General features: G+C 65.3%; 49 protein-coding genes and 1 riboswitch (1 of these 50 cut by a window edge). Of the genes, 18 read left to right on the top strand and 31 right to left on the bottom strand.

The annotated features are described in order from the left end of the window. The 4 genes from C7449_RS18735 to C7449_RS18720 form a co-directional block, all read left to right on the top strand. Positions 1-367, top strand: the 3' end of a protein-coding gene (locus tag C7449_RS18735; RefSeq protein ID WP_108004422.1) for an ABC transporter ATP-binding protein. Its footprint begins 635 nt before the window's first position; 367 of the gene's 1,002 nt are visible here — the last part of the coding sequence; its start codon lies beyond the left edge, outside the window; its stop codon occupies positions 365-367. 203 nt (positions 368-570) lie between these two features. Further along, complete coding sequence (locus C7449_RS18730; protein WP_108004421.1) at positions 571-1,794, top strand: efflux RND transporter periplasmic adaptor subunit; 1,224 nt, start codon at positions 571-573, stop codon at positions 1,792-1,794. An 11-nt stretch (positions 1,795-1,805) separates the two neighbouring features. Continuing rightward, a complete protein-coding gene (locus tag C7449_RS18725) occupies positions 1,806-4,943 on the top strand; it encodes an efflux RND transporter permease subunit (RefSeq protein WP_108004420.1) in 3,138 nt (1,045 codons plus the stop codon). Positions 4,944-4,992: 49 nt separating this feature from the next. Continuing rightward, the gene (locus C7449_RS18720) at positions 4,993-5,622 is read left to right on the top strand and encodes a TetR family transcriptional regulator (RefSeq protein ID WP_108004419.1); all 630 of its coding nucleotides are present in this window, start codon (positions 4,993-4,995) and stop codon (positions 5,620-5,622) included. A gap of 171 nt (positions 5,623-5,793) precedes the next feature. Here C7449_RS18720 and C7449_RS18715 read toward each other — a convergent pair whose 3' ends face one another. Together C7449_RS18715 and C7449_RS18710 are read right to left on the bottom strand one after the other, a co-directional pair. After that, complete coding sequence (locus tag C7449_RS18715; RefSeq protein WP_108004418.1) at positions 5,794-6,588, bottom strand: DUF1194 domain-containing protein; 795 nt, start codon at positions 6,586-6,588, stop codon at positions 5,794-5,796. A gap of 434 nt (positions 6,589-7,022) precedes the next feature. Next, positions 7,023-7,871: a LysR family transcriptional regulator gene (locus C7449_RS18710; protein ID WP_108004417.1), complete on the bottom strand. Its 849-nt coding sequence runs from the start codon at positions 7,869-7,871 to the stop codon at positions 7,023-7,025. Between the two features lie 286 nt (positions 7,872-8,157). On the opposite strand from C7449_RS18710, the gene C7449_RS18705 reads away from it, so the two are divergent. The 3 genes from C7449_RS18705 to C7449_RS18695 all read left to right on the top strand — a co-directional run bounded on the left by C7449_RS18705 (position 8,158) and on the right by C7449_RS18695 (position 14,816). Continuing rightward, on the top strand, positions 8,158-10,608 hold the full coding sequence (locus C7449_RS18705) for a GcvT family protein (protein ID WP_108004416.1): 2,451 nt from the start codon (positions 8,158-8,160) through the stop codon (positions 10,606-10,608). Further along, positions 10,605-13,052 carry a GcvT family protein gene (locus tag C7449_RS18700; RefSeq protein ID WP_108004415.1) on the top strand — a complete coding sequence of 816 codons (2,448 nt, stop codon included), beginning with the start codon at positions 10,605-10,607 and terminating at the stop codon, positions 13,050-13,052. The genes C7449_RS18705 and C7449_RS18700 overlap by 4 nt, the downstream gene beginning before the upstream one ends. Before the next feature lie 219 nt (positions 13,053-13,271). Continuing rightward, positions 13,272-14,816 carry a trimethylamine methyltransferase family protein gene (locus C7449_RS18695; protein ID WP_108004414.1) on the top strand — a complete coding sequence of 515 codons (1,545 nt, stop codon included), beginning with the start codon at positions 13,272-13,274 and terminating at the stop codon, positions 14,814-14,816. A 99-nt stretch (positions 14,817-14,915) separates the two neighbouring features. Here C7449_RS18695 and C7449_RS18690 read toward each other — a convergent pair whose 3' ends face one another. Continuing rightward, the gene (locus C7449_RS18690; protein ID WP_108004413.1) at positions 14,916-15,362 is read right to left on the bottom strand and encodes an Lrp/AsnC family transcriptional regulator; all 447 of its coding nucleotides are present in this window, start codon (positions 15,360-15,362) and stop codon (positions 14,916-14,918) included. A gap of 123 nt (positions 15,363-15,485) precedes the next feature. Between C7449_RS18690 and C7449_RS18685 the strand changes: the two genes are divergently transcribed. Then, positions 15,486-16,058 (top strand): cysteine hydrolase family protein, encoded by a 573-nt coding sequence (locus C7449_RS18685; RefSeq protein ID WP_108004412.1) that lies wholly within the window; start codon positions 15,486-15,488, stop codon positions 16,056-16,058. Between the two features lie 34 nt (positions 16,059-16,092). On the opposite strand, the gene C7449_RS18680 is transcribed toward C7449_RS18685, so the two are convergent. From C7449_RS18680 to C7449_RS18645, 8 genes are all read right to left on the bottom strand, one after another. Then, a complete protein-coding gene (locus C7449_RS18680; RefSeq protein WP_108004411.1) occupies positions 16,093-16,599 on the bottom strand; it encodes a hypothetical protein in 507 nt (168 codons plus the stop codon). Between the two features lie 122 nt (positions 16,600-16,721). Next, complete coding sequence (locus C7449_RS18675) at positions 16,722-16,895, bottom strand: DUF1328 domain-containing protein (protein WP_108004410.1); 174 nt, start codon at positions 16,893-16,895, stop codon at positions 16,722-16,724. Positions 16,896-17,010: 115 nt separating this feature from the next. Beyond that, on the bottom strand, positions 17,011-18,438 hold the full coding sequence (locus C7449_RS18670) for a gamma-aminobutyraldehyde dehydrogenase (protein ID WP_108004409.1): 1,428 nt from the start codon (positions 18,436-18,438) through the stop codon (positions 17,011-17,013). A 31-nt stretch (positions 18,439-18,469) separates the two neighbouring features. Next, positions 18,470-19,282 carry an ABC transporter permease gene (locus C7449_RS18665; RefSeq protein ID WP_108004408.1) on the bottom strand — a complete coding sequence of 271 codons (813 nt, stop codon included), beginning with the start codon at positions 19,280-19,282 and terminating at the stop codon, positions 18,470-18,472. Then, the gene (locus C7449_RS18660; protein ID WP_108004407.1) at positions 19,272-20,222 is read right to left on the bottom strand and encodes an ABC transporter permease; all 951 of its coding nucleotides are present in this window, start codon (positions 20,220-20,222) and stop codon (positions 19,272-19,274) included. The genes C7449_RS18665 and C7449_RS18660 overlap by 11 nt, the downstream gene beginning before the upstream one ends. Continuing rightward, positions 20,219-21,217: an ABC transporter ATP-binding protein gene (locus C7449_RS18655; protein ID WP_108004406.1), complete on the bottom strand. Its 999-nt coding sequence runs from the start codon at positions 21,215-21,217 to the stop codon at positions 20,219-20,221. The genes C7449_RS18660 and C7449_RS18655 overlap by 4 nt, the downstream gene beginning before the upstream one ends. 209 nt (positions 21,218-21,426) lie before the next feature. Then, positions 21,427-22,587 carry an ABC transporter substrate-binding protein gene (locus tag C7449_RS18650; RefSeq protein ID WP_108004405.1) on the bottom strand — a complete coding sequence of 387 codons (1,161 nt, stop codon included), beginning with the start codon at positions 22,585-22,587 and terminating at the stop codon, positions 21,427-21,429. 211 nt (positions 22,588-22,798) lie between these two features. Further along, entirely contained in the window at positions 22,799-23,707 is a 909-nt protein-coding gene (locus C7449_RS18645) for a LysR family transcriptional regulator (RefSeq protein WP_108004404.1), read from the bottom strand. Between the two features lie 397 nt (positions 23,708-24,104). Between C7449_RS18645 and C7449_RS18640 the strand changes: the two genes are divergently transcribed. Further along, positions 24,105-24,518 (top strand): ACT domain-containing protein, encoded by a 414-nt coding sequence (locus C7449_RS18640; protein ID WP_108004403.1) that lies wholly within the window; start codon positions 24,105-24,107, stop codon positions 24,516-24,518. Positions 24,519-24,525: 7 nt separating this feature from the next. Here the strand turns inward: C7449_RS18640 and C7449_RS18635 are convergent, their stop codons facing one another. The 3 genes from C7449_RS18635 to C7449_RS18625 all read right to left on the bottom strand — a co-directional run bounded on the left by C7449_RS18635 (position 24,526) and on the right by C7449_RS18625 (position 28,982). Continuing rightward, positions 24,526-24,996 carry an SRPBCC family protein gene (locus C7449_RS18635; RefSeq protein ID WP_108004402.1) on the bottom strand — a complete coding sequence of 157 codons (471 nt, stop codon included), beginning with the start codon at positions 24,994-24,996 and terminating at the stop codon, positions 24,526-24,528. 376 nt (positions 24,997-25,372) lie between these two features. Beyond that, positions 25,373-27,373 (bottom strand): CocE/NonD family hydrolase, encoded by a 2,001-nt coding sequence (locus tag C7449_RS18630; protein WP_108004467.1) that lies wholly within the window; start codon positions 27,371-27,373, stop codon positions 25,373-25,375. 19 nt (positions 27,374-27,392) lie between these two features. Next, entirely contained in the window at positions 27,393-28,982 is a 1,590-nt protein-coding gene (locus C7449_RS18625; RefSeq protein WP_108004401.1) for an ABC transporter substrate-binding protein, read from the bottom strand. 127 nt (positions 28,983-29,109) lie between these two features. On the opposite strand from C7449_RS18625, the gene C7449_RS18620 reads away from it, so the two are divergent. After that, positions 29,110-29,904 (top strand): helix-turn-helix domain-containing protein, encoded by a 795-nt coding sequence (locus tag C7449_RS18620; protein ID WP_108004400.1) that lies wholly within the window; start codon positions 29,110-29,112, stop codon positions 29,902-29,904. A 5-nt stretch (positions 29,905-29,909) separates the two neighbouring features. Here C7449_RS18620 and C7449_RS18615 read toward each other — a convergent pair whose 3' ends face one another. The 10 genes from C7449_RS18615 to C7449_RS18565 all read right to left on the bottom strand — a co-directional run bounded on the left by C7449_RS18615 (position 29,910) and on the right by C7449_RS18565 (position 43,345). Beyond that, on the bottom strand, positions 29,910-30,902 hold the full coding sequence (locus tag C7449_RS18615; RefSeq protein WP_108004399.1) for a threo-3-hydroxy-L-aspartate ammonia-lyase: 993 nt from the start codon (positions 30,900-30,902) through the stop codon (positions 29,910-29,912). A 92-nt stretch (positions 30,903-30,994) separates the two neighbouring features. Beyond that, the gene (locus C7449_RS18610) at positions 30,995-32,623 is read right to left on the bottom strand and encodes an ABC transporter ATP-binding protein (RefSeq protein ID WP_108004398.1); all 1,629 of its coding nucleotides are present in this window, start codon (positions 32,621-32,623) and stop codon (positions 30,995-30,997) included. Then, a complete protein-coding gene (locus tag C7449_RS18605; RefSeq protein ID WP_108004397.1) occupies positions 32,616-33,443 on the bottom strand; it encodes an ABC transporter permease in 828 nt (275 codons plus the stop codon). The genes C7449_RS18610 and C7449_RS18605 overlap by 8 nt, the downstream gene beginning before the upstream one ends. Beyond that, entirely contained in the window at positions 33,440-34,456 is a 1,017-nt protein-coding gene (locus C7449_RS18600) for an ABC transporter permease (RefSeq protein WP_374828212.1), read from the bottom strand. The genes C7449_RS18605 and C7449_RS18600 overlap by 4 nt, the downstream gene beginning before the upstream one ends. 113 nt (positions 34,457-34,569) lie before the next feature. Next, on the bottom strand, positions 34,570-36,159 hold the full coding sequence (locus C7449_RS18595; RefSeq protein WP_108004396.1) for an ABC transporter substrate-binding protein: 1,590 nt from the start codon (positions 36,157-36,159) through the stop codon (positions 34,570-34,572). Between the two features lie 307 nt (positions 36,160-36,466). Further along, the gene (locus C7449_RS18590; protein WP_108004395.1) at positions 36,467-37,249 is read right to left on the bottom strand and encodes a carnitinyl-CoA dehydratase; all 783 of its coding nucleotides are present in this window, start codon (positions 37,247-37,249) and stop codon (positions 36,467-36,469) included. A gap of 4 nt (positions 37,250-37,253) precedes the next feature. After that, positions 37,254-39,308 carry an acetate--CoA ligase family protein gene (locus C7449_RS18585; protein WP_108004394.1) on the bottom strand — a complete coding sequence of 685 codons (2,055 nt, stop codon included), beginning with the start codon at positions 39,306-39,308 and terminating at the stop codon, positions 37,254-37,256. An 8-nt stretch (positions 39,309-39,316) separates the two neighbouring features. Continuing rightward, entirely contained in the window at positions 39,317-40,477 is a 1,161-nt protein-coding gene (locus tag C7449_RS18580) for an acyl-CoA dehydrogenase family protein (protein ID WP_108004393.1), read from the bottom strand. Positions 40,478-40,716: 239 nt separating this feature from the next. Then, complete coding sequence (locus tag C7449_RS18575) at positions 40,717-42,207, bottom strand: carnitine 3-dehydrogenase (protein ID WP_108004392.1); 1,491 nt, start codon at positions 42,205-42,207, stop codon at positions 40,717-40,719. Positions 42,208-42,442: 235 nt separating this feature from the next. After that, positions 42,443-43,345 carry a BKACE family enzyme gene (locus tag C7449_RS18565; protein ID WP_108004391.1) on the bottom strand — a complete coding sequence of 301 codons (903 nt, stop codon included), beginning with the start codon at positions 43,343-43,345 and terminating at the stop codon, positions 42,443-42,445. 110 nt (positions 43,346-43,455) lie between these two features. Here C7449_RS18565 and C7449_RS18560 point away from each other — a divergent pair, with 110 nt between their 5' ends. Together C7449_RS18560 and C7449_RS18555 are read left to right on the top strand one after the other, a co-directional pair. After that, positions 43,456-44,430: a GlxA family transcriptional regulator gene (locus C7449_RS18560; RefSeq protein ID WP_108004390.1), complete on the top strand. Its 975-nt coding sequence runs from the start codon at positions 43,456-43,458 to the stop codon at positions 44,428-44,430. 172 nt (positions 44,431-44,602) lie between these two features. Next, on the top strand, positions 44,603-45,316 hold the full coding sequence (locus C7449_RS18555; RefSeq protein WP_108004389.1) for an LssY C-terminal domain-containing protein: 714 nt from the start codon (positions 44,603-44,605) through the stop codon (positions 45,314-45,316). Between the two features lie 54 nt (positions 45,317-45,370). Here C7449_RS18555 and C7449_RS18550 read toward each other — a convergent pair whose 3' ends face one another. Beyond that, positions 45,371-45,970 carry a YdeI/OmpD-associated family protein gene (locus tag C7449_RS18550; RefSeq protein WP_108004388.1) on the bottom strand — a complete coding sequence of 200 codons (600 nt, stop codon included), beginning with the start codon at positions 45,968-45,970 and terminating at the stop codon, positions 45,371-45,373. A gap of 204 nt (positions 45,971-46,174) precedes the next feature. Between C7449_RS18550 and C7449_RS18545 the strand changes: the two genes are divergently transcribed. From C7449_RS18545 to C7449_RS18525, 5 genes are all read left to right on the top strand, one after another. After that, positions 46,175-46,696: a DUF4142 domain-containing protein gene (locus C7449_RS18545; protein ID WP_108004465.1), complete on the top strand. Its 522-nt coding sequence runs from the start codon at positions 46,175-46,177 to the stop codon at positions 46,694-46,696. 1 nt (position 46,697) lies between these two features. Continuing rightward, the gene (locus tag C7449_RS18540) at positions 46,698-47,030 is read left to right on the top strand and encodes a cupredoxin domain-containing protein (RefSeq protein WP_108004387.1); all 333 of its coding nucleotides are present in this window, start codon (positions 46,698-46,700) and stop codon (positions 47,028-47,030) included. A 31-nt stretch (positions 47,031-47,061) separates the two neighbouring features. Continuing rightward, positions 47,062-47,790: an RNA polymerase sigma factor gene (locus C7449_RS18535; RefSeq protein ID WP_108004386.1), complete on the top strand. Its 729-nt coding sequence runs from the start codon at positions 47,062-47,064 to the stop codon at positions 47,788-47,790. Positions 47,791-48,106: 316 nt separating this feature from the next. Then, the gene (locus tag C7449_RS18530) at positions 48,107-49,501 is read left to right on the top strand and encodes a selenium-binding family protein (RefSeq protein WP_108004385.1); all 1,395 of its coding nucleotides are present in this window, start codon (positions 48,107-48,109) and stop codon (positions 49,499-49,501) included. A gap of 31 nt (positions 49,502-49,532) precedes the next feature. Then, the gene (locus tag C7449_RS18525; RefSeq protein WP_108004464.1) at positions 49,533-50,162 is read left to right on the top strand and encodes a hypothetical protein; all 630 of its coding nucleotides are present in this window, start codon (positions 49,533-49,535) and stop codon (positions 50,160-50,162) included. A gap of 207 nt (positions 50,163-50,369) precedes the next feature. Here the strand turns inward: C7449_RS18525 and C7449_RS18520 are convergent, their stop codons facing one another. The 6 genes from C7449_RS18520 to C7449_RS18495 form a co-directional block, all read right to left on the bottom strand. Then, a complete protein-coding gene (locus tag C7449_RS18520) occupies positions 50,370-50,843 on the bottom strand; it encodes a 6,7-dimethyl-8-ribityllumazine synthase (protein WP_108004384.1) in 474 nt (157 codons plus the stop codon). 91 nt (positions 50,844-50,934) lie between these two features. Beyond that, a riboswitch (FMN riboswitch) is annotated at positions 50,935-51,084 on the bottom strand. Positions 51,085-51,196: 112 nt separating this feature from the next. Then, positions 51,197-52,258 (bottom strand): ABC transporter ATP-binding protein, encoded by a 1,062-nt coding sequence (locus C7449_RS18515; protein WP_108004383.1) that lies wholly within the window; start codon positions 52,256-52,258, stop codon positions 51,197-51,199. Positions 52,259-52,271: 13 nt separating this feature from the next. Further along, positions 52,272-53,060 carry an ABC transporter permease gene (locus tag C7449_RS18510; RefSeq protein WP_108004382.1) on the bottom strand — a complete coding sequence of 263 codons (789 nt, stop codon included), beginning with the start codon at positions 53,058-53,060 and terminating at the stop codon, positions 52,272-52,274. Continuing rightward, complete coding sequence (locus C7449_RS18505) at positions 53,057-53,926, bottom strand: ABC transporter permease (protein WP_108004381.1); 870 nt, start codon at positions 53,924-53,926, stop codon at positions 53,057-53,059. Before C7449_RS18505 ends, C7449_RS18510 begins: the two co-directional genes overlap by 4 nt. 134 nt (positions 53,927-54,060) lie before the next feature. After that, entirely contained in the window at positions 54,061-55,170 is a 1,110-nt protein-coding gene (locus tag C7449_RS18500; protein ID WP_108004380.1) for an ABC transporter substrate-binding protein, read from the bottom strand. 111 nt (positions 55,171-55,281) lie between these two features. Continuing rightward, positions 55,282-56,139, bottom strand: coding sequence for a MurR/RpiR family transcriptional regulator (locus tag C7449_RS18495; protein WP_170115946.1), 858 nt, complete (start codon positions 56,137-56,139; stop codon positions 55,282-55,284). A gap of 186 nt (positions 56,140-56,325) precedes the next feature. On the opposite strand from C7449_RS18495, the gene C7449_RS18490 reads away from it, so the two are divergent. Beyond that, positions 56,326-57,105 (top strand): N-formylglutamate amidohydrolase, encoded by a 780-nt coding sequence (locus tag C7449_RS18490; protein ID WP_108004378.1) that lies wholly within the window; start codon positions 56,326-56,328, stop codon positions 57,103-57,105. Positions 57,106-57,161: the final 56 nt, after the last annotated feature.

Below are 57,161 nucleotides of genomic sequence, written 5' to 3'. Positions count from 1 at the left end.
CCAGCAGGTCGGCTCGCCGATGGAACTCTACAACCGGCCCGCCAACCTCTTCGTCGCCGGCTTCATCGGCTCGCCCGCGATGAACTTCATCGATGCGAAGCGACTTGGCGAGGCCGGCGCCAAGACGATCGGTATCCGCCCGGAGCACCTGACGCTATCGCGCGAAGGCGGCGACTGGATGGGGCGGATCATCCATGTCGAGCATCTTGGCGCCGACACGATCGTCTATCTCGACAGCGAGCAGACCGGGCTTCTCACCGCCCGACTGTTCGGCGAGCACCACTATGCGCCTGACGACATCGTCTATGCGTCTCCAAACGCCGGGCAGTTGCACCGCTTCGATGACGGTGGACTAGCGATACGATGAGGCCCCTCATCACAATCCCGTGAATGTGCGTTGCTGCGGTGCAATGAGGCGTTGCGCTTCGCCTCCGCCTAACATACATGAACGTCTGTAAACGACGATGCGGAGAGCTGACAGCTTTTCCGCATCTATCATTTTGAGGGCCTCAGGCCCGAACCTGCACCTTTTGGGGGCCGCTGCCCCTCCTTGCTCGTGGAAAAAAACCGATGCGGATCATGAGACCGATTGCAATTGCGACGATGGGAAGCCTTCTCGTTCTGGCCGGCTGCCAGAAGGAGGAGCAGAACGCCGGCGCCCCAGCCATGCCTCCTGCGCAGGTGGCGGTCATCACCACGAAAGCCGAGGAAGCGCCCATCACCAACGAACTGCCGGGCCGCATCGCTGCGACGCGCACGGCCGAGGTGCGCCCGCGCGTCTCCGGCATCGTCGTCGAGCGCGTGTTCCAGCAGGGCTCAATCGTGAAGGAAGGCGATGTGCTCTATCGCATCGACCCCGAGCCGTTCCGCGTCCAGGTCGCCAGCGCCGAGGGCACGCTGCGGCGCGCCAAGGCGGTGCAGCTGCAGGCCAAGCAGGCCGCCGACCGTCAGGAGCAGCTGAAGAAGTCCAACGTTGCTTCCGCACAGCAATTCGACGATGCCGTCGCAAACCTGGCGGCTGCCGACGCGGACGTCGCGATCGCCGAAGCCGGCCTGGCCACGGCCAAGCTCAACCTTCAATACTCCGAGGTGACCGCGCCGATCAGCGGCCGGATCGGCCGTGCGCTGATCACCGAAGGCGCCCTCGTCAACGCCAACGGCGCCGAGGCACTGGCCACCATCCAGCAGCTCGACCCGGTCTATGCGGACTTCACCCAGTCGGCGACCGACCTCATCCGCCTGCGCAAGGCGCTCGAGGAGGGCGACCTGATGAGCGACGAGAACTCGGCCGACGTGAAGCTGTTGTTCGATGATGGCACCACCTACGGGCATCAGGGCAAGCTGCTGTTCTCCGAGGCCGCGGTGGACACGACCACCGGCCAGGTGACGCTGCGCGGAGAGTTCCCCAACCCGTCGAACGACCTGCTGCCGGGCATGTATGTCCGCGTCCAGATCCAGCAGGGTATCGAGAAGGATGCGATCCTGGTGCCGCAACAGGCGGTGCTGCGTGACACCGGCGGCCAGGCGCAGGTCTATGTCGTCAATGCCGAAAACACCGTCGAGGTGCGCCGCATCACCGTTGGCCGCGTCGTCGGACAGCGCGCGGTCGTCACCAGCGGGCTGCAGCCGGGCGAAAAGATCGTCGCCGAAGGCTTCCAGAAGGCGCGTCCCGGCAGCGTGGTCGCTCCGTCGGAATGGAATCCGGCAGGCGCAGCGGAGCAGGCCGGCGGCGAGACCGCCGAAGCCGCGCCCGCGGACGACGCGAAGGCCGAACCGGCCGCCGCAGCGAATTGAGGTCCTGACCAATGCCACGTTTCTTTATTGACAGGCCGATCTTCGCCTGGGTTGTCGCCATATTCATCATGATCGCGGGTCTGATCACGATTCCGATGCTGCCGGTCGCGCAGTATCCGAACGTGGCGCCCCCGCAGATCTCGATCGGCACGAGCTATCCGGGTGCCTCGCCCGAGGACATGTACCTCAGCGTCACCCGTCCGATCGAGGAAGAGCTGAACGGCGTTCCTGGTCTGATCTACTTCGAGTCGACCTCGGAATCCTCCGGCCGCATCTCCATCAACGTGACCTTCGCGCCCGGCACCGACATCGACCAGGCGCAGGTGGAGGTGCAGAACCGTATCGCACGCGTCGAGCCGCGTCTTCCGCGGTCGGTGACCCAGCAGGGCATGCGCGTCGAGCAGGCCGGCACCAGCTTCCTGATGGTGGTGGCGCTGACCTCCGAGGACGGCAACACCGATGCGATCGGCCTTGGCGACTACATGAGCCGCAACGTCATCGGCGAAATCCGGCGCGTGCCGGGCGTCGGCAGCGCCACGCTCTTCTCCACCCAGCGCTCGATGCGCATCTGGGTGGATCCCGACAAGATGGTCGGCCTCAGCCTGACCGTCGACGACGTGACCCGGGCAATCGCCGCGCAGAACGCGCAAGTCTCGGCAGGCCGCATCGGCGCGCAGCCGAACCCCGTCAACCAGCAGATCTCCGCGACCGTTCTCGTTCGCGGCCAGCTCGCCACGCCCGAGCAGTTCGGTTCGATCGTCCTGCGGGCCAACCCTGACGGATCCTCCGTCCGGCTGCGCGACGTCGCGCGCATCGAAGTCGGCGGCGAAACCTATAACTTCTCCGCCCGGCTGAACGGCAAGCCGACCGCGGCCATCGGCGTCCAGCTGTCACCGACTGCCAACGCTATGTCGACGGCTGAGGGCATCCGGGAAAAGATGGACGAACTGGCGCAGTTCTTCCCGCCGGGCATCAGATACGAGATCCCCTATGACACGACGCCCTTCGTCGAGGCGTCGATCGAGAAGGTGGTCCATACGCTCATCGAAGCCATCGGCCTCGTGTTCCTGGTGATGTTCCTGTTCCTGCAGAACATCCGCTACACGGTCATTCCGACGCTCGTCGTGCCGGTGGCGCTCCTCGGCACCTGTGCGGTCATGTTTGTCGCCGGCTTCTCGATCAACGTGCTGACCATGTTCGCCATGGTGCTGGCGATCGGCATTCTCGTGGACGACGCCATCGTCGTTGTGGAGAATGTCGAGCGCATCATGGCCGAGGAGGGGCTGCCTCCGAAGGAGGCGACCCGAAAGGCGATGGGCCAGATCACCGGCGCGCTCATCGGCATCACGCTGGTGCTGACGGCCGTGTTCGTTCCCATGGCTTTCTTCCCCGGTGCAGTCGGCATCATCTACCAGCAGTTCAGTCTGACGATGGTGGTGTCGATCCTGTTCTCGGGCCTCCTGGCACTCTCGCTGACGCCGGCGCTCTGTGCCACGTTCCTGAAGCCGATCGCCCCCGGGCATCATCAGAAACGCGGCTTCTTCGGCTGGTTCAACCGCAGCTTCGACAAGACCACGAATGGCTATACCGGCATGGTCGGCGGCGTCGTCAAGCGCTCCGGCCGACTGATGGTCGTCTATCTGGCGCTGCTCGTCGGCCTCGGCTACGCCTATATCCAGCTGCCGACGTCGTTCCTGCCGAACGAGGACCAGGGCTTCCTGATCGTCGACATGCAGGCCCCGTCCGAGGCAAGCGGCAGCCGCACCCAGCAGGTGATCGAACAGGTCGAGCAGATCTTCGGCAAGGAAGAGGCGGTCGATCGCGTGGTGGCGGTTTCCGGCTTCAGCTTCGCCGGTTCCGGCCAGAACGCCGGCCTTGCCTTCGTCAGCCTGAAGGACTGGTCCGAGCGCGGGCCGGAAAACTCGGCGGATGCGATCGCCGGACGGGCCAACGGGCAGATCTTCGGCAGGGTCAAGGACGCGATGGCATTTTCGCTCTCGCCGCCGCCGATCCAGGGCCTCGGCAATTCGAGCGGCTTCACCTTCCGCCTGCAGGACCGCGGCGGCATGGGCCAGGCCGCGCTATCGGCGGCGCGCGACCAGCTGCTGGCCGCCGCCCAGCAGAGCAAGATCGTCGCCGGCCTGCGCGTCGAAGGCATGCCCGATGCCGCTCAGGTCAACCTGATCATCGACCGCGAGAAGGCGAACGCTTTCGGCGTCACCTTCGCGGATATCAACTCGACGATCTCGGCGAACCTCGGCTCGTCCTACGTCAACGACTTCCCGAACGCCGGCCGCATGCAGCGCGTGACGGTGCAGGCGGATGCGGAAAAGCGCATGCAGACTTCGGACCTGCTGAAGCTTAACGTCCGCAACGCCAGCGGAGGCATGGTGCCGCTGTCCTCCTTCGCTTCGGTGGAGTGGATCCGCGGCCCGGCCCAGATCGTCGGCTATAACGGCTATCCGTCCGTCCGCATCAGCGGCCAGGCCGCCCCCGGTTACTCCTCGGGCGATGCCATTGCCGAGATGGAGCGGTTGGCCGCCGACCTGCCGAACGGCTTCGGCTACGAGTGGACCGGCCAGTCGTTGCAGGAGATCCAGTCGGGCTCGCAGGCGCCAGCGCTGATCGCACTGTCGATCCTGTTCGTCTTCCTGCTACTGGCGGCGCTCTATGAGAGCTGGTCGATCCCGCTGTCGGTCATGCTCGTCGTGCCGCTCGGCGTCATCGGCTCGGTGCTGGCGGTCATGCTGCGCGGCATGTCCAACGACGTGTACTTCCTCGTCGGACTGATCGCCATCATCGGCCTGTCGGCGAAGAACGCGATCCTCATCATCGAGTTCGCCAAGGACCTGCGGGCCGAGGGCAAGCCGCTGAAGGAAGCGGCGATCGAGGCGGCACGGCTCCGCTTCCGTCCGATCCTGATGACCTCGCTCGCCTTCACGCTCGGCGTTCTGCCGCTGGCCATCGCCACGGGCCCGAGCGCTGCCAGCCAGAACGCCATCGGTACTGGCGTCATGGGCGGGATGATCTCGGCCACCGTGCTTGCGGTCGTCTTCGTGCCGGTGTTCTTCGTGTTCATCATGAAGATGTTCGGCGGCAAGACCAAAACCGAACCAGCGCCGGCAGTCGCACCTGCCCCCGGCGAGTGAGAACCTGGGTGCCCGCCGCAAGGCGGGCACTTTGCTATAAGGAGTTGAAATGCGCAGGACCAAGGCCGAAGCCGAGGCTACGCGCCGGCAGATCATCTGCGCGGCGGAACGGGTCTTCTTCAAGAAGGGCGTCTCCAACGCGACGATGGAAGATGTGGCGAAGGCCGCCGGCGTCACCCGCGGTGCCATCTACTGGCATTTCGCCAATAAGACCGCGCTCTTCATGGAACTCTACAAGTCCGTGCCGTTGCCGCAGGAAGACATGGTCGCCCGCGAGCTCGAATCCGACGATGCGGACGTGTTTGCCGTCGTGGAACGGGCGGCGGCGAAGTGGCTCGACGCGCTCGCCAGCGACGAGCAGCGCCAGCGCATCCTGACCATCCTCCTGCGCTGCGATTATTCCGGCGAGTTCGCGCCTGTCCTGGAAAAACAGCAGCATGTCGACGACGACCACAAGTGCAAGCTTGAAAGTGCGCTCGCGCGCGTGGCCTCGAAGGGACAGCTCAGCGCCTGCTGGACGCCGAGATCCGCCGCATCGGCGCTGCGGTGGATGATGAAGGGGCTCTGCAGCGAATGGCTGCTTCATGGTCGCCGTTTCGATCTTGCCGGAGAGGGTCGTGAGAACCTGCGCCGCCTGATCGAGAGCCTGCGGGGCGCGGATGCCACTCGAGCGCGTTGAGTGCGGGTATTTTCTAGAGTCTTGCCATACATTTGGCGCCGATTGCTGGACTTGAGAATCAAGTTGAGCAGTGGGCATTTTCCTTTGGGGCCGAACTGATGGAATCGCAACAGGACAGCGCCTGACGAAGGAATGCGCACTTTCTGACCAGCGCTTACCGGCCCGCCGTCCTCATCGGTTCAGTTCCGGATAGGGTTCCCAACCGGGCCGCAGTTTCTCCCCGATCATGCAGTCGGCGTGGCTCGCAGCGGGAAGCAAGCGGGCCGGAGGCTGGTTGCCGCTGACCTCCAGCACCAGCTTGCGGCGGATCGCCGTCGCGAAATCTTCCGGCTTCTGCACGGATATGACGAAGGCGCCAGGGCCACCGATCACGCAATCCCCATAGTACTGATCGAGCGGCCCATGGGATGCGGATGGCCGTATCATGATCGCGAGCCCGTTGATGACGATGCCGAGCGCGGTCGCCGCATCGCGCGCCGGCGTGACCGGCGCCCCGTAATTGTTCGGCCCGTCCCCGGAGATGTCGATCACCCGCCGCGTGCCGGCATAGCCGTTGTCGTCGAACAGCCCCGAGCCATAGGCGATCGCCGTCGAAAGAGAGGTGCCCCGCAACGACGTGAATGGGCGCTTCTGGATCAACTGCGCAAAGCCGACGGCATCGTCGTCGGTTTCGATGACCGACCATGGCAATTGCGAGTTCGTGGCGATCGTGCCGCCCCACTCGTAGTAGCTGATGGCAATGCGGCCGTGATAGCCTTCGCGGATGGCGGCGAGAAAGTCGGGATGCATCAACGCCTCGACATATCCCGCTCGCTGGACCTGCGCTTCCTCGAGATCCATCGAGCCGGAAACGTCCACGGCCAGAACGAGTTCGAGGTCGACGGCGACGCCTGGCTCGTTGGCGGCGATTTTGGTTTCCCCGACGGCGGCCAGACTGAGGAGGGTGGCGATGGCGGCGAGCAACATCCTGCGTCTCCTTTCGTAGAACAGCGTGCTGTTCCCGAAATGCGCGATGCGGCGTCAGGCGGTTAACATCATTCTGGTCCCGACCGCCCGATCCGGCCGAACGGCGGGTGGCGCGAGGCTCGCGGGAATATCCCGCCGTCGCTTGCGCCTGTCGCAGACCTGACTTTAGCACAGGCGCTCGGCGGTGCCGAACCAAACAGCTCTTCAACTCTCGGTGAGGCGGTTGGCATATGATGCTGCTGCGAGCGCTTTGGGCGGAGCGCGCAATGCCTCAAGCCGCAAGCTGCGAGGCGGCCGACATAAGATCCTCTGCCTTCGGTATCCGACAGGCGCCCTTGCGAATGGGCGGAGCTCTTCCCGAATGGGGCAGATCACGCGTCCGGAGCCGGATCAGGCAATCGCCGTCACCCGCGTTTACCGGCCGTCAAGCGCGATCAGCCGTTCAGCAGCGCTTGCATGGTATTGATCAGCCGCCGGTGCTGATGGGCGTGACGGGTGCGCACGTTGACAGCGGCATAGACGGTTTGCGGGATCGGCTCCGCGCCCTGGACGCGGTTGACGGCGCCGGTTCGCAACAGTCGCCGCGCGTCGGCCTCGATCACGTAGGCCGAGCCGCCGAGCTTCGTCAGTAGGGCGATGATCGCCGTGGTCTCGCCGCTGGCGATCGGCGCGGCGGAGAGGTGCGGGTGGGCCTGGCGATGCAGGCGGTCGAAGGCTGGCGAATAGACAGCCTGGATGTAATCCTCCGGGCGGATGTCGGCGATGGTCGTCACCTTGTTGCTGACCAGTTCGTACAGGACGTCGCCGATGCGCTCGTAGTGCAGGTCGGGCAGGTAGTGCGGCGTGTAGAGGATCGCCAGGTCGAGTTCGCCGGCGGCGAGATCGCGGTTCATCTGGATGGAATAGTCCACCTCCACATAGATCGACGTGCCCGGCAGTTCCTTGCGCATGGTCGCAAGCCAGTCGCCGGCATAATGGGCCGCGAGGTCGTGCTGGAGCCCGATGCGCATCGAGCGTTCATAGGCGCCGGCCGACTCGACGGCGCGCGCGGCCTCGTGCCACTGGTGCTGCAGGGCCTTGGCGTGGTCGTGGAAGCGCAATCCGGCCGCGGTCGGCTGGGTGCCGCCCTTGCTGCGGGTGAAAAGCGGCCGGCCGAGCACGCCTTCCAGCGCTTTGATCCGATGCGACACGGTCGACTGGGTGACGTTCAGTTGCTCCGCCGTACGGTTGAAACTGCGGGTCTCCATCAGGTCCAGATAGGTTTCGATCAGTTCGATCTGCATGTGCGTGCCCGGCTGCGGAACTTACCCTTCATCGGCCGTCGGTACCCTCCGGCCTCGGCGCAGCTTCAGCGGCCCTGTAGCGCCTCGGACATCGCGAGAGCGAAGAGGCGTTCAGGGACATTCTCCCACCTGGTTGGAAGAAGCTGCCGACGAGCGCATCAGGGTGAAGCTTCCAAGCGTATCCGGTTTCACATTAATCGAATTATTCGATTAATAAAGCGGATTCTGCCTGCTTGCCGCCGATCGATTTGATTGCCACAACTCGCCTGCATCAGGGGGGAATACCATGTCGAACTTGCCATCACATGCGCGCGTCGTCATCATCGGAGGCGGGGCTGTCGGCGCCTCGGCGCTCTATCATCTGGCCAAGGCCGGATGGACCGACTGCGTGCTTCTGGAGAAGAACGAGCTGACGGCAGGCTCGACCTGGCATGCGGCCGGCAACGTGCCGACCTTCTCCGCCTCCTGGTCGATCATGAACATGCAGCGCTATTCGGCCTCGCTCTATCGCGATCTGGGCGCGCTGGTCGACTATCCGATGAACTACCACGTCACCGGCTCGATCCGCCTCGGCCACTCCAAGGAGCGCCTGCAGGAGTTCAAGCGCGTCGTCGGCATGGGCCGGTACCAGGGCATGGACCTCGATATCCTGACGCCGGACCAGATCAAGTCCCGCTATCCTTTCGTCGAGACGCACGACCTGACCGGCGCGCTCTACGATCCCAATGACGGCGACATCGACCCGGCGCAGCTGACGCAAGCCCTGGCAAAGGGCGCGCGCGACATGGGTGCGAAGATCTTCCGTTTCTGCCCGGCGACCGGCGCCCGCCGGGAGAACGAGGAGTGGGTGATCTCGACGCCGCAAGGCGAGATCCGCTGCGAATACGTCGTCAACGCCGCAGGCTACTACGCCCGCGAGGTCGGCAAGTGGTTCGGCCGCGACGTGCCGATGATGGTGATGAGCCACCAGTACGTCCTGTTCGAGGAAATCCCGGAACTCGCCGCCTGGTCGAAGGAGGTCGGCCACAAGCTGCCGCTGCTGCGTGACGTCGACAGTTCCTACTATCTGCGCCAGGAAAAGAACGGCATGAACCTCGGGCCGTACGAGAGGAACTGCAAGGCGCACTGGACGACGCCGGACGATCCGATGCCGGACGATTTCTCCTTCCAGCTCTACCCGGACGACCTGGAGCGGCTGGAATGGTACCTGAACGACGCCTGCGAACGCGTGCCGATCCTCGGCACCGCCGGACTGTCGCGGGTGATCAACGGGCCGATCCCCTATGCGCCGGACGGCAATCCGCTGATCGGCCCGATGCCGGGCGTGCCGAACGCGTTCGAGGCCTGCGTCTTCACCTTCGGCATCTGCCAGGCGGGCGGCGCCGGCAAGGTGCTGGCCGAATGGATCACCGAAGGCGAGACGGAGTGGGACATGTGGTCCTGCGATCCGCGCCGCTACACCAGCTTCGCCGCGGACCAGGACTACTGCATCGCCAAGGGCATGGAGATCTACGGCCACGAATATGCGATGCATTTCCCGAAGCACGCCTGGCCGGCCGGGCGCGACCGGAAGCTCTCGCCGATCCACGACCAGGTCAAGGCGCTGGGCGCGCAGTTCAAGCCCTTCAACGGCTGGGAGCGCGCCAACTGGTATGCCAAGCCCGGTGACGATACCTCCGAGCAGGCAACGCAGACCTGGAACCGCGAAGGCCCTTGGCGGCCGCGCATCGAGGAGGAATGCCGCGCGGTGCACGAGGCCGCCGGCATCCTCGATCTTCCCGGCTTCTCGCGCTTCCGCGTCCAGGGTGCGGGGGCGACGGCCTGGCTGTCGACGCTCACCACCGGCAAGCTGCCGAAGCCCGGCCGCATCGGCCTTGCCTATTTCGCCGACGACAAGGGCCGCATCGTCACCGAGATGTCGGTGATGATGCTGGACGAGGACTTCTTCTTCCTGATCACCGCGGCGACGGCACAGTGGCACGATTTCGAGTGGCTGAAAAAGCACCTGCCGAACGATGCCGCCTTCACGATCGAGGACGTCACCGACAACTTCTCCTGCCAGATTCTCTCCGGCCCGAACTCTCGGGCGATTCTGGCCGAGGTCTCCGACGCCGACCTTTCCAGGGGCTGGCTGACGCACCAGAGCTGTCAGATCGCCGGCCGCTGGTGCCAGCTGGTGCGGGTGTCCTTCGCAGGCGAGCTCGGCTGGGAGATCCACAGCAAGGTCGAGGACACCGCGACGATCTTCGATGCCGTCTGGACCGCCGGCCAGAAGCACGGGCTGAAGCCGTTCGGCATGGAGGCGCTGGACTCGCTTCGCATCGAGAAGGGCTACCGTGCCTGGAAGGGCGATCTTTCGACCGACTACACGATCCTGCAGGGCGGGCTCGAGCGCTTCGTCGACTGGTCCAAGCCTGCCTTCAAGGGCAAGGCGGCGCTGGAGCGCGAAAAGCAGCAGGGCATTTCCAAGCGCTTCGTGCTTCTGACGGTGGAGGCCGGCGAATGCGACGCCCCCTACATGTCGACGCTCTGGCACGGCGGCAAGGTGGTCGGCGAGACCACCTCCGGCAACTGGGGCTACCGCACCGGCAAGTCGATCGCGCTCGGGATGCTGCGTGCCGACCTCGCCGAGCCGGGCACGGAAATCGAGGTCGAGATCTACGGCGACCGCTTCAAGGCTACCGTCCAGCCGGACGGACCACTCTATGATCCCAACAATGAAAGACTGCGTGCATGAGCAAGACCATTCCCTCCAAGGCGAGAGCCGTGATCATCGGCGGCGGCGTATCCGGCTGTTCGGTCGCCTATCACCTCGCCAAGCTCGGCTGGACCGACGTGGTGCTGCTCGAACGCAAGCAGCTGACTTGCGGCACGACCTGGCACGCGGCCGGTCTGATCGGCCAGTTGCGCGCCTCGCAGAACATGACGCGGCTCGCGAAGTATTCGGCCGACCTCTACGTCAAGCTGGAGGCGGAGACCGGTATCGGCACCGGCATGAAGCAGTGCGGCTCGATGACGGTGGCGCTTACCGAGGAGCGCAAGGAGGAGATCTATCGCCAGGCCTCGCTGGCCCGCGCCTTCGACGTGGACGTGCGCGAGATATCGGTCGACGAGGTGAAGGCGATGTACCCGCACCTCAACACGGCGGACGTCAAGGCGGCCGTGCACCTGCCGCTTGACGGCCAGTGCGACCCGGCCAACATCGCGATGGCGCTGGCGAAGGGTGCACGGCAGAACGGCGCGACCGTTATCGAGGGCGTCAAGGTCACCTCGGTGCTGACGAAGGACGGTCGCGTCACCGGCGTCACCTGCGAGCAGAACGGCGAGACCTTCACGATCGAGACGGAAAACGTTGTCAACGCCGCCGGCATGTGGGGGCGCACCCTCGCCGACATGTCGGGCGTGACGCTGCCGCTGCACGCCTGCGAGCATTTCTACATCGTCACCGAGCCGATCAACGGCCTGAAGCAGCTCCCCGTCCTGCGCGTGCCGGACGAATGCACCTACTACAAGGAAGACGCCGGCAAGATGCTGATCGGCGCCTTCGAGCTGAAGGCCAAGCCCTGGGGCATGGAGGGAATCCGCGAGGACTTCTGTTTCGACCAGCTGCCGGAGGATTTCGACCATTTCCAGCCGATCCTGGAAAACGCCATCAACCGTCTGCCGATGCTGGAGACCGCCGGCATTCATACCTTCTTCAATGGTCCCGAGAGCTTCACGCCGGACGACCGCTACTATCTTGGCGAGGCGCCGGAACTGAAGGGCTACTGGGTCGCCGCCGGCTACAACTCGATCGGCATCGTCTCCTCCGGCGGCGCCGGCATGGCGCTGGCGCAGTGGATGAACGACGGCGAGCCGCCCTTTGATCTTTGGGAGGTCGACATCCGCCGTGCCCAGCCGTTCCAGAAGAACCGCGCCTATCTGAAGGACCGTGTCTCCGAGACGCTTGGCCTGCTCTATGCCGACCACTTCCCCTATCGGCAGATGGCGACGGCCCGCGGCGTGCGCCGCTCGCCGATCCACGAGCACCTGAAGGCTCGCGGCGCCGTCTTCGGCGAGGTCGCCGGCTGGGAGCGCGCCAACTGGTTCGCCAAGGAAGGGCAGGAGCGGGAATACCGCTACAGCTGGAAGCGGCAGAACTGGTTCGAGAACCAGAAGGAGGAGCACCTGGCGGTGCGCAACGGCGTCGGCCTGTTCGACATGACCTCCTTCGGCAAGATCCGCGTCGAAGGCCGCGATGCGCTCGCCTTCCTGCAAAGGCTCTGCGCTAACCAGATGGACGTGACCCCCGGCCGCATCGTCTACACGCAGATGCTGAATGATCGCGGCGGCATCGAGAGCGACCTGACGGTAACGCGCCTGTCCGAGACCGCCTTCTTCCTCGTCGTGCCCGGCGCGACGCTGCAGCGCGACCTTGCATGGCTGCGCAAGCACGTCCGCGATGAGTTCGTCGTCATCACCGATGTGACGGCAGCCGAAAGCGTGCTCTGCGTGATGGGGCCGAAGGCGCGCGAGCTGATGCAGAAGGTCAGCCCCAACGACTTTTCGAACGAAGGCCATCCCTTCGCCTCGGCGCGGCAGATCGAGATCGGCATGGGGCTGGCCCGCGCCCACCGGGTCACCTATGTCGGCGAACTCGGCTGGGAGCTCTACGTCTCCACCGACCAGACGGCGCACGTGTTCGAGACGCTGGAGGCGGCAGGTGCTGACGTCGGCCTGAAGCTGTGCGGCCTGCATACGCTCGACAGCTGCCGGATCGAGAAGGCCTTCCGCCATTTCGGTCATGACATCACCGACGAGGACCACGTTCTCGAGGCCGGCCTCGGCTTTGCGGTGCGCACAAAGAAGGGCGAGTTCATCGGCCGCGACGCGGTGTTGCGCAAGGAGGAGGAAGGCCTGAAGCGGCGGATGCTGCAGTTCAAGCTCGCCGATCCCGAACCGTTGCTCTTCCACAACGAGGCGCTGGTGCGCGACGGCAAGATCGTTTCGATCATCACCTCGGGCAACTACGGGCATCATCTCGGCGGCGCCATCGGCATGGGCTATGTGCCCTGCGAGGGCGAGAGCGAGGAGCAGGTGCTGGCGTCCAGCTACGAGGTCGAGATCGCCGGCGTGCGGGTCAAGGCGGAAGCGTCGCTGGTGCCGATGTACGATCCGAAGGCGGCGCGGGTACGGATGTAACCTGTATCGCCCACCCGCCTGCCGCCGCCCGTCCGTAGCCAGAACAGAGGAGGCGGCGCGAGATAGCACAATCCCTCACGGTTCGTGAGGGATTGGCAGGAAGTGCCAAAATCGACCGCCGGGGAGGGAAAAATCTCGCCCCGGCACGCAACCGCCGAACCTTGGAGGAGGGGCAGGCGGTGCGTCAAAACTGGGCGCCTGAGGGCGGGAGGGAAAGAAATGAGCATTGTCGAAGCATCACAGAACTCGCGGCGAGCCGGCGGACGCGCGGCGCGCGTCGCCATGCGGGCCGCGCCTCTGGCCGAAAACATCCGGCCGGTCCGGCCCGGCCTGCCGGGTGGCCAGTACAAGCCGCTGACCGAGGCAGGCGTGCGCCGCATCCACGAGGCGGCGCTCGATGCGCTGGAGAACATCGGCCTGTCCAACGCGCCGAAATCCGGCATCGAGATCATGACCGGCGCTGGCGCGATCCTGGGCGAAGACGGCCGCATCCGGTTCCCCCGCGCATTGGTGGAGGACATGCTGGCAGTCGCCGCACGCGACATCACGCTCTATGGCCGTGATCCGAAGTACGACCTGGAACTGTCCGGCACGCGCGTCTACTACGGCACGGCGGGCGCTGCGGTCCACATCGTCGACGTGGAAAAGCGCGAATATCGGGAATCGACGGCGAAGGACCTCTATAACGCCGCCCAGCTCGTCCATCATCTCGACAACATTCACTTCTTCCAGCGGGCGATGGTCTGCCGCGACGTGGCCGACAACTTCCTGATGGACATCAACACGCTCTATGCCTGCTGCGCCGGCACGTCCAAGCATGTCGGCACCAGCTTCTCCGACCCCTCGCACGTGGCGGGCTGCTTCGACCTCATCCACATGATGGCGGGCGGCGAGGACAAGTGGCGCGAACGGCCCTTCGTGTCGAACTCGAACTGCTTCGTCGTGCCGCCGATGAAGTTCGCCGAGGAGAGCTGCATCACCATGGAGGCCTGCATCCGGGCCGGCATGCCGATCCTGCTGCTTTCGGCAGGGCAGGCGGGCGCCACCGCACCCGCGCCGCTCGCGACCGCGATCGTGCAGGCGGTCGCCGAGTGCCTGGCGGGTGTCGTCTATGTCAACGCCATGGCGCCGGGGCATCCGGCGATCTTCGGCACCTGGCCCTTCGTTTCCGACCTCAGGACGGGCGCGATGTCCGGCGGTTCGGGCGAACAGGCGCTGCTGACGGCCGGCTGCGCGCAGATGCACCAGTTCTACGGGCTGCCGGGAGGCGCGGCGGCGGGCATCGCCGATTCCAAGCTGCCCGACATGCAGGCGGGCTGGGAACAGGCGATCTCCAACGTCATGGCCGGTCTGTCGGGCCTAAACATGGTCTACGAAGCCGTCGGCATGCATGGCTCGCTGCTCGGCTTCTGCATGGAAAGCCTCGTGCTCGGCGACGACCTGCTCGGCCAGGTGCAGCGTTGCGTCCGCGGCATCGACGTGACCGAGGATTCGGTTTCGCTCGAGACCATGCGTTCGGTCTGCATGGGCGGCCCCGGCCATTACCTCGGCGATCCGCAGACGCTGTCGCTGATGCAGACGGAGTATGTCTATCCGGCCGTCGCCGACCGCACGAGCCCGAAGGAGTGGGCCGAGATCGGCAAGCCCGACCTGGTCGCCAAGGCGATCGAACGGAAGAACCGGATTCTTTCGGAGGCCGGCCGGCCGCTGTTCGACCGCGATGTCGACCTGGCGGTGCGCGAGAAGTTCAAGATCTATTTCTGAAGTCTGTCTCCCGGAACCGGGACCCGGTTCCGGGAGAAGCAGCCACAATAACTTGGGCTGAAGCGGATACGCGATTGACTTTCGCCATGCGCTTCAGCGTCAACCGCCGCGGCGATCGAAGTGGGTGCGCAGCGAAACATGCGTCTGCACGGTGGCGATACCGGGCGTCGTCGCGATCTGGCGGCGCACGGTGTCGAGTTCCGCATTCGAGGCGCACTCGACAAGAAGCATCAGGTCGGTCGGGCCGGCCAGCGACCAGCAGGTGACGACGCTGGGGATGCCGGTCAGGTGCGGCACGACGTGGTCGCAGTTCCGCCCCGATTGAAAGCAGATGGCGATCAATGCCTCAACGCCCGGCCTGTCCCGATCGGCGCCGAGGCGGACGGTATAGCCGGCGATCACGCCCTTGTCCTCCAGTCGCCGGATCCGTTCATGCACGGCGCTGCGTGACAGCCCGCAGTCGCGCGCCAGTTCGACGAGGCTCTTGCGGGCGTCCGCTCGAAGTGCGGCGATGAGGAGCCGGTCTTTCTCGTCAAGTACGTTCATCCGGAAATTTCCAACTGCTAGCGGACGTTCGTCCGGTCGTCCGTCACCTTGCTGCACGAAATCGGACGAACAAGCAACTACGGTCCGGTCATTCACCCGATCATCCACCCACGGAGAACCCGAATGCCGACAATCCCCCAGAACGCCGCCCTCATTCCGATCGACATGCAGCAGGCCTTCGACACAGCCCCCTGGCCCAGCCGTTGGAACGACAAGGTCGACGAGAACGGCCTCGCGCTGCTTGCGGCTTGGCGCGCTGCCGGCCGACCGTTGATCCACGTCCGCCACGACAGCGTCGAGCCGAACTCGACGCTTCGGCCCGGGGCCCCGGGGAACGCCTTTCGGCCCGGCTTCGGACCGCTGCCGGGCGAGCCGCTGGTCACAAAGAGCGTGAACGCCGCCTTCATCGGCACGGATCTCGACCTGCGGCTGCGGCGTCTCGGCGTCGATACGGTGGTGCTGTTCGGCATCTCGACCGACATGTGCGTGTCGACGAGCGTGCGGGTCGGCGCAAATCTCGGCCTGCGCGTCATCCTCGTCGAGGATGCCTGCGACTGCTTTGACCTGCCCGACGGCGATGGCGGCATGATCCCGGCCCGGGAGATCCACCGCGCCCATGTTGCGACCTTGCGCGAGGAGTTCGCGACAGTCGTGCGGACGGCCGATGTGCTCGAAACCCTGGGCGTTCCCGCCTAGCACATCTTTCCAAAGCTGCGGAGCTTGCCGGAACTCACCGCGCGAGCGGCCGCACGTCGCTGATCGACCAGGACCAGCGAGGCGCCTTCACCGGCACGAGATCGCCGCCGGTGAAAACGGCGAAGGTGGTGAAGGGTTGCGTCTGGCCGGGCGGCACGCGCGCGATGATCAGCGCGCTGTCGGTGCCGAGCGATCGGCAGGGTTCGCCCGGACAGTCGGCAAGGGTGATGTCGAGGCGAAAGGACTGGAGCGCGACGGCGCTCTTGTTGGTGATCGTACCGGTGACGCGGTAGCTGGTCGCCGGCTGGCCGGGGGCGAACTGCAGGTCCGACAGCTCGATTTCCTCTGGCGCGATCGTATCGGCGGGAGGGGCCGGTACCGGGGCGACGCTGCGGTTTTCCGTGAACCACAGGAGCAGGGCGACGGCCAGCCCTAAGGCGACCGCGATTGTGAGGACGGGCTCGACCCAGCTCTGGAACTTCTTATAGCGCACGGCAAGGTAGAGTATTGCGACGGCGACGACAGCGAATGCCCAGAACATCAAGGTCCTCCTGATGTCCATATAGCGTGATGCGCGGAAAGCCAAAAGCCCTGCCAGCGGCCCGCCGTGCCTGTTCCACAGGGCGGTGCCGGGCGGCGCTCGCGTCGAACCCGGCGCCTGGCCTAAATGACGCCACCTCCGGCCATGTAGGCGAGAATCAGGAAAATCACGAAGAGAATGATCGCAATGGCGAAGAGAATCTTTGCCACCGTGGCCGCGGCGGACGAGACGCCGCGGAAGCCGAGGAAGCCGGCGACCAGCGAAATGACGAGGAAGATCAGGGCCCATTTAAGCATTGCGTCGTTCTCCGTTGATGCGGGATAGACGCACGGAGGACGGGAATTGTTCCTCGATTGCTAGTGTGGCAGGAGCGGCCCGGCAGTGCGTCTGCCGGGCCGGTCGCAACGCAGGTCAGCCGTGATTGATCATCACGTGCCGGACGGCGGTATAGTCCTCCAGCGCATAGATCGACATGTCCTTGCCATAGCCCGACTGCTTGACGCCGCCATGCGGCATCTCGTTGCACAGCATGAAGTGGGTGTTGATCCAGGTGCAGCCGTATTGCAGCCGCGCGGCGGCCCGCATCGCCTTGGAGATGTCCTTCGTCCAGACCGACGAGGCGAGGCCGTAGTCGCTGTCATTGGCCCAGGCAAGCACCTGGTCCTCGCCGGAGAAACGCGTCACGGAGACCACCGGGCCGAACACCTCGCGGCGGACGATCTCGTCCTCCTGCGTCGCACCGGCGACGACCGTCGGCTGGTAGAAAAAGCCCTGCTCGCTGCCGGGCCGCCCGCCGGTGGTCACTTCGATGTGCTTCACTTCGGCAGCACGCTCGACGAAGCTCGCGACACGGTCGCGCTGGCGCTTCGAAATCAGCGGGCCGATTTCGTTCTCGGTGTCGTCGGCCTGGTTGAAGCGGATGCTCGACACGGCCGACGACAGGTCGGCGACGAACCTTTCGTAGATGCCGTCTTCGGCATAGATGCGGCAGGCGGCGGTGCAGTCCTGGCCGGCATTGTAGTAGCCGAAGGCGCGGATGCCGTTTACGACCGCGTCGAGGTCCGCATCGTCATAGACGATGACCGGCGCCTTGCCGCCGAGCTCGAGATGGGTGCGCTTCACGGTCTTGGAGGCGGCGGCGAGCACCTTCTTGCCGGTGGCGACGTCGCCGGTGATCGAGACCATGTTGATCTTCGGATGGTTGATCAGCGCGTTGCCGACGGTCTCGCCGCGACCGAGCACGATGTTCACGACGCCTTCGGGCAGGATGTCGGCGAGCAGCTTCGCCATTTTCAGGGCGGTCAGCGGCGTCTGTTCGGACGGCTTGAAGACGACCGTGTTGCCGCCGGCGATCGCCGGCGCCAGCTTCCAGGCCATCATCATCAGCGGATAGTTCCAGGGCGCGATCGAGCCGATGATGCCGACCGGGTCGCGGCGGATCATCGAGGTGTGACCGGGCAGATATTCGCCGGCGACGGTTGCATGCATGGAGCGCACCGCGCCCGCGAAGAAGCGCCAGCAATCGACGATCGCGGGGATTTCGTCGTTACGGACGGCGTTGATCGGCTTGCCGCAATTGAGCGATTCGAGCGCCGCAAAGCCGTCGGCATCCCGCTCGATCGCATCGGCGATCCTCAGCAGATAGCTGGAGCGCTCGCCGGGCGTTGTCATCGACCAGGAGGTGAAGGCCTTCTCCGCCGCGTCGACGGCGGCGTCGATCTGCGCATGCGAGGCTTCCGGCAGGTTGACCACGGTCTCGCCGGTCTTCGGGTTGAGGATGTGCTCCTCCGTTTCGGTGCCGGCCTCGAAGCGCGAGCCGATCAGCATCTGCGTATCCATCACAAGGTCTCCCATTGTCCCAAGGCTGTTGTTACTTGCCGGCGCCAGCGATCTGGTCGCCTTCGCGGGTGAGGTAGTAGGCGGCGAGGATCGGCAGGAAGGTGACGAGCACCACCACCATGGCGACCACGTTGGTGACCGGACGCTGGCGCGGCCGCACCAGTTCCTCCAGCATCCAGATCGGCAGCGTCTGCTGCTGGCCGGCGGTAAAGGTCGTGACGATCACCTCGTCGAACGACAGCGCGAAGGCGAGCATGCCGCCGGCGAGAAGCGCCGTGCCGATGTTCGGCAGGATCACGTAGCGGAACGTCTGGAAGCCGTCGGCGCCGAGGTCCATCGAGGCCTCGATCATCGAGCCGGAGATGCGCCGGAAGCGGGCGACGGCGTTGTTGTAGACGACGACGACGCAAAAGGTCGCGTGGCCGAGCACGATCGTCCAGAACGAGAAGGGAATGTCGGCAAACGAGAATGCCGAGCGCAGCGCGATGCCGGTGATAATGCCGGGCAGGGCGATCGGCAGGATGACGAGCAGCGAAATCGCCTCCCGGCCGAAGAAGCGGGTCTGGCTGACAGCCGCCGCACACAGCGTGCCGAGCACCAGCGCCACGGCGGTGGCGATTGACGCCACGCGGACGGAGAGACTGAGCGCCGCCCACACGTCCGGCCGGTTCCAGGCCACTGCCAACCAGTTGAGCGTGAAGCCTGGCGGCGGGAACTGGTAGCTCTTTTCCTCGGTGGTAAAGGCATAGACGAAGATCAGCAGGATCGGCAGGTGCATGAACAGCAGGCCTGCGGCCGCGGTGATCTTCAGGCTCATGGGAGCGGAGGAACGGTCAGAGCGCATCGAAGGCCCCCCGTTTCTTGGCCATCCACAGGTAGAAGCCCATGATGACGATCGGCACGACGGTGAAGGCGGCGGCAAGCGGGATGTTGCCGGCCGTGCCCTGCTGGGCGTAGACGGCCTGGCCGATGAACAGGCGCGACGAGCCGATGATTTGCGGGATGATGTAGTCGCCGAGGGTCAGCGAGAAGGTGAAGATCGAGCCGGCGATGATGCCCGGCAGCGCCAGCGGGAACAGCACGTGGCGGAAGGTCTGCCCGGGATTGCCGCCGAGGTCGGCGGAGGCCTCTATCAGGTTCACCGGCACGCGTTCGAGCGCCGCCTGGATCGGCAGGATCATGAACGGCATCCAGACATAGACGAAGACGATGAAGGTGCCGGTGTAGCTGATCGACAGCGAGTTGCCGCCGACCACCGGCAGCGCCAGCCAGGCGTCGAGCAGCCAGGTCAGGTGCAGCTTGGCAAACCCCCAGTTGAGGATGCCCTCCTTCGCAAGGATCAGCTTCCAAGCGTAGACCTTGACGAGATAGCTCGACCAGAGCGGCAGCATGACGGCGAGATAGAACAGCGCCTTCCATTTGCCGCGGGCGTACCGGGCTGCGTAATAGGCGATCGGAAAGGCGATCAGGGCAGACGCGAGCGTCACCAGCGCCGCCATGATCACGGTGCGCAGGATGATGTCGAAATTGGCCGGGATCAACAGCTGACGATAAGTGTCCAGCGTGAACTCGTAGTTGATGAGGCCGGAGAACTCGTCGATCGAAAAGAAGCTCTGCAGGAGCAGGGCGAAGAGCGAACCGAGATAAATGATGCCGAGCCAGGGTAGCGGCGGGGCGAGCAGCATCAGGAGAAAAAGCTTCGGATTGAGCCAGAAATAATCCGACAGGCGTCCGAACGTGCTTGTCCGGCGCGCGAGGATGGGGTTTTCGGCGACCACGCTCATGCGGCTTCGTCCATCAGGTGCAGGTCTTCTGCTGCAAACGAAAGGGTGACGCCCGTGCCCTGCGGCGGAACGGCGGCCGAGGCCGGAAGCATGGCGGCAATTCGGGTGCCCGCTGCCTCAACAGTCAGGCGGTTGGTGGCGCCGAGGAAGCTGGTCGCGACCACGGTGCCGGAAAAGCGCCTGGCGTTCGATCCGCCTTCGCCGAGTGCCAGCGCCTCGGGACGCAGGCTTGCGTAGCGGGCGGGATAGCCGAGGCTGTGGACGAAGGACGGGGCCAACACGTTCGACGAACCGACGAAGTCGGCGACGAAGCGGGTCTGCGGCCGCTTGTAGACGTCCTCCGGCGTCCCCAGTTGCTGCACCCGGCCCTCGTTGAAGACGGCGATGCGGTCGGCCATCGAAAGGGCCTCGCCCTGGTCATGGGTGACGAACACGAAGGTGATGCCGAGCGACTTCTGCAGCGCCTTCAACTCCTCCTGCATCTGCTCGCGCAGCTTCAGGTCGAGCGCCCCGAGCGGCTCGTCGAGCAAGAGCACGCGCGGGCGGTTGACGAGCGCCCGGGCGAGCGCCACGCGCTGGCGCTGGCCGCCCGAAAGCTGGCCAGGGCGGCGGCTGCCGTAGCCGGGAAGCTTGACCATGGCGAGAGCGTTCTCGGCCGCCTTCAGCCGCTCGGCCTTGGCAATGCCCCTGACCATCAGCCCGTAGGCGACGTTCTCCAGGATGGAGAGATGCGGGAAGAGCGCATAGTCCTGGAACACGGTGTTGACGTTGCGCCGGTAGGGCGGCACGCCCTCGGCGGTCTCGCCGAAGATCTCGATGTGCCCGCCGGTCGGCTGCTCGAAGCCGGCCATCAGCCGCAGGCACGTGGTCTTGCCCGAGCCGGACGGGCCGAGCATGGCGAAGAATTCGCCCTCGGCGATGGCGAGGTTCACGCTGTCGACGGCGCGCACGGCCCCGAAGTGGCGGGAAACATTCTCGAACAGGACGGCGGTCATGGGAACTCCGATGTTATGTTTTGCCCCGGCATGCCGGCCAGTTTCCTTGCGCAGGCGGGGCGGCGAGGGGGCACGGGCAGGCCGCACCCTTGCTTGCCCTCGCCCCGCTTGGGGGTGAGGGCTGGGAGGGAACAATTCTCGTTCGAGCGAGGGAATGCCCCTCCCGGCCCGGACCAATCCTCCCTGTTGGGGAGGTGGCAGAGCAGCGATCAGCGGCCGCCGATCACGCCGATATAGTCGGACACCCAGCGGTGATAGGGCACGCATTCGCCCTGGGTCTCGCACTTCGACGTCGGCGTCTTCCAGAACCGGATCTTGTCGAAGTTCTCGAAACCGTTGGTCTTGCAGCCCTCGTCGCCCAGCAAGGCATTGCCCTTGCAGGCGGCTGGCACGGACGGCACGGCGCCGAACCAGGCGGCGGCGTCACCCTGCACCTTCGGCGACAGCGAATGCTCCATCCACATGTAGGCGCAGTTCGGGTGCTGGCTGTCGGCGTGCAGCATGGTCGTGTCCGACCAGCCCGTCACCCCTTCCTCCGGGAAGGTCGAGGCGATCGGCTGCTTTTCCGCCTGCATCAGGTTGACCTGGAAGGGCCACGAGCCGGAGGCGACGACGCCCTCGTTCTTGAAGTCGTCGATCTGGATCATCGCATCGTGCCAGTAGCGGCCGACGAGAGTGCGCTGCACGCGCAGCAGGTCGAGCGCCGCCTTGTACTGGTCTTCGTTGAGCTCGTAGGGGTCCTTGATGCCGAGTTCCGGCTTGTGCGCCATCAGGTAGTTGGCGGCGTCGGCGATGTGGATCGGGCCGTCATAGGCCTGGATGCGGCCCTTGTTCGACTTGCCGTCGGGCAGCGTCATTTCCTCGAACACGACGTTCCAGCTCTTCGGGGCCTCGCCCTTGAAAACCTCGGTGTTGTACATCAGGACGTTCGGACCCCAGAGATAGGGGGTGCCGTAGTGGACGCCCTTGACGGTGTTCCACGGCGCGTTCTGCAGGCGCTCGTCGATGGTCTTCCAGCTCGGGATCAGGTCGGTGTTGATCGGCTGGACGCGCTTGCCGGCGATCAGGCGATTGGAGGCGTCGCCGGAAGCGGTGACCAGATCGAAGCCGCCCTCGTTCATCAGCGCCACCATTTCATCTGAGGTGGCGGCGGTCTTGACGGAAACCTTGCAGCCGGTCTGCTTCTCGAAGTCGGTGACCCAGTCGTAGTTCTTGTCGGTCTCGCCGCGCTCGATGTAGCCCGCCCAGGCCACGATCGACACCTCGCCTTCACCCTTGCCGAGTTCCGTCAGCGGCTCCTGCGCGACGGCAGCGGTGGCGAATGCGACGGAAAGCGTAAGCGCAGTGCAGGAATGCAGGAATCGCTTCATGGTTGTCTCCCGGTTTGTCCGCTGGTTGTGCGGTATTGTTCCCGGAACGAAGCGTGCCCCCTTTTTGCCGCTTTCGCAAATCCATTAATCAGAAAATCGATATCGGAAATTCCGAAACGTCGGTAATGTATCAGGGTTTTCTGAATGGCCGTTGGCCGGGCCGTCAACGCCGGACCTTGTCCGTGGCGCTGATCCCGTTCGCGGATTTCTGCTACCGGCCGCGGCCGCTCCGCAGCGCCTCGGCAATGCCGACGAAGTCGCGGGCGGACTGCGGCAGGCCCGATCCCTTGCGCCAGACCATCCCGACCTGCACGACCGGAAGGGAGCCGGAGACGTCGCGGCTTTCGATGCGGTCCCCTTCCAGCGACCAGGGCCGGTAGACGAGGTCGGGCAACAGTGCGATGCCGGCACCGGTGGCGACCAGGCTGCGCACCGCCTCGACCGAGCGGGTCCGGAAGGCGACGTGCGGGCGGGCGCCGAGGGCGGAAAGCAGTTTCCCGGTGTTCTCCTCGATCTCGTCGACCGTCAGCATGATCAGCGGTTCCCTGGCGATGTCGCCGATGGAGATGATCTCGGCGGAGACGAGCGGATGGCCGAGGGGCAACCAGAGCCTGTAGGGCGAGGTCTCGATGATCTCGGCCTGCAGTGCCATCCGGTCGCGCAGGTTGGAGATGACCATGACGGCGACGTCGAGTTCGCCACCGATCAGGAGATGCTCGAGATAGGAGCCATTGTCTTCGATGGCGCTGACCTCGATGCCGGGAAAGGCGCGGCGGTAGCGGGCGAGCAGGTCGGAGAGAACGTATCCCGCCACGAGCGAGGTGACGCCGAGATTGAGCTGTCCCTTCTCGGATGCACGGTTGTCCGAAAACGAGCGGCGGGCATCGGAAACGCCGGCGAGTATCTTCGTCGCGTGGCGCAGGAACTGGTGGCCGTTGTGGGTCGTCGTCAGGCCGCGCGGATGGCGCTCGAACAGTTCCACGCCGAGATCGCTCTCAAGCTCCTTCACGGCTTCGGTGATCGAGGATTGCGAGATCGACAGGATCTGCGCCGCGCGGGTGACGGAGCCCTGTTCGGCGACGGCGACGAAATACTGCAACTGTCGAAGGGTGAAAGCCATGGAGCGGCAGTTAATACGCGGGCGCGCCAGGAGGCAAGCGGCGCCTCGTTTGGGCGCCGGAAGCCGCCATCACGCCGCGGTGTCGTTTTGCCGCCGGTGGCGTTTCCGGCAGCGCGGGGTCTTGCTAACCGGACCGTATGGGGCGGAGCGCTATGGTGGTTGCCCCGCAAATTGCGATGGGATTCTGCCGCATCTTAGGACATAGATTGCAGCACGCAGGCTGCACGCGACCTGATGGGAGGCGCCCGCGGCCAGGAGAACGCATGACCGCCATACAACCGAAAGCATCGCCGACCGAGCCGGGGATGCTCGCCTTCCACGTCCGATGTTCAGGCGCGGGAATCGCATTTGCCGTGCCGTGCAAGCCGATGACGCATTTTTCTAGCAGGCTGTCGCGATGAGCGGGATCACCGACCTGGACCGCCTGTTGGCGGAGATGGAGCCGCAATTGCGGGAGGGCACCTTCGTGTTCTGCACCGTGCCGCCGGAGCAGGCCGAGCCTTTGCTTCACCTCAAGCCCGTCGGCACCTTCCGCGAGGCGGAAGGACTGACATTGATCCTGCCGGAGGAGGCTGCAGCCGAAAACGGCATGGAGCGGAGCGCACCGATGCGGATGATCACGCTCGCCGTGCATTCGTCGCTCGAGGCGGTCGGCCTGACAGCAACGGTGGCCGGGGCACTGACGCGGGCAGGGATCAGCGCCAACGTCGTTGCGGCGTACCACCACGACCACATCTTCGTCCCTGCGGCGGATGCGGACCGCGCGCTGCAAACATTGAAGGCGGTTTCGCGAAACGGCTGCGGAGCCTAGCGCCGGTTCAGCTGCCGTCCCAGTGCTCGCGCAGCAGGTATGATTCCAGGCGATCGAAGCATTCGCCCCAGGTCTGCCCATACGCTTCGCGTTCGTTTTCGCTGTCAAACGGCGATTGATGGAATCCCAGTCGTGTTGTGTTGTTGACGGCCTCGAATGTGGCCACGATACGAGTATCCCGGCTGTCGGCATCGCTTCTGAAGCTGAAGGCGATTCGACGGTCCGTGACGATGTCGCGATAGGTGCCGGACATGGCGGACTCCTCGCCACGCGGGGAACGAACGACGGCGCTCCAGCGGCCGTCGATGCGGAAATCCATCCTGATCGAGTGCGAGACGAAATCGCGCGGCCCCCACCACTGTGCGAGCAGGTCCGGCGACGTCCAGAGCCGGAATACCACCGCCGGCGGCGCGTCGAAATGACGTTCAATGAAGAGGGTGTTCTGCGCGGTCGGCATTTGCCGTAGCGGGATCGTCATCGGTATTCTCCTCATGCCGGCGCGCCGCGGACCAGCGGCCCGCGGCAGGTCCTCCTTCGGTTACTGCATCGTCCGAAGGAGGCCGGCTTATCGACGCTCGGGGGCTGGCCGATACGCGTACCGAAGCGTCAGCCACGCCAACCGCGCCGAATAAAAGGTTCCAATTGTCCGTGGTCGGGTTTGACCGACGTGCCGCGTCGCCTCTGGCTACGACACCCGATTGCGGCCGAGGTTGAATCCCAAAAGTGGCGATCCGGGGGCGGAGAAGGAAATCGTGTTCGCACCGCGAACACGATTATGTGGTTGGAGCGCGATCGTTCACCGGCAGGGCGGCCGACGCGGTGAGGGGCGGCCGCCGCGGCCGCCCCACCTGTCGTTACATGAAGTCGCGCGCGATCGTCTTTTCGAAAGTCTTCTCGAAGATCTGCGTCTCGCCCTCGAAGGCGCGGACACTGGCCGAGAACAGCCAATCGGTCGCGGTGCAGGCGATCGAGGCGGTCGAGAGCGTGCGCACCGACCAGCCAGCCCGCTGCATGTCGCAGGTCCAGGTGGCCGTACCGGTGGCCGACAGCGGATCACCTTCGGCAATCGACCAGAGCTCGTCGCGGACCTGCCGGGTGGCGAGCCCGGTGTCGGGGTGCTCGTGCAGGCCGGTATCCTCGTAGATCGAATACTCCGTGATCCCGTTCGTCAGATCGCGCTCGACGCCGCGGCCGGATTCGGACGGGGCGAGTTCGGGGTATTTCGGCAACGGGTCCGGATTGGCAGGCTCCGGAAGCGAGACGGCCTCGTGCGCGCCGAGCTTCGGCAAGGCGAGGCCGAGCGAGGCGAGGTCGACGGTCAGGCCGGGATCCACCGGCGGCGGCAGCACCATCGGCCAGTAGGACGTCGAAAGCGACAGGCGGATGCGGTGCCCGGCCCGGAAGCGGTAGCCCATCGCGTCGAGGACGAGGCGGACCTTGACCTTCTCGCCCTTGGGCAACGGCTTCGGCTCGGCGTTGCCGTCCCGGTGTGCCAGGTTGAGCACGCCGAAGGTGACGCGCGTCGCGGTGCCGTCGGGATGGACGTCGACGATCCGGGCGCAGAGATTGGCGATCTCGGCGTCGCAGGCGACCTCCAGGTCCAGCACCGGCTGGCCGAGATAGTCGTGCGCCTCGGCAAGTGGTGGCGTCTCCAGCACCAGCGAGCCGGCATCGTCCATGCGCTGGTCGAGCGCCATCTCGGCGTCCGGCTTCAGCGTGAACCACTCGCCGGCCATCGTGCCGGTGTCGAGCGGCGAGCGCAGGTAGTGGTCGTGGTTCTTGGCGCCAGCGATCGGCATGCCCGGCGCCAGCGTGCCGTACTGCTCGGCGTAGAAGCAGTCCATCTCGGGGGCGGACCAGTCCGCCTTCGCTGCCCAGAAGCCGGGATCGAACTCGCGCCGCAGCGCCGGCTTCGGGCCGTCCTGGATATAGGCGCGCACCTGCGGCCAGTTTTCCGCGCCGTTCTGCTCGTCGCGCAGCCAGCGGTTCCACCAGGCGATCGCCTCGGCGTGGAAGTCCATGCGCGGCTTCGGCCAGGCGAAATGCGGATACTTGTGGACCCAGGGACCGATCAGCGCCTTGGCCTTGCTGCCGAGGCCCTCGACGGCTTTCAGCGGCGTGTTGCGGTAGCCGTCCGCCCAGCCGGCGATGACGAGCGCCGGCACCTGGACGCGCCCGAAATCCTCGCAGATCGAGCCGTGCTTCCAGAACGCGTCGCGACGCTGGTGCTGCAGCCACTCCTCCATGAAGAAGGGCTCGTTCTCCAGCCGCTCCAGCCACATCGCCTTCCAGCGGTCGCCGACGATTTCCGGATCGGGGGAGCGGGACTGGTAGGCGAGCATCGTTGCCGCCCACGAAAGCTGGGCGGATAGATGCGTGCCGTTCTTGTAGTGGATGTCGTCGTTGTAGCGGTCGACGGTGGAGGCGATCGAGATCACCGCCTTCAACGCCGGCGGTTTCAGGGCGGCGACCTGCAGGCAGTTGAAGCCGCCCCAGGAAATCCCCATCATGCCGACCGAGCCGTTCGACCACGGCTGGGCTGCGATCCAGGCGATCAGTTCGCAGGCGTTGGCGAGTTCGAGCGGCGTGTATTCGCCGTCGATGACGCCGTCTGACTCGCCCGAGCCGCGGATGTCGACGCGGACGCCGGCGATGCCGGCGGCCGCGAAGACCGGATAGGTGGATTCGTCACGCACGCAGGTTCCGTCGCGCTTGCGATAAGGCAGGAACTCGAACACGGCCGGGACCGGGTTCCGGTCCGCGCCCTCTGGCATCCAGATGCGCGCGGCGAGCCGCGTCCCGTCTGCCAGCGTGATCCATTCGTTTTCGATGACTGTGAAGTCGCGTTCTGACATTGCTTCCATCATCCCCGTGTCACGCTTCCAGCCAGGCACGGCTGCCAATATAGCCGTTCGACATGTCGTTGCCGATGTCGTTGATCACGCCCTTGAGCGAGGTGGAGGCCGCCATCACGTAGTCGTTGAAGACCGGCAGGATCAGGCCGCCTTCGTCGCGGACGATTAGCGCCATGGTCCGGTAGAGTTCCCGGCGCTTGGTCTCGTCGAGTTCGGAGCGGGCCTGCAGCAGCAGCTTGTCGAAGTCCTCGCGCTTGAAGCGGGTGTCGTTCCACTCGGCGGTCGAAAGGTAGGAGGTCGAGTAGCGCGAATCCTGCGTCGGGCGGCCGCCCCAGTAGGAGGCGCAGAACGGCTGCACGTTCCAGACGTTGGTCCAGTAGCCGTCTTCCGGCTCCCGGCGGATTTCCAGCTCGATGCCGGCCTTCTTCGCGCTTTCCTGGTAGATGACGGCGGCATCGACAGCGCCGGAGAAGGCCGCGTCGGAGGTGCGCAGCAGGACGGGCCGGTCGTGGCCGGACTTCTTGAAATGGAAGGCGGCCTTGTCCGGGTCATAGGCGCGCTGCTCGATGTCGGTCGGCGCCAGCGCGTAGTTGCCGTTGACCGGATAGTCGTTGCCGATCGTCCCGAAACCGCCGAGCACGCGGTCGAGGATCGCCTCGCGGTCGATCGCATATTTGAGCGCAAGCCGCAGGTCGTTGTTGTCGAACGGAGCCGTGTCGCAGTGCATCAGGAAGCTGTAGAAGCCCTTGCCGGCGCTGCGCAGGATCTCGACCTTCGGCGCGCGCTTGAGAAGCGGCACGGTTTTCGGGTCGATGTTGTTGATGAAGTGCACCTGGCCGGAGGAGAGGGCTGCGATCCGGGCCGTGGCGTCGTTCATCACGATGATCTCGACGCTGTCGACATAACCGCGGTCGCTCCGCCAGTCGGCGGCGTTCTTCTCGAAGGTGGCCCGCACGCCCGCCTCAAAGCTCGTCAGCTTGTACGGTCCGGTGCCGATCGCCGCGGCCGGGTCGTCGAGGCCGCCGTTCGGCTGGATCACGAGGTGGTAGTCCGAGAACAGCAGCGGCAGGTCGGCATTGCCTTCCGTCAGCGTGATGACGAGGTCGCCGGCTTTGTCCTCGATGCCCTTGATCGACTTCATCAGGCCGAGCGCGCCGGATTTCGCGCCTTCGTCCGAATGGCGCTTCAGGGTGGCGATGATGTCGCCAACCGTCATCTTCTTGCCGTCGTGGAAGGAGACGTCGTCGCGGATCTTGAAGGTCCAGACGGAGGCGTCGGCGGAGGGCTCCCAGGACGTGGCGATCGACGGAAGCGCGGAACCGGTCTGCGGGTCGGTTTCGACCAGGGTGTCGCCCCAAAGCCGGCCGATCACGAAGAGCACGGAGGCGGTGTAGGTGGCGGGATCGAGCACATCCGTCGCCGCGCCGCCCTTCAAGCCGAGCTTCAGGTGGCCGCCGCGCTTCGGCTCGTCGGCGCGCGCTTCGCCAGCGGTCATGGTGGCGCCAAATCCGGCAGCCAAGCCGAGCGCGGCCGTTCCGGCGAGAAAGCCGCGACGGTTGATGCTTGCGGGTACGATCAGCCCGTCGGGGCGTTTCGTGTAGTCGGTCATTTGAAGGTTCCCTTTGCTTGGTGTTTTCGGCCGGAGCCTATCGCTTCGGAACGGACGCACAATTTCGCGACTTGACGCGTCCTTACGCTAGTTTACGCTAGCGCTGGAACAATCATGGAGATCAAGGGTGGCCGACGCCGACGCTTTCACGCTGAATTTGCGCGTCGCCTGCGCGACGCGGCGGTCGATTTCGCAGGTCTGCCGCGAAATCGGCCTCAACCGCCAGCAGTTCAATCGCTACATCAGCGGCGAGGCGCGGCCGTCGGCACACAATACCGCCCGGATCGCCGCCTTCTTCGGGCTCTCGCCGCAGGACTTCGAGCTCGCCCCCGGCCTGTTCGAGGCACGACTGAAACGGCCGGACCGCGATCGATCCGAAGCGGCTTTGCTGCTGGAAGGATTTCCGGGCGACCTGGCGGCTTTGCGTCGGCACGTCGGCTACTACCAGACCTACCATATCTCGCCCTCGTGGCCAGGGCTGGTGGTCTGTTCCTGCGCCAGGCTCTACGAGGACAGCGGCAGCATCCGGGTGAAGTCGATCGAGCGGATCCGCGACGTCGACAGGGAGATCTGGCAGTTTTCGAAATATGTCGGGCTCGCCACCTTCTGGCGCAACCGCATCTTCATCGCCGAGCGCAGCGTCGGCCGCCAGCCGATGCTGTCGCAGACGATCCTGCTGCCGTTCGAGGTTCACCAGCGCGTCTATCTGCGCGGCACGACCATGGGCGTCTCCTGGCGCAAGGAAAACCTGCCTTATGCCTCGCGCATGATCTGGCGCCACATCGGCCAGCAGCCGGAACTGCGCCAGATGCTGGCGCGCTGCGGGGTGGTTTCGTTCGCCTCCCGGCAATTGCCTTCGACGGTGCGGGCCTTCCTCGATACGCCCGGCGCGGAGGTGCTGACGGTGCCGGCGGATTACTGAGGGCTTCAGCCCGCCAGAAAAGTGCCGAGGCTTTTCAGGTCGACGTTGCCGCCGCTAAGGACGATGCCGACACGCTTGCCGCGGCAGGGGATGCTACCGCTCAGGACAGCCGCGGCGGCAAGACAGCCGGTCGGCTCGACGACGATCTTCATGCGCTCGGCGAAGAAGCGCATCGTCTCGACCAGTTGCGCATCGGAAACGGTAACGATGCCGTCGACCTTGTCCCGCAGGATCGGGAAATTGTGGTGGCCAATGTGGGTGGTAAGCGCGCCGTCGGCAATCGATGTCGGCACGGGGATGTGCACCACCTCGCCGCGTTCGAGTGATTGCTGGCCGTCGTTGCCGGCTTCCGGTTCCACGCCGTAGACGGCGCAACCCGGCAAAAGCGCCTTGGCCGCAAGCGCCGAGCCACCGAGAAGTCCGCCCCCGCCGAGCGGCACCACCAGCATGTCGAGCGGGCCGGCGTCCTCGATCAGTTCGAGCGCCGCCGTGCCCTGTCCGGCGATCACGTCCGGATGATCGTAAGGGGGGATCAGGGCGGCGCCGCGTTCGCGGGCGATCCTGTCGCTGATCGCCTGGCGATCCTCGGTGTAACGGTCGTAGAGGACGATCTCGGCGCCGTAGCCTTTGGTCGCCGCCAGCTTCATGGCCGGTGCGTCCTGCGGCATGACGATCGTCGCCGGAACGCCCTGCATTTGCGCGGCGAGCGCGATCGCCTGGGCATGGTTGCCGGAAGAAAAGGCCACGACCCCGTTCCGGCGCTGCTCGGCGGGGAGGGCGGCTATGGCGTTGTAGGCGCCGCGAAACTTGAAGGCGCCGACGCGCTGCAGCGTTTCCGCCTTGAAGTATACCGTCGCGCCGGCGCTGGTATCGGCGGTCCGCGACGTCAGGACCGGGGTGCGGTGTGCGACGCCCTCGATCCTTGCCCGCGCAGTGAGCACGTCGTCGAAGGACGGAATGTGAAGGGAACGTCCCTGGCCGCTGCTGCCGTCGTTCATCGGATCCTCCGCGTCGTCACAGTTCGGGCGCGTACCGGGGCGCAAACGTCCCGGTACGTCATGATCGGAAGGGAGATCAGATCGCGGGAAACTCAGTTCCCCGCGCTCTCCATCCGCCGCGTCTTCAGCACTTTCTCCAGCCAGCCGATCTCCATTTCCGGAACCGACTTCAGCAGCAGGTCGGTATAGTCGTCGAAGGGCGGCGACAGCACCTTCGACTTCGGCCCGAAGCGGACGAGGCGGCCGCGGTGCATCACGGCGACCGAATCGGCGATCGCCAGCCCGATCGCAATGTCGTGGGTGATGAACATGTAGGAGACCTGCGTGTCCTCCTGCAGCTTCAGGAGCAGCTTCAGGATACCTTCGGCCACCAGCGGGTCGAGCGCCGACGTCGGCTCGTCGCAGAGGATCAGTTCGGGTTTCGCCGCAAGCGCGCGGGCGATCGCCACGCGCTGCTTCTGCCCGCCGGAAAGCTCGGCCGGGTAGCGGTCGAGGAAGCGTTCGCCCATCTCGATCTGGTCGAGCAGTTCCTTGACGCGCTCGGTCTTCTCCCTGCCGTGCGTGCCGAAATAGAAGGACAGCGGCCGGCCGACGATGTCGCGCACCGTCTGGCGCGGGTTCATCGCCGTATCTGCCATCTGATAGATCATCTGGATGCGGCGCAACTCGTCGCGCGAGCGCCCCTTCAGCGCCGGCGGCAGGGTTTTCCCGCCGAAGCTGACGCTGCCCTGCATCGGTGGCAACAGGCCGGTGACGACGCGGGCAAGCGTCGACTTGCCCGAGCCGCTTTCGCCGACGACCGCGAGCGTCTGGCCCTTGGGCAGGTGCAGCGAGATGTCGTGCAGCACCTTGAAGCCGCCATAGCCGGCGGTGACGTTGTCGATCTTCAGGAGCGTGTCGGACTGGTCGGGGGCCTCGTCGCGGCGGCTTCCGCGCACGTTGACGAGGGCCCGCGTGTAGTCCTGGGTCGGCGCCTCGATGATCTGCCGGACCGAGCCGTACTCGACCATCTTGCCGTGCCGGAGCACGAGGATGTCGTCGGTGATTTGGGCGACGACGGCAAGATCGTGGGTGATGTAGATCGCCGCAGTGTTTGTTTCCTCGATCGCGTGCTTGATCGCGGCCAGCACGTCGATCTGCGTCGTCACGTCGAGCGCGGTCGTCGGTTCGTCGAAGACGATCAGTTCCGGATTGGGGCAGAGCGCCATCGCTGTCATGGCGCGCTGCAGCTGGCCGCCGGAGACCTGGTGCGGATAACGCTCACCGAAGGTCTCGGGATTGGGCAGGCCGAGCACGCGGAAGAGATAAATCGCCCGCTTCTCCGCCTCAGCGCGGCTCATGATGCCGTGCTTCAGGGTCGCCTCGATCACCTGGTCGCCGAGGCGATGCGCAGGATTGAAGGCGGCCGCCGCGGACTGGGCGACGTAGCAGACCTTGGCGCCCCGCACCTGGCGGATGCCGGACGGGCTGAGCTTCAGGAGGTCCTGGCCGTTCAGCTTCACCTCGCCGCCGGTGATGCGCACGCCGCCGCGGCCATAGGCGAGCGCCGTCAGGCCGATCGTCGACTTGCCGGCGCCGGACTCGCCGATCAGGCCGATCACCTTGCCCTTCTGCACGTCGAAGGAGACCCCTTCGACGAGTGTCACGGTCTTCGGCGGTTCGCCGGGCGGATAGCTGGTGGCCTCGATCTTGAGATCGCGGACGGAGAGAAGGTCAGGCATCGCCGCGTCCTCCCTTGAGGCTGGAGGTTCGCTTCATCAGCCAGTCGACGACGAGGTTGACGCAGATGGTGAGGATGGCGATCGCGGCACCCGGGACCAGCGCTGCGGAAATGCCGAAGATGATGCCGTCCTTGTTGTCCTTGACCATGCCGCCCCAGTCGGCTGCCGGCGGCTGGATGCCGAGGCCGAGGAAGGAGAGGGTGGAGAGGAACAGGATCGAGAAGGCGAAGCGCAGGCCGAATTCGGCCAGGAGCGGCGACAGCGTGTTTGGCAGGATCTCACGGAAGATGATCCAGCCGGTGCCCTCGCCGCGCAGCCGTGCCGCCTCGACGAATTCCATGACAGCGACGTCGAGCGCCACGGCGCGGCCGATGCGGTAGACACGGGTGGAATCGAGCACCGCCATCACCAGGATCAGGATCCACAGCTGCTGCGGCAGCACGGCAAGCACCACCAGCGCGAAGATCAGCGTCGGGATCGCCATCATCAGGTCGTTGAAGCGCGAGAAGGTCTGGTCGACCAGCCCGCCGGTGACGGCGGCCGTAAAGCTCAACAGCATGCCGAGCGAGAAGGACAGCACCGTTGCCGCAAGCGCCACGAAGATCGTCGTGCGCGCACCGAAGATCAGCCGCGAAAGTAGGTCGCGGCCGAGGTTGTCGGTGCCGAGCAAAAATTGGCCGCCCATCGGCTGCCAGATGTCGCCGACGATCTCGCTTTCCCCGTGCGGGGCAAGCCAGGGGGCGAAGATTGCACAGACCAGAGCGAGGGCGATGCCTGCCATGCCGACCCATGCGCTGACGGGAATGGAGCGGAGCCTCATCGCGGATGCCTCAGTCTGGGATTGGCGATGATGGCGAGGATGTCGGCCATCATGTTCAGGAAGATGTAGAAGGCGGCAAAGATCAGGCCGCAGGCCTGCACCACCGGCATGTCGCGCACCGTCACGGCATCAACCATGTACTGGCCCATGCCCGGATAGACGAACACCACCTCGACGACGACCACCCCGACGACGAGGTAGGCGAGGTTCAGCGCGATGACGTTGATCACCGGCGCCACCGCATTCGGCGCGGCATGTCGGGCGATGATCGTCAGCCCGCTCAGCCCCTTCAGTTCCGCCGTCTCGACATAGGCCGACGACATGACGTTGAGGATCGCGGCGCGGGTCATCCGCATCATGTGGGCGAGGACGACCAGCACCAGCGTCGCCGTGGGCAGCGCGATCGCCGACAGCCGCTCGCCCAGCGTCATCGTGTCGTAGACGGTCGCCGGGAAGGTGGCCACGCCCATCTGCACGGCGAAGAACAGGATGAGGAGATAACCGACGAAGAACTCCGGCAGGGAGATGGCGGCCAGCGAGATCACGTTGATGATCTTGTCCGGCATGCGGTCCCTGAACTGCACCGCCAGCATCCCTAGGATGACCGCAAGCGGAATGGAAATGATGGCCGCGAAGAAGGCGAGGAACAGCGAGTTGCCGAGCCGCTTGCCGATCTGTTCGCTGACCGACTGCCGCGAGGCCCAGGATGTGCCGAAATCGCCCTGCAGGGCGCCGCCCAGCCAGTGGACGTAGCGCGTTGTCGCCGGCTGGTCGAGGCCGAGGTCCTTGCGGATGTTGGCAACCGCCTGCGGGGTTGCGGACTGGCCCAGATAGGTGGTGGCGAAGTCGCCGGGCAGTGCCTCGACGCCGCCGAAGATGAGCAGCGATACGGCGAAAAGAAGCGCAATGCTGAGAGCGAGCCGCTGCAGAATGAGCGCCGCCAGCGGGCTGCGCCTGTTGAAACGTCCCCAGGGTGAAAGGGTGCCCCGGTCATTGGGTATGCTGGTATGCAAAGTCGTCTTTCCTGTGGGCGAGTCCGGCCCGGCGACGCCGTCGGACTGCGGGCTTTCACCCGCAGCCGCCGCCGTCGCCAGGTCCGGACCCGGCGTTGTTTGGCCCCCCGCCGTCACGCTTCGAGCCAGACGCGGGTTGCGACATAGCCGTTCGACATGTCGTTGCCGATGTCGTGGACGTAGCCCTTCACCTGCTTGGTGGCGGCGTTCACGAAGTCGTTGAACATCGGCAGGATCAGGCCACCTTCGTCACGCACCATCATTGCCATGGTGCGATACATTTCCCTGCGCTTGGCCTCGTCGAGTTCCGAGCGGGCCTCGAGCAGGAGCTTGTCGAAGTCGGGCCGGAGGAAGCGGGTGTCGTTCCAGTCGGCCGTCGACAGATAGGCGGTGGAGTACATCTGGTCCTGGGTCGGACGGCCGCCCCAGTAGGAGGTCGAGAACGGCTGGACGTTCCAGACGTTGGACCAGTAGCCGTCGCCCGGTTCGCGCTTGACGTCGATCTGGATGCCCGCCTTCTTGGCGCTTTCCTGGTAGAGCACCGCTGCGTCCACCGCGCCCGGGAAGGCGACGTCGGAGGTGCGCAGCAGCACCGGACCGCTGTGGCCGGACTTCTTGTAGTGGAAGGCGGCCTTGTCGGGGTCGTAGACGCGCTGCTCGATGCCTTCGGGAAACAGCGCATAGGTCTCGTTGATCGGGAAGTCGTTGCCGACCTTGCCATAGCCGCCGAGAATCTTCTGCACCATCGTCTCGCGATCCATGGCGAGTTTCAGCGCCATGCGCAGGTCGTTGTTGTCGAACGGCGCGGTGTTGCAGTGCATGATGAAGACGTAATGGCCGCGGCCCGACGTGTTCAGGATTTCGACGTTCGGCGCCCGCTTCAGAAGGTCGACGGTCTTCGGGTCCACACGGTTGATATAGTGCACCTGGCCCGACGACAGCGCCGCAATGCGGGCGGTGGCGTCGTTCATGGCGATCAGCTCGATCGAATCCACGTAGCCGCGGTCCTGGCGCCAGTCGTTGGTGTTGCGTTCGAAGGTGGCGCGAACGCCCGGCTCGAAGCTCGTCACCTTGTAGGGGCCGGTGCCGATCATGGCGTTCGGGTCGTCGAGACCGCCGTTCGGCTGGATGACCAGGTGATAATCGGAGAGCAGCAACGGCATGTCGGCGTTGCCTTCCGTCAACACGAGCACCAGCTTGTCGCCGTCCGCCTTGATCTCCTTGATCGACTTCATCACGCCGAGCGCGCCGGATTCCGACTTTTCGTCGGTGTGGCGCTGCAGCGTCTTGACGACGTCGTCCACCGTCAATTCCTTGCCGTTGTGGAACGTGACCCCCTTGCGGATCTTGAAGGTCCAGGTGGCGGCGTCGGCGGACGGCTCCCAGGATTCGGCCAGTGCAGGAACGGGTGCGCCGGTGGTCGGATGGGATTCGACCAGCATGTCACCCCAGTTGCGGCCGGCGACGAAGGTGAATTGCGAGAGCGACTTACCCGGATCCTTCGAATCGGTAGCCGCTGCGCCCTCGAGGCCAAGCTTCAGGTGTCCGCCACGCTTGGGTTCCTGCGCCTTTGCTGCGGTATCGAACATCGTGCCGGCGGCGGCGAGCGTGATGCCGAACGCGGCGGCGCGCCCCATGAACTCGCGGCGGTTCATTTTGCCGAGCATCACCTGTTGTGCGAGATAATCCTTATAGTCCGTCATTTGCCTGTTCCCTCTGGCTTGGCCGACTTTGCGGCCTTCTTGTTGTGCTTTGGCAAAGCGTCTGCTGTCGCGCCGAACGAAAACCGCTTCGGGGATGCGATGGCGCCTTGGCCAGCGCCCGGTCAGTTAAATCGTGGTCTCCTTCCCTTCTGGCGCCGCAGTCGGCGCGCTCCCCTTTGACACTAAGATTACTGCATATGCCCGGAATGTAACGTCCTAAATTGCGTTTCCATCCAAAGGCCTGCTCGATAACGCCCACCCGCATGATGCCGTGCAGGGGCTATTAACGCTGGCGTGAGAAGCTGTCCTAGCGACCCCTCCGCACCGGATCGCGCTTCTCGGCGAAGGCGCGCGCACCCTCCAACTGGTCCTCGCTCGAATAAAGGATATCCACAGTCTTGAACTGGCGCCTGGTGATCTTGTTCATCGTCGTCTGGAAGGTCTCTCCCTCGGCCGCGCGCACCACCTCCTTGATGGCGGCGTAGACGAGCGGAGGCCCGCTTTCCAGGAGGCGGGCGAGTTCCCAGGCTCGCTCGAGCAGCTTGCTCGGCGGCAGGATCTCGTTAACGAAACCCCACCGGTGCGCCTCCTGCACATCGAGCCAGCGGCCGGTGAGCAGCATGTCCATCGCAATGTGATAGGGAATGCGCTTCGGCAGCTTGATCGATGCGGCGTCGGCGACGGTGCCGGAGCGGATCTCGGGCAGCGCGAAGGTGGCGTGCTCGGCGGCCAGAATCAAATCTGTGGAAAGCGCAATTTCCAAACCGCCGCCACAACAGATGCCGTTCACGGCGGCGATGATCGGCTTGTTCAGGTCGCGCAGTTCCTGCATGCCGCCGAAGCCGCCGACGCCGTAGTCACCGTCGACCGCGTCGCCGGCTGCGGCCGCCTTCAGGTCCCAGCCGGGGCAGAAGAATTTCTCCCCCGCACCCGTGACGATCGCCACCCGCAGGGTGTCGTCGTCGCGAAAGTCGCGGAAGATCTCGCCCATCAGCCGGCTGGTCGCCAGGTCGATGGCGTTCGCCTTCGGGCGGTCGATGGTGACTTCCAATATGCCGCCTTCGCGACGCTTGCGGATCGGTCCGGTCATGGGCTCACTTCCTCAGACGGATCAGGGCATCGGCTGCGACGACACCGTCGCCGCGCCGAAGCACCATGATAGGATTGATATCGAGTTCATCGACGATTGCAGCGTTTGAAACGACATAGGATGCCGCCGAAGCGACGGCGGCGACCAGCGCATCGACGTCTCCGGCCGGTCCGCCGCGGTAGCCGGAAAGCAACTTGGCGACCTTGAGGCCGGAGATTGCCCGGCGGATCGCATCCTCGTCGGTCGGCAAGGTGAGGAGGGCGGAATCCTCCAAGAGCTCCACCAGGATGCCGCCGGCGCCGATGGTCAGCACGGGGCCGGCGACGGGGTCGCGCATGGCGCCGACGATGAGTTCGGCGACCGGCTTGCCAACCATTTTCTCGACGAGATAGCCGGAAGCGACGCCTGCCATGGCCTTGGCCGCGTCGAGCACGGCCTCGCGGGACGGCAGGTTCAGCTTCACCGCGCCGGCCTCCGTCTTGTGGGCGACGCCGAGCCCCTTCAGCACGACCGGGAAGCCGAGCGCTTCAGCGGCATCTGGCGCTTGCTCCGCGGTTTCGACGGCGCGGCCTTGCGGAACGGGCAGGCCATGTGCGGCAAGCGCCAGCTTGGCCTCATGCTCGGTGAGCGTGATGGCCTCTCCGTCGGCGGCGGTGACCTTGAGCAGCGGAGCGGGCAGGGGCTTTGCCCAGATCGCGCCGATCGCCGCCGCGGTTTCTGCCGCGGCCAGCGCTTCCTCGATGCCCATGAATGGAACGACGCCGTTCTTCATCAGCATCAGCGCGGTTTCTTCCGGCATGTTCTCGCCCATGCTCGCGACGATGCCTGCCACAGCGCCGGTGGCCTTCGAGGCGTCGATGACGGCGTGGCAGGTCGTCACCCAGTCGGCCGCGTCGCAACGATCCTGGCGGGGGAAGTCGAGCACCACCAGGTTCAACGCGTAGCCGCCCTGCATCATCGCGGTGAAGGCGGTGGTCTGCTTCTCGCGGTTGCCCCAGACGAAGGTGTGGTAGTCGAGCGGGTTGGAGATCGTCACCATCTGCCCGAGCGCTTCGCGAAGCGGCTGGCGCTGTTCTTCGCGCAGGTCACGGTAGACGGTCTTCCGCTTGACGCCGGCATCCGCCATCAGCGAGGCCTCGCCGCCGGAGCAGCTCATCGAGGAGATCTCGAAGCTTGCGAGCGGGCCGTGCAGGTGCAGCAGCTTCAGCGTCTCCAGAAGTTCCGGCAGCGTTTCGACGCGGCCGATGCCGAGGCGGGCGAGCAGGGCGGAGGAGACGGCGTCATTGCCTGCCAGCGAGGCGGTGTGCGAGACCGTGGCGAGCTGTGCCTGCTCGGACTTGCCGACCTTGAGGGTCACCACCGGCTTCTTCAGTTCGCGGGCGCGGCGGCCGAGCCGCTCGAGCGATTCGATGCTGTCGAATCCCTCGATGTGCAGGCCGACCGCGGTGACGCGCGGGTCCTCGAGGACGGCGCAGGCGAGGTCGCAAAGCCCGGTCTGGGCCTGGTTGCCGGCCGTCATGATGTAGGCGAGCGGCAGGCCGCGCATCTGCATGGAGACGTTGCAGGCGATGTTCGAGGATTGGGTGAGGACGGCCACGCCCCTTTCGACGCGCACCATGCCGTGCTGATCGGGCCACAGCAGGGCGCCGTCCAGCATGTTGATGAAGCCATAGCAGTTCGGCCCGAGGATCGGCATGTCGCCGGCAGCGGCGACCAGCGCCTTTTGCAGGTCGTCACCGTCCGCCAGCTCGGTCACCGCCTCACGGAAGCCGGAGGCATAGCAGACGGCGCCGCCGGCGCCGCGGGCGGAAAGATCGCGGATGATCTCGATGGTGAGCTGGCGGTTGACGCCGACGAAGGATGCGTCGGGCGCGCCGGGCAGGTCTGCGACGGAACGGTAGCACTTCCGGCCGCGGATTTCGTCCTTGGTCGGGTGCACCGGCCAGATTTCGCCGGTGAACCCCATCTTGTCGCACTGTTCGACGACGCGCCCCGCCTCCTTGCCGCCGAATACGGCGATGGAGCGGGGGCGGATAAGGCGGTCAAGGGAACGTGTCATGTCAGCACTTACGCTCCCAGCGGCCGCAGCAACTCGCGGCTGATGATGTGCCGCTGGATTTCCGAGGTGCCGTCCCAGATGCGTTCGACGCGCGCATCGCGCCAGAACCGGGCGAGCGGCAGGTCGTCCATCAGGCCCATGCCGCCATAGATCTGGATCGCCTCGTCGGTGACACGGGCGAGCATCTCGGTGGCGTAGACCTTCGCCGAGGCGATCTCGCGGTTGGCCGGCAGGCCCTGGTCGAGGCGCCAGGCGGCCGACAGCGTCAGCAGGTCGGCAGCGTCGATCTCGGTGATCATGTCGGCGAGCTTGAAGGAGACCCCCTGGTTGGCGCCGATCGGCTTGCCGAACTGCTTTCGCTCGGCCGCATAGTTCAGAGCGTAGTCGAAGGCGCGGCGTGCCCGGCCGACGGAGGTGGCCGCAACCGTAAGGCGGGTCGCATAGAGCCAGTCGTTGGCGACATCGAAGCCGCGGTGGACTTCGCCGAGGATCTGCGACGACGGCAGGCGGCAGTCGTCGAAGGTGAGAATGCAGTTCTTGTAGCCGCGGTGCGAGACGGAATTGTAGCCGTCGCGGATCTCGAAGCCCGGCGTACCGCGGTCGACGAGGAAGCAGGTGATCTTCTTCTTCGGCCCCCGCGGCGTCTCCTCCTCGCCGGTGGCGATGAAGACGATGACGAAATCGGCGATGTTGGCGTGAGAGATGAAGTGCTTCGTGCCGTTGACGATCCAGTCGTCGCCGTCCTGGCGGGCAAAACATTTCATGCCGCGCACGTCGGAACCGGCGTCCGGCTCGGTCATAGCGAGCGCGTCGAACTTGTCGCCGCGCACTGCGGGAAGCAGGTATTTTTCGCGCTGTTCGGCGTTGCAGCCCATCAGGATGCCGGACGGGCGACCGAAGAACACCGTCAACGCCATCGAGCCACGGCCGAGCTCGCGCTCGACCAGGGTGAAGGAGGTGTGGTCGAGCCCGGCGCCGCCGACTTCTTCGGGGAAGTTGCAGCCGAAGAAGCCGATTTCCTTGCATTTGCGGGCGATTTCCTGGCCCAGTTCCGGCGGCACGAAACCGGTGCGCTCCACCTCGTTCTCATGCGGATAGATCTCGGTCTCGACGAACGTGCGGACCGTGTCGACGATCATCTGCTGTTCGTCGGTCAGTGCGAAATTCATGCTGTCCTCCCTCGTGTTTTTGTCGGACAGGATGCCCTGTCCTCATCCGCCTGCCGGCGCCTCTGCCCTCGAAGAGGGCGAAGGCATTGCGGCAACGCTCGTTCTCCCATGAAGCGCTTGCGGTAGTGTCTTTCTTCTCTCGCCGCTTACGACGAGAGGGGCGCGGCGGGACGAAAGCCCGCTACGCCTCGACCCCGGTCGGCCCTTCGGTCAACCTCCCCGCAAGGGGAGGCCAACCGTCAGCGCTTCTGCCCCACATGCCGCCCGGCGCCTTCGGGCACCGGCAGCCCTGCATGGGCCTTGGTCAGCGCGGCCACCTTGTCGAGCACCTTGCCGGGCGCCGGCACGGCCTTGCCGGCCTTCGAGTCGACGTGAAGCATCATCTGTTCGGCGGTGGCGACCGGCTCGTTGGTCTCGGCGTTGTAGATCGTCGAGAAGAACTGCAGGCGCTTTTCGTCGGAAGACAGGATCTGGCAGGTGGTGTAGAGCGCGTCGCCGAGCTTGGCCTCGCCGAGGTGGCGGATATGGGTCTCGACGGTATAGTAGCTGTGGCCGTCGCGCACGTAATCCATGTCGACGCCGATCAGGCGCAACACGCCGTCGGAGGTGTCGCCGAAGACCTGCAGGTAGCGGTGCTCGGTCATGTGGCCGTTATAGTCGACCCAGGCGGCGCTGACCTTGGTGTCGAGAACGCGCAGCGGCTTGAGCGCGTCGAGGTCGGCTTCCGGCTTTTTGGCATTGGCCCAGAGATGCTCTTCGAATTCGGCGAGCAGCTTGCCCGCACCCCAGCCGCGGCCGTCGTCGCCGGCTTTCAGCGCGTGCATGATGCCGACGAGGTTCTGGTCGCGGATGCGCTCCAGCTCGCGGATGCCGCGGGCGCCGGACTGGGCGTCGGACTGGTTGGCGATCTTGTCGACCAGTTCGTCGGTGAGATCGACGACGTCCGTCAGCTTCGTCCACGGCCAGGACAGGCAGGGGCCGAACTGGGCGATGAAGTGGCGCATGCCGGCCTCGCCGCCGGCGATGCGGTAGGTCTCGAACATGCCCATCTGCGCCCAGCGCATGCCGAACGAGTAGCGGATCACGTCGTCGAGCGTCTCGGTGTCGCAGATGTCGTCCTTGATCAGCCAAAGGCCCTCGCGCCAGACCGCTTCGAGCAGGCGGTCGCCGACGAAGGCCTCGATCTCCTTGTTGATGATCACGCCCTTCATGCCGATCGGCGCGAGCTTCGCCTTGGCGTCCTCGAGCACGGCGCGGTCGGTCTTTTGGCCGCCGACGAGTTCGGCGAGCGGCAAGAGGTAGACGGGGTTGTAGGGGTGGGCGACGAACAGGCGCTCGGGATGCTTCATGTCGCGCTGCAGGTCGGTCGGCATCAGCCCGGAGGTCGATGAACCGATCAGCGCCTTGGGGTCGGCGGCCGCGTCGATCTGGGTGAGGACGCCGCGCTTCAGCTCGAGCCGCTCCGGCACGCTTTCCTGAATCCAGTCAGCGCCTTGCACGGCTTCCTCGATGCCTTTCACGAAGGTCAGTTTCCCCTTCGGCGGCAGCGGCGCCATGGTCAGCATGCCGTAGGCGCGCTCGGCGTTCGCCATCACCTCGCCGATGATGCGCTCCGCCTCGGGGTGCGGGTCAAAGATGTTGACGTCGATGCCGGCCAGCGCGAACCGCGCCGCCCAGGCTCCGCCGATGACGCCGCCGCCGATGCAGGCTGCCTTGTTGATCTTGCTCATGTGGTCGTTCCCGTCGTGTCTGTTGTTCCTGGGGCGCCCCCTCATCCGGCCCTGCGGGCCACCTTCTCCCCGTGGGGGAGACGAGGGAGTTCGCCGTAGCGGCTGCCTTCGTTTCCGACCGCTTGCGCGGATGCTATGCGGCAGGACGGTCGTTGCGGGCACCACCTTCTCCCCACCGGGGAGAAGGTGGCCCGCAGGGCCGGATGAGGGGGGCCTTCGCCGCCCTTGCCTGCCCTCAGCGCTTCGTCAGCTTCAGCTTCTCGCGGACCTCGGCCGGCCCGATGACCCGGGCGCCCATGTTCTCGATGACGCTCACGGCCTTCTCCACCAGCTGGCCGTTGGTCGCGAACTGGCCCTTGCCGATGTAGAGGTTGTCCTCCAGCCCGACGCGGACATTGCCGCCGGCGAGCACGGCGGCGGCCGGATAGGCCAGCGCGTTGCGGCCGATCGAGAAGGCCGAGAACGTCCAGTTTGACGGCACGTTGTTGACCATCGCCATGTAGGTGTTGAGGTCGTCAGGGGCGCCCCACGGAATGCCCATGCAGAGCTGGATCAGCACCGGGTCCTCGATCAGGCCTTCCTCGACGAGCTGCTTGGCGAACCACAGGTGGCCGGTGTCGAAGGCCTCGATCTCGGGCCGGACGCCGAGGTCGGTCATCTGCTTGGCCATGGCGCGCAGCATCGACGGCGTGTTGGTCATCACGTAGTCGCCGAGCGAGAAGTTCATCGTGCCGCAGTCGAGCGTGCAGATTTCCGGCAGGCATTCGGCGACGTGGGAGACGCGCTCGGTGGCGCCGGCCATGTCGGTGCCCTTTTCCTTCAGCGGCAGCGGCTTTTCGACGTCGCCGAAGATCATGTCGCCGCCCATGCCGGCGGTCAGGTTCAGCACGATGTCCACTTCGGCCTGGCGGATGCGGTCGGTGACTTCCTTGTAGAGGTCGTTGCGGCGGCTCGGCGCGCCGGTTTCAGGGTCGCGGACGTGGCAATGCACGATGGCTGCACCGGCCTTGGCGGCTTCGACGGCGGCCTCGGCGATCTGCTTCGGCGTGATCGGCACGTGCTTGGATTTTCCCACCGTGTCGCCGGAGCCGGTGACGGCGCAGGTGATGAAGACGTCGCGATTCATGGCAAGGGGCATTTCATTCCTCCGAATTTTCTGTGTCCATTACGGAGCAAGGAACCTGCGTCTGCTTTCCATTATCGGTGGCATCCTTTACGATTTGCGAAATCCGAGGGGAGTTGTCGACAATGCTCGATCCGTCGTCCGAGACGCTGGACCTGGACATCCTGGTTCTGCCGGAAACCAACCTGATCCTGGTGGCCTCCGTCATCGAGCCGCTGCGCGCCGCCAACCGCATCTCCGGTCGGGACCTGTACCGCTGGCGGCTGTTTTCGCCCGACGGCGCGGCGATCGAGACGAGAAGCCGCATTCCCGTTCCGGTCGACGGTCCGTTCCGGCCGGCGCAGGAGACGGTGCCGCTGTTCATCCTGTCGAGCTACCAGTGGCAGGCGAGCGCGACGCCGAGCCTGCGCATGAAGCTGTCTCGGACCGCCCGCTACCGGACGATGATGGCGGGCATCGAATCGGGCAGCTGGTTCCTGGCCGAGGCAAGCCTGCTCGACGGCCATTCGGTGACGATCCACTGGGAGGACATGGACGATTTCGCCGCCGCCTATCCGCAGGTCACCGTGCTCAGGGAGCGCTTTGTCATCGACGGCAAGCGAATCACCACCGGTGGCTCGCTTCCGACGCTCGACCTGATGCTGGAGATCATCCGCCGGCGGCAGGGCTATTCGCTGGCGCTGGAGGTGTCGCGGCTGTTCATCTACGAGCACGAGCGCACCGGCGGGCTGCTGCAGGTGCCGGCGCTCGGCAACATGCGCATCGCCGACCAGCGGGTCAGCCACGCGGTGCGGCTGATGGAGGAGACGGTGGAGGCGCCGGTCACGCTGGAGCGGGTGGCCCGCCGCGTCGGCATCAGCGCCCGCCACCTGCAGGAACTGTTCCGCGACACGATGGGGGTGACGCCGTACCAGCACTATCTGGCGCTGAGGCTCAATGCGGCGCGGCGCAAGGTGATCGAGACGAAGCTTGAATTCGCCGACATCGCCGCGGCGACCGGCTTCAACTCCTCGGCCGCCTTCTCCCGCAGCTACAGGGCGCATTACCATGAAAGCCCGACCGAGACGCGGCGGCGGGTGCGAACCGGCGGAAAGGGGTGATGCTCGAGGCCGCGTATGACCCGGCGCGCCGCGAGAACAGGCAGCCCCTGGCTGATTCGCTGCGATCGCAGTTCTCGACAAAGGGCGGCCGCGCAGGCAAGCTCTGATCACGGCTTCAAACTGGAACAGCGGCGGCTGGGCGTCTGATCGGTCGGGAAGGCGGTGAACGACGATGCGTCACCAAACCAGGCTTCGGTCCGCGCTGGCCCTGCTCGTGGTCGTGCTCGCCGCCTATCTGCTCGTCAGCTATCTCTTCCTGCCGGAATACTGGATCTTTCGCGAGGCGCCGCGCGCCGGCAGCCTGAGCAGCATGGTCACCACCACGACCGACGACATTCCCGGCGATCCGATCAATGTCGGGCTGGTCGGCACGGAAGAGGAGGTGATCCGCGCCTTCTCCGCGGCCGGCTGGGACCCGGCGGACCCAATCACGCTGCGTTCGTCGATCGACATCGGCCTCAGCGTCGTGCTTGACCGGCCCGATCTCGACGCGCCGGTCAGCACGCTGCTCTTCGAGGGACGCAAGCAGGATCTCGCCTTCGAGAAGCCGGTCGGAAGAAGCGCCGACGAGCGCAACCATGTCCGGTTCTGGCAGACCGAACGGTCCGGAGCCGACGGCCGGCCGCTCTGGCTGGGGTCGGCGAGCTTCGACCGGGGCGTGGGGCTCAGCCACGACACCGGGCAGATCACCCACCATATCGGTGCCGATATCGATGCCGAGCGCGACCTTGTCATCGCAGACCTGCGCACCGTCGGCTGGATTTCCTCCACCTACGAGATCTCCGGCATCGGGGCGACCCAGGACGGCCGCAACGGCGGAGGCGATCGCTATTTCACCGACGGCAAGGCGCTTGTCGGCGTGCTGGTCGAGCCGAAGACGAAGTAGCGGGGTGGTCGGAAGACGGCTGACGGTCGCCGGCGTGCGGCAGCCGGTTCAAGGTCATTTCTTCGCCTGCGGATGGATCGTCTCGCTGCGCGCCAGCATCGCCACCAGGGTTTCGATCTTCCGCTTCCGCCCGGCCTCGGTCTTCATGTTGTGGACCCGGAAGGCCAGCGCGAAACGGTTTTGAGCGTTGAGCTTTGCGAGCATCGCTTTCGCCTTTGGCTCGGCGTCGATCGCGGCCTGCAGGTCGTCGGGGATCCTCATGCCCTTGCCGCTGGCATAGGCGCGATCCCAGCGGCCGTCGGCCCTGGCGTTCTCCACCTGCTTCAGCCCGTGCTCGGTCATACGACCCTCCGCGATCAGACGGGCGACGTTGTCGACGTTGATCTTGCTCCAGGTGCTCTTGCTGCCGCGCGGCGAATAGCGCTGCAGATAACTCTTCTCGTCGTATGCCTTGCGGATGCCGTCGATCCAGCCCCAGCACAGCACGACGTCTATGGCCTCGGCCGGGATGATCGATTTCAGCCCTGACCCGACCTTGTGCATCCTGATCCAGACCTCGTCCTGTTTGTCATGGTGCGCGCCAAGCCAGGCGTAGAAACCCGCCGCGTCCTCGAATTCGTGAACCTTGTCGGGATCAACCTTGATCGGCGCCATAGATCACTCGTCTCTCGGATACATCGTATACCGTCTTCTCGGCAGGCAGGGGCGACTGCGTGCATTCAATCGGAAACTTCCGGCTGCACAAGGAGGTAAATGCAGTTCGACGAAAGAACCTGGGAACCTTTCCGCAGTGTCCGCATCCAATGCGTGCCCAAGCAGGAGAAGGGCACGTTCGAACGTGGATCCAAGGAGACTGTCATGCTGAAACGACTTCTTGCCGCGACCATTCTGGCCGCAGCCTTCGGCGGCGCTGCGGTTGCGACCGACGCCAAGCCGACCGATCCGCAGATCGCCCACATTGCCTATACGGCCGGTACGATCGACATCGAAGCCGCCCAGCAGGCGCTGAAGAAGAGCAAGAACCCCGACGTGATCGAATTCGCAAAGACGATGGAGCGCGACCACAAGGCCGTCAACGACCAGGCGCTGGCGCTCGTCAAGAAGCTGGGGGTCAAGCCGGAAGACAATCCCATAAGCAAGTCGCTTAACGCCAATGCCGCCAAGGAGCGCAAGACGCTTGCCTCGCTCAAGGGGGCCGCCTTCGACAAGGCCTATGTCGCCAATGAGGTGGCCTACCACAAGACGGTCAACGGTGCGCTTTCCGACACACTGATCCCTTCGGCGCAGAACGCGGAGTTGAAATCGCTGCTCGAAAGCGGCTTGACGCTGTTCCAGCAACACCAGGCGCATGCCGAGCACCTGGCCACCATGGTCAAATAAGATGGCGGCCTCCTTCCTGAGAAGCGGGCTGGCGGCAGGCGCGATCGTCGCGCTTGTTGCGGTCTGCGCGTCGGCGGCGGCAGCCGCCGAGGTGCAGATCACCATCGCCAAGATGAAATTCAGCCCGGCGTCGACGCAAGCGAAGGTCGGGGACGTGGTGGTCTGGAAGAACGATGATATATTCCGGCACAGCGCCACCGCGCGCGACAAGAGCTTCGACGTCGACCTGCCGCCGAACAGCGAAAAGCGCATGACGATCACGCAAGCCGGATCGGTCGACTATTATTGCCGCTTCCATCCGGCGATGGTCGGCAAGCTGGAGATCGCGCCATGACGAACGGCCGGGGAAGCTCGGGGAGGCATCCATGATCGGCTCGCCGGTTCGCGGCGTCCAGCGGCGCACGGAAGTCGCGCTTCTCGGGGACGCAGAACTGGTCGAACTCGCTCGCCACGGCAACGAGGCGGCGATCCGGGCGATCATCCAGCGCCACAACCGGCGCCTGTTCCGGGTGGCGCGGGCAATCATCCGCAACGACGGGGAGGCCGAGGACGTCGTCCAGTCGACCTATGTGCGGGCCTTCACCAGCCTTGCCGCGTTCCGCGGCGAGGCGCAGTTTTCCACCTGGCTGACGCGGATTGCCGTCAACGAGACGCTGGGCCGCGTCCGCCGCCGGCGAAAGACCACGGGACTCGAGGAACTCGACATGCAGCGCGGCAGGTCGGATGGAGGCGAGGTCGTACAGTTCCCGACGACTGCGTCGGTCGCCGATCCGGAGGCCGAACTGTCGCGCCGCCAGGCCAGCATCCTGCTGGAGAACGCCGTCGACGCGCTGCCCGATGAATTTCGGGTCGTGTTCGTGCTGCGCGAGGTCGAAGGGATGAGCACGCGGGATACTGCGCTTCATCTCGACATACGGCCGGAAACCGTGAAGACCCGGCTGCACCGCGCCCGCAAGCTGATGCGTGCGGCAATCGAGAAACAGCTGATGGGGTCGCTTTCCGCGCTGTTTCCGTTCGACGGCGCCCGCTGCGTCTCGATGGCGGACCGGGTGGTCGCGGCGCTCAATATGGACGGTGAGGGGCTGTCCCCATAGCTGCGAGCAGCGCGCTTCTCATTCGCGCATCCGCCCGCGCAGAAAAGGGCTGCCCAGATGACGCGTTGTCTGGCACAATCGGACCGTGGGGAGGATTGCCCGCGGAGCCGACGGCCCCGCCGGATCTACCCGGTTCGTATTCCAGTTGAATGACGCCTGATCCTGCCCCGTCCGCAGCGATTTCGGCTGTCGGCAAGCAACAACAGCTTGTCTCCCGAAAGTGGCAGCCGGTTTCGGACGAAAGACTTGCGCGAAAACACATCGCTATAGCGCAAGCGTATCCTTGGCGAGCAAACACGAACCAGGAGCACTTCACATGGTTACGTGGAAACCCGATCCCAGCTTCTATCCGTCACCGCGCATGGCCATGAAGGCCGAGCCCGAAACCCTTGCCTATGTCGCCGCCTTCGATCCGACCGCCAGCGTTCCCGACGAACTGGCGGTGGTTGACGTCGATCCGAAGTCGGAAAGCTACGGCCGGATCGTCCATTCCGTGGCAATGCCGCAAAGGGGAGACGAACTGCACCATTTCGGCTGGAACGCCTGTTCGTCCTGCCTTTGCCCCAATGCGCCGCATCCCCATATGGAGCGCCGCTACCTGGTCGTGCCGGGGCTCAGATCCTCCCGCATCCACATCATCGATACCAAACCGGATGCGCGGCACCCGACGATCACCAAGGTCATCGAACCGGGCGAGGTCGCCGAGCGCGCCGGCTATACGCGACCCCATACCATCCATTGCGGCCCGGAAGGCATCTATGTAGCTGCCCTCGGCAATGCCGAAGGCAAGGCGCCCGGCGGCATCTTCCTGATGGATGCCGAAACGTTCGATGTGCGTGGCCAATGGGAGATGGACCGCGGGCCGCAGCAGCTTTCCTATGACGTCTGGTGGCATCTCGGCCACGACACGATGGTGACGAGCGAATGGGGCACACCCGACACCTTCGAAAACGGCCTCGTGCCCGATATCCTGCTCGGGGCGAAATACGGCCGCCGCCTGCATTTCTGGGACCTCAACAAACGCAAGCATCTGCAGACGATCGATCTCGGCGACAAGTACCAGCTCGTCTTCGAGCTCCGGCCCGCCCACGATCCGACCAAGGCCTACGGTTTCGTCAACGCCGTCGTCTGCCTCGAAGACCTGTCCTCGTCGATCTGGGTCTGGCACCGCGACGGCGACAAGTGGGCCGTGACGAAGGTGATCGATATTCCGGGCGAGCCCGCGGAGGAAGACCAGTTGCCGCCGATGCTGAAGGGCTTCAAGGCGGTGCCGCCGCTGGTGACCGACATCGACCTGTCGATGGACGACCGGTTCCTCTACGTCTCCTGCTGGGGAACCGGCGATCTCCTCCAGTTCGACGTCTCCGACCCGTTCAAGCCGAAGCAGACCGGCAAGGTGCGGATCGGCGGCATCGTCTCCCGTGCCTCGCATCCGGGAGCAAAGAACGGGGCGCTGAACGGCGGGCCGCAGATGGTGGAGATCAGCCGCGACGGCCGGCGCGTCTATTTCACCAACTCCCTCTACGGCGCGATCGACGAGCAGTTCTATCCGGAGGGGCTTTCCGGCTGGATGGTGAAGCTGGACGCCGAACCCGACGGCGGGATCGCATTCGACGAGCGGTTCTTCGTGGAGTGGCCGAAATTGCATCGGCCGCACCAGGTTCGACTGCAGGGCGGCGATTGCTCGTCGGATTCCTACTGCTATCCTTGAATGGGGTGGCCTTGGAGGCCTGTGGATGACCGTGAGCGAACTCTGGCCGTGGCTGCTTCTGGCAGGGCTGGGCGCCTTCCATGGCCTCAACCCGGCCATGGGCTGGCTGTTCGCGGTGGCGCTCGGGGTGCACCGGCAGAGCGCTTCGGCGGTCGTCCGGGCGGTACCGGCGATCGCGATCGGACACGCTGCGTCGATTGCGCTCGTCGCGGGCGCGTTGGTCGCTGCCGGCCTGCTGGTGGATTCGCACAGCGTGCGGATGGCAACGGGGGCAGGGCTCGTCGCATGGGCGGCGTGGCATTTCCTTTATGGTCACCGGCATCGGGTCCGCGTCGGCATGCGGACGGGACTTGTCGGGCTGGCCCTCTGGTCGTTCCTGATGGCGACCGCGCACGGTGCGGGGCTGATGATCGTCCCCGCGCTGATGCCCCTGTGCACGACGGAGGGGGCATTGCCCGGCATGGCGGCCGGCCGTTCGGCCGTCATGACCCTTGCGGCGGTGGGCGTCCACACCGTTGCGATGCTGGCGGCCACGTCCATCGCGGCGCTGGCGGTCTACCGCTGGGTTGGCCTGGGTATATTGCGCAGCGCCTGGATCAACGTCGATCTTCTCTGGACGCTGGTCCTTCTGGCGACGGGCGTGCTCCTGCTGGTTCTGTAAGAGCGACTCGCGTCGGAGACTGGATGAGCGCGACGCGAGGGGCTTTGACAAGTCGTTTCAATCGCTTGTCGAAACGCGCTGCCAAAACGAACTCGGCCGTTCATGTCATGCGCGAACGTTGGCGGCGACGTCTCCGACGTGCACCGGGCAGAACGTGCGCGGAGGCACCGTCGCCGCGCACGTCCTCTTCGTTTCAGGGTGACTGTCTCAGGATTCCAGAAGCGCCGCCCTGGCGCGTGCGTCGATGATCTGCGCGGCCGCATGCGCGGCCTCCTTGCCCTTGATCACGAAGTGATCGCGGAAGAAGGCGATATGGGCTTCGCTTTCCTGGAAATTGTGCGGGGTGAGCACGGCGGAAAGGACCGGGACGTCGGTGTCGAGGCCGACCCGCACCAGGCCGTCGACGACGGCGCCGGCGACGAAGTCGTGGCGGTAGATGCCGCCGTCGACGACGAGCGCGACGCCGAGGATCGCCGCATAGCGGCCGGTGCGGGCAAGGGTCTTGGCGTGCAGCGGGATCTCGAGTGCGCCCGGCACGTCGATGATCTCGACCTCGTCGGCGCGGCCGCCGAGCGCGGCCCATTCGGCCACAAAGCTGTCGACGCAGCGATCGACGATGCCGGCGTGCCAGCGGGCGCGGATGACGGCGATCTTGGCCGAGGGATGGGTGGAAACGTTCATGTCTTGGCCTTTCAAGGGTTGAGCCATTTTTCAATGATCCCCTTGGGCGAACACGCAGGCGGATGCAGAGACCCCACTGGGATGTCCGCCTGCTTGCTCTCTTTCATCCGGACTATTGACCGTCGGCTCCGGCATCGCACCGGATCTGCTGACCCTTCGACTGTCGTCGAAGGCGCTCGCGGGCTCCGGGATCACTCCCGATACCGCCGGTGGGGAATTCCGCCCCGCCCTGAGAACGGAGCGACACTAGCGCGGCGCGGCGCGGCGATCAAATGCGCATGCGACGAAGTTCACACGAGATGCGACGAAAATGTTCAACGTTTCAGCGGATCGGGGACGGCGTGCTGTCTGCCTCAATCCCGGATGACCAGCAGGTCGGTTGCGGTGAAGCGCAGGGTCACGGTATCGCCGGCGGCGGGCGGCACGAGGCCGGGGTTGTTGAACATGTCGAAGGAGATGACGCTCGGGCCGACCCGCATGCGGGTGCGCACCACGGAGCCCAGGAAGTTGCTTGAGATCACCTCGCCGGTCAGGGCCGTGTCGCCCTTGGCGCCCTCGGCGATCGAGCCGGCCTCAGGGCGCAGGGCCAGCGAGATCGTGTCGCCAGGTTTGACCGGGCCGACCGGCTCGCGGAGCGTCACGCCCTGGTCGCCGATCGAGACGCGGTTCGCGGCCGGGTCGATCACCTTCGCCTCGATCAGGTTCAGCGTGCCGACGAAGGAGGCGACGAAGCGGGTGGCGGGGCGGTTGTAGATTTCCGCCGGCGTGCCGATCTGGTCGGCGCAGCCGGCGTTCATCACCACGATCCGGTCGGAGATCGACAGCGCCTCCTCCTGGTCGTGCGTGACGAAGACGGTGGTGATGCCGAGCTGCTGCTGGATCATGCGGATTTCCTCGCGCAGCGACACGCGGATCTTGGCGTCGAGCGCCGACAGCGGCTCGTCGAGGAGCAGAACCTGCGGCTTCGGCGCCAGCGCGCGGGCGAGCGCCACGCGCTGCTGCTGGCCGCCGGAAAGCTGGTAGGGAAAGCGGTCCGCAAGGTGCTCCAGCTTGATCAGACCGAGCATCTCCTTGACGCGCGACGCGATCTCCTGCTGCGGCCGGCCGGCGACCTTGAGTCCGAAGGCGACGTTGTCGAAGACGTTCATGTTCGGAAACAGCGCATAGGCCTGGAAAACCATGCCGATGTTGCGCTGGTTCGGCTTCAGGCCGGCCTGGTTCTTGCCGGCGACGGTGATCGTGCCGCCGCTCGGCGTCTCGAAGCCGGCGATCATCCTGAGCACCGTCGTCTTGCCGCAGCCGGAGGGCCCTAGGAAGGAGACGAACTCGCCCTTCTCGATGTCCATGTTGAAGTCGTTGACGACCTGCACCGGCCCGAAGGACTTCTGGAGATGGCTGAGCGAAAGAAACGTCATGCGGATTAAGTCCTCAGGCCTTCACGGGCGCGGTTTTGTGGAAGCGGGAAACGAGTTGCAGCAGGCCCATGCTGAGCCAGGTGATCGCAAACGCGATGATCGCCAGCGCCGAAGGCTCATAGGCCTTGTTGGCGCCGACCAGCTGCAGGTAGGGACCGAAAGCGGGCCGGTTCAGCAGCGACGCCATCGTGAACTCGCCCATGACGATCGCAAAGGTGATGAAGGCGCCGGACAGCACCCCGCTCATCACGTTCGGGAAGATGCAGCGGAACAGGATCGTCGGCCACTTGGCGCCGAGGCTCTCGGCCGCCTCCGTCAGCGTGGCGACGTCGATCATCCGCATGGCGGTGTCGACGGCTCGATACATGTAGGGAAGCGACAGCGTCATGTAGGAGAATACCAGCAGCATGTTGGTGCCGGTGGTCGAGTTGGTCAGCGGCAGGAACGAGGAGGAGTTGTAGAGCCGCAGGTAGCCGAAGACGATGACGATCGCCGGAATCACCAGCGGCAGGAGCGTGATGAACTCGACCACCGGGCGCAGTTGCGGCAGGCGCAGGCGCACCCAGTAGGCGGTCGGCACCACCAGCAGCATGCCGAAGACGATGGTGAACAGCGCCATCAGCATGGAGAAGCCGAAGGTGGCGCGGAATTGCATGTCGGTGAAGACCGAGCGGTAGGCGTCGAAGGAATACTCGCCGCGGCGCATGCGCAGCGAGAACTCGAACGTGCCGATCAGCGGCACGATGAAGTAGATGGCGCCGATGGCGATCGCGAGCCAGGCGAGGAGGCGGGTCGTCTTCATTTCTGCCACCGTTCGGCGCGCGAGCGCAGCCAGATATAGAGAACGTTGGACAGCCCGGTGATCACGATCATGCCGAGCGCCAGCGCATAGCCGAGATTGGGGTTGTGCAGCACGTCGCCGCGGATCTGCGCAAAGAGCAGGATCGGCACGATGTTCAGCGACGAGCCGGTCAGCGCGTAGGCGGTGGCGACGGCGCCGAAGGCGTTGGCGAAGAGCAGCAGGGTCGTGCCGAGTAGGCTCGGCCACAGGATCGGCAGCGCGATCATCCGCCAGTACTGCCAGGTGGAGGCGCCGAGGATTTCCGAGGCCTCGCGCCACTCCCGCTTCATGCCGTCGAGCGCCGGCGTCAGGATCAGCACCATCAGCGGGATCTGGAAGAACATGTAGGTGATCGTCAGGCCGAGGAACGACAGCAGGTTGAAGCCGGTCGAATAGAGATTGAAACCGATCAGGTCGCGGAGCAGCACCGTGACGAGGCCGGTCCGGCCAAGGGTGGCGATGAACGCGAAGGCGAGCGGGACACCGGCGAAATTGGAGGCGACGCCCGAAAAGGTGAGGAGGCCGGAGCGGAAGACGCGCGGCAGGCCCCCCATGACGATCGCCCAGGCGAGGAAGAAGCCGATCACCGCGCCGCCGAGCGACGAGGCGAGCGAAACCTTGATGCTGATCCAGTAGGCGGCGAGGATGCTCGGCGAGAACAGGTCGGCAATGTTCTTGAACGTGAAAGTGCCGTCCGGCGTCAGGAAAGCGCCGGTCACCAGATAGAGCGTCGGCAGGATCAGGAACAGCAGCGCAAACAGCATGAACGGCGCGATGCCGAGCCAATCTACGACGGTGCGACGGTCTATCAACGCGGTACGTTTCATGAGTCTGCGATCGGTCCGACAAAAAGTGAGAAGATACGAACTTAGACAGAAATGCGGCGGGCGCAATCCGCCTCCGCGCCCTGCCGAAAAAAAGGCCCTCCCGCGCAGGCGGGAGGGCCGGCAGTGTTGCCGCTTTACTGCACGTTGGCGCCGACGACGCTGTCCCACTTGCCGCTGATCACGGCCTTGCCGGCGGCCTGCTCGTCGAGCGTCGGGAAGACGGCCTTTTCATAGGCTGCTGCCGGCGGCAGCTTGTCGAGCATCTCCTGCGGAACCTTGCCGTTCTTGACCAGGTCGTTGAAGCGGATCGGGTGGCAGTAGCCCTTCAGGTAGCCAAGCTGGCCTTCGTCCGAATAGAGGTACTCCATCCACAGCTTGGCGGCGTTCGGATGCGGCGCGAAGGCCGAGATCGCCTGCACGTAGACGCCGGCGACGACGCCCGATTCGGGAACGACGACCTCGAGCGGCGGGTTGCCGGCGAGGGTGTCGCGCCAGGCGAGGCCGTTGTAGTCCCAGGCGATCACGATCGGGGTCGAGCCCTGGGCGAGCGAGGCGGACTTGCCGATGACCGGAACAAAGTTGCCGGCCTTGTTGATTTCGGCAAAATGGGCGAGGCCCGCTTCGCCGGCCTTGGCGGCGTCGGTCTCGCCCTTGGCGAGGCCGGCGGCGTAGGCGGCCTGGACGGCCTGGTTCGAGGTGCGCGGGTCACCGGCGAGTGCCACGGAGTTCGCGTAGTCGGACTTGGTCAGGTCGGCCCAGTCCTTTGGCAGTTCCTTGACGATGTCGGTGTTCACCACGAAGGAGAGAACGCCGTAGTAGTCGCCGTACCAGTAGCCTTCGGCGTCCTTGGCGCTGTCGGGGATCGTATCCCAGGTCGCGACCTTGTAGGGCTGGATCAGGCCTTCGGCCTTGGAGGACGGGCCGAAGGACAGGCCGACGTCGATTACGTCCGGAGCCTGGTCGCCGGTGTTGCCCTTGTTGGCCTTGATCGCCTCGATCTCGTCGCCCGAGCCGGCATCCGGGTTCAGTTCGTTTACGGTGATCTCCGGATACTTGGCCTTGAAGCCGGCGATAACGTCGCCGTAGCCGCACCAGCTGTGCGGCAGGGCGATGGTCGTCAGCTTGCCTTCCTTCTTGGCGGCTTCAACCAGCTCGGCGCTGGGTTCGGCGGCGGCCGCAACCGCGGTCGTTGCCATCAGGATGGCGGTGGAGAGTCTGAGCAGGCGGCTGGTGTGTGACATCACGGTGTTCTCCCTTGTGTGTCAGTCAATTCCGTGTTGCTGATACTGTTACGGCATGAACGTCATGTGACAGGAATAAAACGCTTTTTACGTAGCCTCCGTTCTCGGATGATCTCACTTCGGTTTGCGGAAGAGCCGGCTTGCCTCGAACAGTTCCTCCAGTGATTTCATCCGCTCCCGGGTCTCGGTCCAGTTCGCGCTCTGCACCGCTTCGATCAGCGCCTCCACGACGAAAAGCGTCACCACGGAGGAGTCCCAGGCCGACGGTGCCTCGATATGAATCCGGAATACGCGGGCAGCCAGTTTGGCGATGGGCGAGGCCCACTGATCGGTGAACAGCACGATCTCGACGCCGCGATCGCGGGCGATGCGGGCAAAGGTCTCCATCTCCTGCTCGTAGCGGCGGATGTCGAAGATGACGATGACATCGCCAGCCTTCATGTTGAGGACGTAATGCGGCCAGGCGCTCGGATTGGAGGCAAGCTGGGTGACGTTCGGCCGGATCACCTGCAGATGCGTGAACAGGTAGTCGGCCAGCGCCTTGGTGATTCGGCCGCCCACCACGTAGACGTTGCGCTTGCGATCGGCGATCAGCGCTGCTGCGCCGTCGAAATCCTCGATCTCAACCTGCGAGAGGGTGTGGCGAAGGTTGCCCATGATCGCGTCGGCGAACCGGTTGAGGATATGCGTCCCCGGCGCGTTGGCCGCCCAGCGGTCATGCTTGGCAATCGGGTTGGAGAGCGTCGCCTCCAGTTCATGGTGCAGGTGCGCCTGGAAGTCGGGAAAACCGCGGAAGCCGAGCTTTTGCACCATGCGGGCGACCGTCGGCGTGGACACGCCGGCATTCTCGGCCACCGTGGTGATGCTGCCGAGCCCGGAGACGGGATAATTGTCGAGAAGCGACGCCGCCAATTGTTTTTCGGCGCGCGTCAACGCGTCGTAATGCGCGTTGATCACGTCCGACACCGTCATGGATGCCTGGCTTGACGTCAAGTTTTTCCCCCGTCTGCCGCTCTCTGTCGGCCTGGAACGAAATTAAACATCGCTGTCACATTTGAAGTCAAATGGTTTATTGAAGAAGCTTCTTCATTCGCGCACTTGACAGGGGCGAAACTGTGAAGAATTCTCTTCAGACAATAATAGTGGCCGGTCGAGGGGATCAGGCTAGTGGGAATTTTGACTGGAGAGGAGGGCGACCCCGTCGCCCTGGAGAATGCTGCTGCGCAGGGACGGGTCATCCTCGTCTGTGAGCACGCGTCCCGATCGCTTCCCAAGGCGCTCGGCACGCTCGGCCTGTCCGACGAGGCTCTGGCGAGCCATATCGCCTGGGATCCGGGCGCGCTCGGCGTCGCCCGGCTGATGGCGCTGCAACTCGACGCGGCACTGGTCTTCCAGCGCTTTTCGCGGCTCGCCTATGATTGCAACCGTCCGCCGGAGTCGCCGGCCGCCATGCCGGAGAAGAGCGAGATCTTCGAGGTGCCCGGCAATGCCGGCCTCGACCAGGCGGCGCGCGACGCACGCACCGAAGCGCTCTACCTGCCGTTCCGCGACTCTCTTTCCCGCCTGGTGAAAAGCCGGATCGCGGCGGATCGGGCGCCGGTGATCGTTACGATCCATACTTTCACGCCGGTCTATTTCGGCAAGCCGCGCGCCGTCGAGATCGGCATCGTGCACGATAGCGACAGTCGGCTCGCCGACGCCATGCTTGCTGCGGCAGGCCGCACCCCCGGAGGCTACGATATCCGCCGCAACGAGCCCTACGGGCCGGAGGACGGCGTGACGCACACGCTGAAGGAGCATGGCCTGGCCAACGCTATCGCCAATGTTATGGTCGAGGTGCGAAACGACCTGGTTCGGGAGGAGGCCGGCCAGCGTGCCGTGGCCGGCTACCTTGCCGATCTACTCGTCGAGGGGCTGACGTCGCCGCAGGTACGCTGAGCGGATGCGCCGGTGCAGCGGCGCGAGGGGAGGAAAGGGAGGGATGTCGTTGTTTC

The sequence above is a fragment of the Mycoplana dimorpha genome, from assembly GCF_003046475.1.
In the GTDB taxonomy this organism is placed as follows: domain Bacteria; phylum Pseudomonadota; class Alphaproteobacteria; order Rhizobiales; family Rhizobiaceae; genus Mycoplana; species Mycoplana dimorpha.
This window is presented reverse-complemented; position numbering and strand designations above follow the sequence as displayed.

Coding starts and splice junctions, on each gene's coding strand:
- C7449_RS18625 (WP_108004401.1), bottom strand. CDS start 28,982: ATGACCGACTACACGAAACGCCCCGACGGGCTGATCGTACCCGCAAGC.
- C7449_RS18545 (WP_108004465.1), top strand. CDS start 46,175: ATGCTGAAACGACTTCTTGCCGCGACCATTCTGGCCGCAGCCTTCGGC.
- C7449_RS18595 (WP_108004396.1), bottom strand. CDS start 36,159: ATGACGGACTATAAGGATTATCTCGCACAACAGGTGATGCTCGGCAAA.
- C7449_RS18550 (WP_108004388.1), bottom strand. CDS start 45,970: ATGGCGCCGATCAAGGTTGATCCCGACAAGGTTCACGAATTCGAGGAC.
- C7449_RS18665 (WP_108004408.1), bottom strand. CDS start 19,282: ATGCGCTCTGACCGTTCCTCCGCTCCCATGAGCCTGAAGATCACCGCG.
- C7449_RS18520 (WP_108004384.1), bottom strand. CDS start 50,843: ATGAACGTTTCCACCCATCCCTCGGCCAAGATCGCCGTCATCCGCGCC.
- C7449_RS18680 (WP_108004411.1), bottom strand. CDS start 16,599: ATGTTCTGGGCATTCGCTGTCGTCGCCGTCGCAATACTCTACCTTGCC.
- C7449_RS18555 (WP_108004389.1), top strand. CDS start 44,603: ATGCGTCACCAAACCAGGCTTCGGTCCGCGCTGGCCCTGCTCGTGGTC.
- C7449_RS18510 (WP_108004382.1), bottom strand. CDS start 53,060: ATGAAGACGACCCGCCTCCTCGCCTGGCTCGCGATCGCCATCGGCGCC.
- C7449_RS18590 (WP_108004395.1), bottom strand. CDS start 37,249: ATGACCGGACCGATCCGCAAGCGTCGCGAAGGCGGCATATTGGAAGTC.
- C7449_RS18575 (WP_108004392.1), bottom strand. CDS start 42,207: ATGAGCAAGATCAACAAGGCAGCCTGCATCGGCGGCGGCGTCATCGGC.
- C7449_RS18565 (WP_108004391.1), bottom strand. CDS start 43,345: ATGCCCCTTGCCATGAATCGCGACGTCTTCATCACCTGCGCCGTCACC.
- C7449_RS18605 (WP_108004397.1), bottom strand. CDS start 33,443: ATGAGGCTCCGCTCCATTCCCGTCAGCGCATGGGTCGGCATGGCAGGC.
- C7449_RS18640 (WP_108004403.1), top strand. CDS start 24,105: ATGAGCGGGATCACCGACCTGGACCGCCTGTTGGCGGAGATGGAGCCG.
- C7449_RS18720 (WP_108004419.1), top strand. CDS start 4,993: ATGCGCAGGACCAAGGCCGAAGCCGAGGCTACGCGCCGGCAGATCATC.
- C7449_RS18675 (WP_108004410.1), bottom strand. CDS start 16,895: ATGCTTAAATGGGCCCTGATCTTCCTCGTCATTTCGCTGGTCGCCGGC.
- C7449_RS18630 (WP_108004467.1), bottom strand. CDS start 27,373: ATGTCAGAACGCGACTTCACAGTCATCGAAAACGAATGGATCACGCTG.
- C7449_RS18580 (WP_108004393.1), bottom strand. CDS start 40,477: ATGAATTTCGCACTGACCGACGAACAGCAGATGATCGTCGACACGGTC.
- C7449_RS18670 (WP_108004409.1), bottom strand. CDS start 18,438: ATGGATACGCAGATGCTGATCGGCTCGCGCTTCGAGGCCGGCACCGAA.
- C7449_RS18710 (WP_108004417.1), bottom strand. CDS start 7,871: ATGCAGATCGAACTGATCGAAACCTATCTGGACCTGATGGAGACCCGC.
- C7449_RS18705 (WP_108004416.1), top strand. CDS start 8,158: ATGTCGAACTTGCCATCACATGCGCGCGTCGTCATCATCGGAGGCGGG.
- C7449_RS18685 (WP_108004412.1), top strand. CDS start 15,486: ATGCCGACAATCCCCCAGAACGCCGCCCTCATTCCGATCGACATGCAG.
- C7449_RS18730 (WP_108004421.1), top strand. CDS start 571: ATGCGGATCATGAGACCGATTGCAATTGCGACGATGGGAAGCCTTCTC.
- C7449_RS18690 (WP_108004413.1), bottom strand. CDS start 15,362: ATGAACGTACTTGACGAGAAAGACCGGCTCCTCATCGCCGCACTTCGA.
- C7449_RS18660 (WP_108004407.1), bottom strand. CDS start 20,222: ATGAGCGTGGTCGCCGAAAACCCCATCCTCGCGCGCCGGACAAGCACG.
- C7449_RS18655 (WP_108004406.1), bottom strand. CDS start 21,217: ATGACCGCCGTCCTGTTCGAGAATGTTTCCCGCCACTTCGGGGCCGTG.
- C7449_RS18535 (WP_108004386.1), top strand. CDS start 47,062: ATGATCGGCTCGCCGGTTCGCGGCGTCCAGCGGCGCACGGAAGTCGCG.
- C7449_RS18585 (WP_108004394.1), bottom strand. CDS start 39,308: ATGACACGTTCCCTTGACCGCCTTATCCGCCCCCGCTCCATCGCCGTA.
- C7449_RS18530 (WP_108004385.1), top strand. CDS start 48,107: ATGGTTACGTGGAAACCCGATCCCAGCTTCTATCCGTCACCGCGCATG.
- C7449_RS18610 (WP_108004398.1), bottom strand. CDS start 32,623: ATGCCTGACCTTCTCTCCGTCCGCGATCTCAAGATCGAGGCCACCAGC.
- C7449_RS18495 (WP_170115946.1), bottom strand. CDS start 56,139: ATGACGGTGTCGGACGTGATCAACGCGCATTACGACGCGTTGACGCGC.
- C7449_RS18715 (WP_108004418.1), bottom strand. CDS start 6,588: ATGTTGCTCGCCGCCATCGCCACCCTCCTCAGTCTGGCCGCCGTCGGG.
- C7449_RS18725 (WP_108004420.1), top strand. CDS start 1,806: ATGCCACGTTTCTTTATTGACAGGCCGATCTTCGCCTGGGTTGTCGCC.
- C7449_RS18505 (WP_108004381.1), bottom strand. CDS start 53,926: ATGAAACGTACCGCGTTGATAGACCGTCGCACCGTCGTAGATTGGCTC.
- C7449_RS18695 (WP_108004414.1), top strand. CDS start 13,272: ATGAGCATTGTCGAAGCATCACAGAACTCGCGGCGAGCCGGCGGACGC.
- C7449_RS18560 (WP_108004390.1), top strand. CDS start 43,456: ATGCTCGATCCGTCGTCCGAGACGCTGGACCTGGACATCCTGGTTCTG.
- C7449_RS18515 (WP_108004383.1), bottom strand. CDS start 52,258: ATGACGTTTCTTTCGCTCAGCCATCTCCAGAAGTCCTTCGGGCCGGTG.
- C7449_RS18700 (WP_108004415.1), top strand. CDS start 10,605: ATGAGCAAGACCATTCCCTCCAAGGCGAGAGCCGTGATCATCGGCGGC.
- C7449_RS18615 (WP_108004399.1), bottom strand. CDS start 30,902: ATGAACGACGGCAGCAGCGGCCAGGGACGTTCCCTTCACATTCCGTCC.
- C7449_RS18645 (WP_108004404.1), bottom strand. CDS start 23,707: ATGGCTTTCACCCTTCGACAGTTGCAGTATTTCGTCGCCGTCGCCGAA.
- C7449_RS18635 (WP_108004402.1), bottom strand. CDS start 24,996: ATGACGATCCCGCTACGGCAAATGCCGACCGCGCAGAACACCCTCTTC.
- C7449_RS18540 (WP_108004387.1), top strand. CDS start 46,698: ATGGCGGCCTCCTTCCTGAGAAGCGGGCTGGCGGCAGGCGCGATCGTC.
- C7449_RS18650 (WP_108004405.1), bottom strand. CDS start 22,587: ATGAAGCGATTCCTGCATTCCTGCACTGCGCTTACGCTTTCCGTCGCA.